The following is a 44755-nucleotide window of genomic DNA, read 5'->3' as shown; positions in this document are numbered from 1 at the left end:
CCCCCGCACCGACCCCCACGCCCGAGCCGACGCCGGCGGTTCCGCAGGTGCCGGGCCAGAATTGCCGGGTGGGCGCCTGATGTCGGTGTCCCACGCACCCGGAGCGTCCTTCCCCAGTCCTCCCGGAGGTTTCGCCCCGGCTCCCGCCGTGTCCACGCGGCGGGGTACGGAGCTGCTGCTCATCGTCGCCGCCATCGTGATCACCACGGTGTCGCTGATGCTGGTCGAGGCGAGCCAGGAGCAGACCGTAACCCTGGATCTGGCCAAGTACGGGCTGACGTACGCGGTGCTGTTCCTCGCCGCACACCTCGCGGTGCGCCGGTTCGCGCCGTACGCCGACCCGCTGCTGCTGCCGATCGTCGCGCTGCTCAACGGCCTCGGCCTGGTCCTGATCCACCGGCTCGACCTCGCCGACGAGGAGAACGCGCTCTACCTCGGTCAGCCGATCCCCTCGCCCGACGCCAACCAGCAGGTGCTGTGGACGGCGCTCGCCATCGCCGGCTTCGTCGCGGTGCTCGCGCTGCTGCACGACTACCGGCTCCTCGCCCGGTTCAGCTACACGCTGGGCCTGATCGGTCTCGTCGCCCTCGCCGTCCCGGCCCTGCTGCCGTCCCGCTTCTCCGAGGTCAACGGCGCCAAGATCTGGATCCGGCTACCCGGATTCAGCATCCAGCCCGGCGAGTTCGCCAAGATCCTGCTCATCATCTTCTTCGCCTCCGTGCTGGTGGCCAAGCGCGACCTGTTCACCACCGCCGGCAAACACGTGCTCGGCATGGACTTTCCCCGCGCCCGCGACCTGGGCCCGATCCTGGCCGCGTGGATCCTCTCGATCGGCGTCATGGTGTTCGAGAAGGACCTCGGCACGTCGCTGCTGCTGTTCGGCACGGTGCTCGTGATGCTGTACATCGCGACCGAGCGGGTGGGCTGGCTGCTCATCGGCGGGGTCCTGCTCGTCGTCGGCTTCTACTTCGCGTACCAGATGTTCGGGCACGTGCGGGTGCGGGTGGAGACCTGGCTCGACCCGCTGGCCGACTACAACAACACCGGCTATCAGATCTCGCAGTCGTTGTTCGGTCTCGCCACCGGCGGCGTCGCCGGCACCGGGCTCGGCAGCGGACGGCCCGCGCAGGTGCCGTTCGCCAAGACCGACTTCATCGTCGCCACGATCGGTGAGGAACTCGGGCTCATCGGCCTCAGCGCCATCCTCGTCCTGTTCCTGATTCTGATCATGCGGGGATTGCGCACCGCGATCGCCGTCCGCGACAGCTTCGGCAAGCTGCTGGCCGCGGGACTGTCGTTCACCATCGCGATCCAGCTGTTCGTCGTCGTCGGCGGCGTCACCAAGCTGATCCCCCTCACCGGGCTCACCACGCCGTTCATGTCCTACGGCGGCTCGTCGCTGCTGGCGAACTACCTCCTGCTGGCACTGCTGGTGAAGATCTCCAACGCGGCCCGCGAACCCGCCGCGCCACGCAAGAAGGCACCGCCACCGATCGCGGACGCGCCGACGGAAATGCTGGGGCGCGGATGAACGCACCGCTCCGCAAGGTCGCGATGGCGGTGATGTTCATGGTCGTCGCGCTGCTCGCAAACGCCACCTACGTGCAGGTCATCAAGGCCGACGACCTGCGTACCGACCCGCGCAACTCCCGGGTGCTCATCGACGAGTACTCACGCCAGCGCGGCCAGATCTCCGCCAGCGGACAGGTGCTGGCGGTGTCGGTCCCCACCGACAGCCGCTACAAGTACCTGCGCACATACCCGGCGGCGCCCGAGCAGCCGATGAGCCCGCTCGCCTACGCACCCGTGACCGGGTTCTACTCGATGCAGTACGGCAGCACCGGGCTCGAGCGCACCGAGGACGAGGTCCTCAACGGCTCCGACAACCGGCTGTTCGGCCGGCGCTTCTTCGATCTGGTCTCCGGGCGGGATCCGCGCGGCGGGAACGTGGTCACCACCATCGACCCGGTCATGCAGCAGGTGGCCTACGACGAGCTCACCGCCAAGGGCTACACCGGCTCGGTCGTGGCCATCGAGCCGAGCACCGGCCGCATCCTGGCGATGGTGAGCACCCCGAGTTACGACCCCAACCGCCTCTCGGGTCACGACGGCGCCGCCACCTCGCAGGCGTGGGAAGAACTCAACGCCGACCCCGACAAGCCCATGCTCAACCGCGCCATCTCGCAGACCTACCCGCCCGGCTCGACGTTCAAGGTCGTGGTGACCGCCGCGGCCCTCGCCGCGGGCACCACCCCCGACGACCAGTTCACCGCCGCGCCGAACATCACCCTCCCCGACACCGCGACCACGCTGGAGAACTACGGGGGCGCGACGTGCGGCGGCGGCCCCACCGCTTCCCTGCGCGAAGCCTTCGCCCGCTCCTGCAACACCGCCTTCGTCGAGATGGGCCTGAAGACCGGCAAGGACGCCCTCGCCGAGCAGGCCGAGGCGCTGGGCGTCGGCGAGTCCGTGGACATCCCCGTCCCCGTCGCGGCGAGCACGATCGGGCCGATCCCCGACGGTGCCGCGCTCGGCCAGTCCAGCATCGGTCAGCGTGACGTCGCGCTCACCCCGCTGCAGAACGCCGTGATCGCCGCCACAATCGCCAACGGCGGCGTCCGGATGCAGCCGCACCTGGTGTCGCAGTTGCAGTCGCCGGACCTGTCGGTGCTGGCGGAGACCAACCCGGTCTCGGCGGGGCAGGCGATGTCGCCGCAGGTCGCGGCCACCCTGACCGACCTGATGATCGGATCCGAGAACTTCTCCGGCGGCGAGGGGAAGATCCCGGGGGTCCAGATCGCGTCGAAGACCGGTACCGCCGAGCACGGCGACGACCCCCGTAACACTCCCCCGCACACGTGGTATATCGCCTTTGCGCCCGCCCAGCAGCCGACTGTTGCCGTGGCGGTCATCGTGGAGGACGGCGGCGACCGCGCACTCGCCGCCACGGGAGGCTCGGTTGCCGCGCCGATCGGACGTGCCGTGATCGCGGCGGGAATGCAGAGAGGCTGATTATGGCTTTGCACAGCGGCGCCATGATCGCCGACCGTTACCGGCTGCAACGGCTCATCGCGACCGGCGGCATGGGACAGGTGTGGGACGGGCTCGACACCCGTCTCGACCGCCGGGTGGCGGTGAAGGTCCTCAAGGCCGAGCTCTCCGGCGACGCGGACTTCCTGACCCGCTTCCGGTTCGAGGCGCGCACCACCGCGCAGCTCAATCACTCCGGCATCGCCGGGGTGTTCGACTACGGCGAGACCACCGACGCCGAAGGCCAGTCCATCGCATACCTGGTGATGGAACTCGTGCACGGCGAGCCCCTCAACGCCGTCCTCGCCCGGGTCGGCCGCCTGTCGCTGCCGCACACCCTGGACATGCTCGAGCAGACCGGGCGGGCGCTGCAGGCTGCCCACGACGCCGGAGTCGTGCACCGCGACGTCAAGCCCGGGAACATCCTCATCACCCCCACCGGCCAGGTGAAGATCACCGACTTCGGCATCGCCAAGGCCGTCGATGCGTCGCCGGTGACGCGCACCGGCATGGTCATGGGCACCGCTCAGTACATCGCGCCCGAGCAGGCTCTCGGCCAGGAGGCGACGTCGGCGAGCGACGTGTATTCGCTCGGCGTCGTCGGGTACGAGGCCCTCGCCGGCCGGCGACCGTTCCTCGGCGACAGCGTCGTCACCGTCGCGATGAAACACGTGCAGGAGACGCCCGCGCCGCTGCCCACCGACCTGCCGGCGGAGGTGCGTGAGCTCGTCGAGGTCGCGATGGCGAAGGACCCGGCGTACCGGTACACCAGCGGCGGCGAGTTCGCCGACGCCGTCTCCGCGGTGCGCGCCGGGCGGCCGGTGCCGCCGCCGGGCAACGTGCCGCCGGTCACCGGTGCGACGCGCATCCTGCCGCCGGGGGTGGCGGGCACCACCGCGCCCACGGCCGCGACCCGCGCGTTCGGTCCGACCCCGCCTCCGCCGTCGCGGCCGTACTACGCCCCGACGTACGCGAACGGCGGCGATCGGCCGCCCACCGGACCCACTCCGTCCGGCGACAAGCGCTCCCCCAGCCCGAAGGCCCTCGCCTGGGCGGCCGGGGCGGCGGTGGCCCTGGCGCTCGTCGCGTTGGCACTGGTGCTGCTCGGCGGCGACAATTCGGGTGACGCGGGCCCCGCGCGGTCCACGACGACCACGCAGGCCCCGACGACCACCACCCGCGCCACGACGACCACGCGACCGCCGCGGACCACCACCACGACGGAGGAACCGACCACCACGGTTCCTCCCACCACGACGCAGGTACCCACGACGACTCCCGAGCCGACGACGACCACCCCGCCGCCGACGACGACGGAAGCGCCGACGACCACCCCGGCGCCGACCACGACGACGGCCACGACGACCACTGCCGCCACCACGACGACGGCCGAGACGACCACCACCACGGTCTCGTTGCCGGAGGACGGCGACGGCGGTCTCGAACCCGGAGCCATAGACAACCCGTTCACCCCGATCGAGCCAGTCACCCGAGGACAGTCATGACCACACCCCGCAAGCTCTCCTCCCGCTACGAGTTGGGTGAGATCCTCGGCTTCGGTGGCATGTCGGAGGTGCACCTGGCCCGGGATCTGCGGCTCGATCGCGACGTGGCGATCAAGGTGCTGCGCGCCGACCTCGCCCGCGACCCCACGTTCTATCTCCGGTTCCGCCGCGAAGCCCAGAACGCGGCCGCGCTGAACCACCCGGCGATCGTCGCCGTGTACGACACGGGTGAGGCGGAGACCGAGGCCGGGCCGCTGCCGTACATCGTCATGGAGTACGTCGAGGGCGATACGCTGCGCGACATCGTGCGCTCCCAGGGCCCGATGATCCCGAAGCGGGCCATGGAGGTCGTGGCCGACGTGTGCGCCGCCCTGGACTTCAGCCACCGCAACATGATCGTCCACCGCGACGTCAAGCCCGCGAACGTCATGATCACCCGTTCCGGCGCGGTCAAGGTGATGGACTTCGGTATCGCCCGGGCCATCTCCGACGCCGCGAGCCCGATGACGCAGACGGCCGCGGTGATCGGCACCGCCCAGTACCTGTCGCCGGAGCAGGCCCGCGGCGAGCAGGTCGACGCCCGCTCCGACGTGTACTCGGTGGGCTGTGTGCTGTTCGAGATCCTCACCGGCAAGCCGCCGTTCCAGGGCGACTCCCCGGTGGCCGTCGCGTACCAGCATGTCCGTGAGGATCCGCCGCTGCCGTCGTCGGTGAACTCCGCCGTCCCGCCGGAACTGAACTCGGTGATCCTCAAGGCGATGGCGAAGAACCCCGCCAACCGCTACCAGAGTGCCGCCGAGATGCGCAGCGACCTGATCCGCGTGCTCAGCGGCCAGAAGCCCAGCGCACCGATGGTGATGACCGACGAGGACCGCACCACCATCCTCGGAGCCGTCGACGGCGCCGGGGCACCGCGCAACGGCGCGGACCGCGGGGCCGCCGGAGTCGTGGCGGGTGGGACCGCGGCCGCGCCACAGCGTTCCCGGGCACTGCGCAACACCCTGCTGGGCCTGGCCGCGGTCGTGATCGTCGGCATCGTCGGCGTGTTCCTGTGGACCTCGGGCCCCGGCTCGAACGCCGCGCAGATCCCCGTCCCCGACGTGCGCAACCTCGCCGCGGAGATCGCGGAGAGCAGGCTGCAGGATGCCGGTTTCGAGGTGTCGGTGCAGATGAAGCCCGACGCGGTGGTCGCCAGCGGCAACGTCGTCAACACCCGGCCGGTCGCCGGGGTCCAGGCCGAGGAGGGCAGCACCGTCACCCTCGAGGTCTCGAGCGGGCCCGAACAGGTGCAGATCCCGCAGCTCGCGGGCATGAACCAGCAGGAAGCGCTGCAGACACTGGCCGAAGTCGGGCTGCGGCTCGATCCGAATGTGGCCCGGGCACCGTCGTCGGCGGCCGAACGCGACACGGTCGTCGACCAGAGTCCCGCCGCGGGAGCGGACGCCGACCGCGACAGCGCGGTGAGCGTGACGCTCGGCAGCGGCCCCGAACAGATCCGCGTGCCCAACGTCGTGGGTCAGGCCACCGAGGTGGCTCGCGACAACATCGAGGCCGCGGGCTTCACCGTCGTGGTCGACGAGATCGACTCCAGCCAGCCGGCCGGGACGGTCGTGTCCAGCAGCCCGGCGGGCGGGACCAGCGCGACGAAGGGCGACACGGTCACCATCCAGGTGTCCAACGGGGATCGCATCGAGATGCCGGCGTTGACGAACAGGACGGTGTCCGAGGCGCTGGCGGCGTTGCGGGCGGCCGGCTGGACGGGTTCGCCGGCGCAGCTCGTGCAGAACCGTGAGGCCACTCTCGACCCGGAGCTCGTGGGCAAGGTCATCGCCCAGCAGCAGCCCCCGGGGTCGGAGATCTCCAACTCGGAAACCATCACCGTGGGCGTGGGCGTGCTGGGTATCCGCTGAGCTGCGCTCGGATCCCGGTCCCCGAAGCCGGACGGCTCAGGCGGCGCCGCCCGTGAGCGCCTTCTCCATCTCCGCCTCCAGCCGGGCCACCAGCTGCTCGTCCGGTGCCTCACCGCACACGGCCAGCCAGTTCGCCAGCATCCGGTGACCACCCTGGGTGAGCACCGACTCGGGGTGGAACTGGACGCCGTGGATCGGCAGCTCGCGATGCCGCAGGGCCATGACGATGCCGCTCTCGGTGTATCCGGTCGGCACGAGCTCGTCGGGCATCGTCTTCGGCAGCACCGTGAGCGAGTGGTAGCGCGTCGCGGTGAACGGATCCGGCAGGCCGGCCAGCACACCGGTGCCGTCGTGCCACACCGAGCTGGTCTTGCCGTGCAGCAGCTCCGGGGCACGGTCGACGGTCGCCCCGAAGGCGGCACCGATCGCCTGATGGCCCAGGCAGACGCCGAGCAGCGGTGTGCTCGCGTCGGCGCAGGCACGCACGAGGTCCATGCTGGCGCCGGCCCGCTGCGGGGTGCCCGGACCGGGGCTGAGGAGGATCCCGTCGAACTCGGCCGCGATCCGGTCCGCGGCGCCGGGGCCGGTGAGCCGCTCGTCGTCGTTGCGCCACACCTCGGCCCGGGTACCGAGCTGCCCCAGGTACTGCACGAGATTGAAGACGAAGCTGTCGTAGTTGTCGACGACGAGGATGCGCATGCGGAAAGGGTACCGACCCGTCAGCGCAGCGTCGTTCCGCCCGTGTAGGCGGGTACCGACAGCGAATCCGACGCCTGCTGCGTGTACCCCAGCCCGTAGCGGGCCGCGTACTGCTTGTACACGCGGATGCCCGGCTCGGCGGCCAGCGCCGCCTCGAGCCGTGCGGGGTCGCCCAGCGCGGTGACCACGTACGGCGGGGAGTACGTGCGGCCGTGCAGCAGCAGTGTGTTGCCGATGCAGCGCGGGGCCGACGTCGCGACGATCCGTTGATCCTGCATGGCGATCGCCTCCGCCCCGCCGGCCCACATCGCGTTGAGCACGCTCTGCACGTCCTGCTGGTGCACCACGAGGTCGTCGGGTGACGCGTCCGCCGGATACCGGCCGTCGGCGCCGCGCGGGGCATCGGTGAGGCTCACGGTGACCCCGGGGCCACGGCGTGCGGTCAGGCCGGCCGGATCCTCGAGGGCGGCGGTGTCGGCGAGCACCGCGGCGACGTCGTCGTCGGTGGCCGCGGCCTGCGCCTGCAGCTCGGCGACGCGTCCCGCGAGGTCGTCGCGGGTGGCGGCGAGCTCGTCCGCCTTGTCCTGCGCCGCCCGCACGAGATCGGACAACCGCGCGGAGTCGCTCACGCGCAGTTCCTCCCCGTCGGAGACCCCGCGTGTGGTGCCGAGCAGCAACCCGGCGAGCAGGCACACGGCCAGCGCGGCGGCAGTCCACCCGAGCGCACGGGCCCGGCCGTCCGACACGTGGACCCTCCGTTCCGGATTCTGCGTTAGCGTGTACTCACACCGGCAGTACACATCAGGTAGCTGCCCAACCTACCTCTCCGCCCCGCGCGGTACCGCACGAACGAGGACGTCATGCCCAAGTCGAAGGTCCGGAAGAAGACCGACTACACGATCAACCCGGTGAGCCGAACCCCCGTGAAGGTGAAGGCGGGCCCGTCGAGCACCTGGTACGTCGCGCTGATGCTGGGCTTCATGCTCATCGGTCTGGCCTGGCTGGTGGTGTACTACCTCGCGGCCGAGCAGATCTCGTGGATGAACGACCTCGGTGCGTACAACTTCCTCATCGGCTTCGGGTTCATGATCGTCGGCCTGATCATGACCATGAGATGGCGGTGAGGTTACAGGGGTGTAGTTCATCCCCACCTGTGGACAAACCTGGGGATGAACTGGGGAAAGCTCCCCGTGGCGAATGAACCGCTCCGCTGGTCCACACCCCTGCTCGCGATCGCCGCGCTCACGGCGGGCGGCATCGTGCTCGCCGTCGCTGCGGCGACGACGCCCGATCCCGCCGGTCGCACGCTCGTCGGGCTCGCGGCCGTGGTGGCGTTCGTGGTCGCGGCCCTCGCGGCCCGTCAGCGTCCGCGACTCGAGGTACTACCGGACGGCGCAGGGCTGGCCGTCACCCGGCTGGGGGGACGACGCGAGCTTCCTCGCGCGTCCCTGGTGCGGGTGCGGATCGTCGCGTATCCGCGGCTCGGCCGGCGCGTGCCGATGCTGGAGATCGACGTGCGCGATCCCCGCGGCGACGAGCAACTGCTGATCTTCGGGCGCTGGGACCTGGGCACCGACCCCCGCACGGTGTACGACACGCTCGCGGTGCGGGGGCTGGCGCCGGATCAGACGCCGAGCTGAGCCCGCAGGCGCAGGACGGCCAGCACGAGGAGCAGCACGGTGACCACCGTGACGGCTGCCAGCGCGAGCCAGCCCGTCCGGACGAAGCGGGCACGGTCGTCGCCCGCGCCCAGCGCCCGCGGCGCGAACAGCAGCGCCGCCGTCGCCGCCGCACCCGCGGCCAGGCCGCCGAGGTGTCCCCACAGGGAGATGCCCGGGATGGTGATGCTGATGACGACATTGAGGACGACGATCATCAGCACCGGAGCGGGGCTGCGCCGCAGCCGCATCAGGATCACCGCCTGCGCGCCCAGCAGGCCGAACACGGCGCCGGACGCGCCGGCGGTCACGGCGTCGGTCTCGAGCAGCATCACCGCGGCGGAACCGCCGAGGATGGACACCAGGTATACGGCCAAATATCGAAGCCGCCCGAGGACGAGTTCGGTGTCACGCCCGATCACGTACAGCGCGAACATGTTGACCGCGAGATGCAGCACGCCGAAGTGCAGGAATCCGCTGCCGAGCACGCGGATGTACTCGTCACGCACCGCGATCATCGGCGGCCACAGTGCCCACTCGAAGAACAGATTCGACGAGCGCTCGTTGTTCATCACGCTGCCGGACTGGACGGCGGTGATCGCGAAGATCGCGGTGTTCAGCGCGATCAGGATGTACGTCACGAGGGGGGTGTTCGCCTGCGCCCGCATGGGCGCCCCCGCGACGGTGCGGGCCTGCGGGACCTCGCGCTGGGCGGCCGCGACGCAGTCGACGCACTGCTGACCCACCGCCGCGGGCCGCAGGCAGTCGGGGCAGGCCGGTCGCCCGCACCGGCTGCACGAGAGCAGGGTCGCGCGATCGGGATGCCGGACGCACCGCGGCTGGGGCGGCTGGCCGCCCCCGCCGGCCGCGTGGCCCCAGCCGGGGTTCGTCATATCGGTCTCTTCCGGAGATTCAGGAGATGGTGATGCTCTCGATGACGACGGGCTCGACCGGGCGGTCCGCGCGGTCCGTCGCCGTCGTGGCGATCGCGTCGACGACCTTCTTCGACGCCTCGTCGGCGACCTCACCGAAGATGGTGTGGCGTCGGTTCAGGTGCGGGGTCGGCCCGACGGTGACGAAGAACTGCGAACCGTTGGTGCCCGGGCCGGCATTGGCCATGGCCAGCAGGTAGCTGCGGTCGAACTGCAGCTCCGGGTGGAACTCGTCGGCGAACTGGTAGCCCGGGCCGCCGCGACCGGTGCCGGTCGGGTCGCCGCCCTGGATCATGAAGCCGTCGATGACGCGGTGGAAAACCGCACCGTCGTAGAACGGGCCACTGGTCTCGCCCTTGGCGTTCTGGGTCTTGTATTCCTTGGTGCCGTTCGCGAGGCCGACGAAGTTCTCGACAGTCTTCGGAGCGTGGTTGCCGAAGAGCGAGATCACGATGTCGCCGCGGTTGGTGTGCAGAGTCGCGGTTGCGGTCTTTTGAGGTGAAGTCACCCCTCCATCGTGCCATCCGGGTCCGCGACACCGGGGCGGTCCGTCTCTCGAACCCCGGCCGCGGGGGTTCGCTGTGCAAAAGTGGGTACATGACGAGTGTGAGCGAGTCCAGAACCAAGATCGGGTCCGGCGCCGGCAGCGAACTCGTGTGCCCCCCGAAGAAATCCGAGGGCGCCGGTGGCTACCTGAAGCTCGCAGGGCAGGGCGCTACGGCCCTCGCGCGGGGGCCGCTCTTCACCGGCCTGTTCGTCGCCCGCAAGGGTCTCGACCTCGCCCGGAACATGGCCGGAAGCCGGCGAGCCGCGGCAACGATCGAGGCAGCACCCCGCGGACGGGGCCGCAGGATCCTGGTGACGGTCGGCGCGCTCGGCGTCGTCGCCGCCGGCGGAGTGGTGTTCTACCGCACCCGTCTCGGGGATCATCCGCCTGTCGCGCCGGAGCCGCCACGGATCGAGCCGGTCACCCCCGAGCCCGGGCCGGTCGCGACACCGGAGGCTGCCGCGCCGAAGCCGGAGCCCACCGCACCAAAACCGGAAGCTGCCGCACCGAAGCCGGCAGCTGCGCCACCCGCGCCGAAGCCCGGGCCGGCCGCGACGCCCGAGGCCGTGGCCCCGAAGCCCGCATCGGCCGCGCCGGGGAAGGCTGCACCTCGGGCCGAGGGCGGGACGGCTGCCCACGCGGTGCCCGCGCCGACGCCGAAGGCGACCCCGACGGCAGCCGCGACGCCGAAGGGCGAGCCGACCGCCGTCCCGAAGGGGACGGCCGATGCGACAGCCGTCCCGAAGGGGACGGCCGATACGACCCCGACCGGAAAGCACGCGGCCAAGGACGAAACGGCTCCGAAGCCGGCCGCCGAGCCGAAGGGGGAGGCCGCGGGCGACAAGGGGACTGCCGCGAAGCCGAAGCCGTCGGCCGGTCCCGCGGGGGACCCGAAGAAGCAGGGCTGAGTTCCGCCCGGCGTCACGGGACGGAATCGGATCCGGGGCAGGTCGCGTCGATCGCGGCCTGCCCTTCCTTCTGCAGTTGTCGTTCGGTGACGCGCACTTCCAGGTCGACGATCCGGCCGGCCACGAGGTAGATCAGGACGGTCAGCAGCAGCACTACGGGTACGGACGCGAGGAATTCCATGTCGGCCTCCAGCGGCGGTCCGCGCGGGCGGGAAGGTGGAGGTGCTCGGGTACGTCGTCGATGACATGTCCAGCGTACGGACACCAGCGGGGGCTCTGTCCCGACGACAGCCCCGCCGGACCGTGATCCGCCCCACACCCGTGCGATCGGTTACTCATGGGTACCGATCCGCCGAATCGCGTGATGTGCGTCACAGAAGGGGTGGATACTCGCCGGTAGCAGTCCTATCGGGGAGGCATGACATGGCACAACAGATTCACGCCAGCGAGGAACAGTCGCGCGCTCTCGCAGAGGAGTCCCGCGAGACCAGCTGGCACAAGCCGTCGTTCGCAAAGGAGTTGTTTCTCGGACGTCTGACCCTCGACCTCATCCATCCGTTCCCGCGGCCCACCCCCGACGAGGAGGCCCGTACCGAACGGTTCCTGGCAGAGCTCCGCCGATTCTGCGAGGGCGTGGACGGCAGCCGCATCGAGCGCGAGGCCCGAATCCCCGACGAGTACGTCGCCGGATTGGCCGAGCTCGGCTGCTTCGGCATGAAGATCTCCCAGGAGTACGGCGGCCTGGGACTGTCGCAGGTGGCCTACAACCGCGCGCTGATGCTCGTGGCCAGCGCCCACCCGAGCCTGGGCGTCCTGTTGTCGGCGCATCAGTCCATCGGAGTGCCCGAACCCTTGAAGCTGGCCGGGACACCCGAGCAGAAGCGCGCCTTCCTCCCGCGGTGTGCGCGGGGGGCGATCTCGGCCTTCCTGCTGACCGAGCCCGACGTGGGTTCCGATCCCGCCCGTCTCGCCTCGACGGCGGTGCCGGTGGAGAACGGCGACGCGTACGAACTCGACGGCTTGAAGCTGTGGACCACCAACGGAGTGGTCGCCGAACTGCTGGTGGTGATGGCGCGGGTGCCGCGCAGCGAGGGCCACCGCGGTGGCATCTCGGCGTTCGTCGTCGAGGCGAACACCCCGGGCATCACCGTCGAACGCCGCAACTCGTTCCTGGGCCTGAAGGGGATCGAGAACGGGCTCACGCGGCTGTACAAGGTACGGGTGCCGAAGGAGAACCTCATCGGCCGCGAGGGCGACGGCCTGAAGATCGCCCTGACCACCCTCAACGCCGGTCGGCTCGCGATCCCGTCGATGTGCGCCGGCGCCGGCAAGTGGGCGCTCAAGATCGCCCGGGAATGGTCCGGCACCCGCGTCCAGTGGGGTCGGCCGGTGGGCCGGCACGATGCGATCGCCGGCAAGATCGGATACATCGCGGCCACCACGTTCGCCCTCGAAGCCGTGGTGGAGCTGACCGGCCAGATGTGCGACGAGGACCGCAACGACATCCGCATCGAGGCGGCACTGGCCAAGCTGTGGTCCAGCGAGGTGGCCTGCGAGATCGCCGACGAGTTGATGCAGATCCGAGGGGGACGCGGCTACGAGACGGCCGCGTCGCTCGCGGCCCGGGGTGAGCGGATGGTTCCCGCCGAGCAGCTCCTGCGGGACCTGCGGATCAACCGTATCTTCGAGGGCTCGAGCGAGATCATGCGGCTCTTCGTCGCCCGCGAAGCGGTGGATGCCCACCTGCGGGTGGCTGGTGAACTGGCCGATCCGAAAGCAACTCTGGACACGAAGGCCCGGGCCGCCGCCAAGGCGAGCGGCTTCTACGCCAAGTGGTTGCCCCAGTTGGTGGCGGGCAGGGGCCAGCTACCCACCTCGTACGGCGAATTCGGTCCCATGGCACACCATCTGCGCTACGTGGAGCGGTGCTCGCGCAAGCTCGCCCGGTCCACGTTCTACGGCATGGCCCGGTGGCAGGGCGGTCTGGAGAGGCGGCAGAATTTCCTGGGACGGCTCGTCGATATCGGCGCGGAACTGTTCGCCATGTCGGCGAGCTGCGTGCGGGCGCAGATGTACCACACCGACGGCCACCCCGAGACGGAGGCGGCCTACGAGCTCGCCGACGTCTTCTGCCTCCAGGCGAAGCTCCGCGTGGACTCGCTGTTCGCCGCGTTGTGGACGCACACCGACGATGCCGACCGGCAGCTCACGGCCGACGTCCTCGACGGGCGCTACACCTGGCTGGAGAACGGCGTGATCGATCCCAGCGAGGGCACGGGCCCGTGGATCGCCGAATGGTCGCCCGGGCCGTCGGTGGAGCAGAACCTCGCCCGCAGATTCCTCGGCGCCGACCATCCGGTGGTGTGAACGGGTCGCCGACCGCGGGCTGCGGTCAGCCGCGACAGCAATCCGCTCTCGCGGCTGACCGCCCTGTCCGCGGATCCGACGCCGTCGTGGGTCAGAAGGCGCCGCAGTTGGACGGGGCGGGCCGATCCGCGAACCGGTCGTTCAGGTAGGCGACCGCCTCGGGCATCCCCGCGACCAGGGGAAGCGCGTGATTGACGGCCAGGCCCGGCAGGACGGGCGGGGTGGTGTTCGGGGAGAACTGGACGGTGGCGCCGAGTGCGCACCAGTCCGCCGCGAGCTGGTGACCCTGACCGTAGGGCACGATGTCGTCCATCGTCCCGTGCTGCACGAGTACCGGCACCGACGGCTGCAGACGTCCGATCCGCTGCGCGGCGATGGCCTCCTTCGCCTCCGGCAACCGATCGACGACCACGCTCAGCGGCTCACCCGTGCGGGTGTAGTCGCTCGTGCGCTGGAAGCCGTAACGGAAGATCGTCTCCGGCGCGCACTGGTTCGCCACCGAATGCAGCATCTCGCGCCCACGGTCGTTGATCTCGGCGTCGATGAGATCCCGGAGCTCGGGGTAGGCCTCGCCGAGGCCGTTGATCGTGTAGCCGATCACGCCGGTGAGCGCCGTTCCGTCGACCTCGCTGAGCGTGGCCTCGAGGTCCGCGGGCGGCGCGCCGGCATAGGCTCCCACGACGTTCAGCTCGGGCGCGTAGGCCGGCTGCAGTTCTGCGGCCGCAGCCACGGCGCCGCCGCCCTGGGAGTACCCCCACAGGCCGACGGGACCTTCGGGGGTGAGGGACGTGGCGGGCAGGCTCTGCGCCGCCCGGACCGCATCCAGCACCGCGTGCGCCTCGGCGAGCCGGTTGACGTACGTGTGGTGCCCCGGTGTGCCGAGCCCGTCGTAGTCGGTGACGACGACGGCGATGCCCTGGAGCAGCATGGTGTTGATCGAGAGCAGTTCGTACTCGGTGAACAGGTCGAGCGGCGGGGTGTAGGCCACGAGCGAGTTCAGCTGCTTGGACGGGGCACACTGGTCGCCCTGGCCCTGGGTGCCCGGCGCGATGGCGACGAGCGGTCGCGGACCCGGCCCGTTCCAGGGCAGCGACGGCTCGAGGTAGGTGCCGCCGACGGCGCTGGGTTCGCCGTTCGCGTCGAGGCTGCGGTACAGCAGCCGGGTGCCCTGCGCGGGGAACACGCCCTGCGGCGACGGGACGCGAACGGCAAGGTCGGACGGCCCGCTTCGGAGTACGTCGCCGGAGGCTCCGACCAGGTCGAGCGGAGGATCGTAGAAATTCGCGTCCGCGCTCGCCGTCGCGGGCGTGGCGAACATCGCTCCTGTCAGTGCCGCCGTCGCCGCCGCAGCGCCGATCCACCGTCTGGTGCGCCCCGTCCCCATCCCCATGGTCCCCTTCACAGGTAGATATTTGTGTGTCGGACGACACAAGCGGTACGCACTGTAACACCTAACTTACCGACGCGTAAGTACGCGATCCGGGGTTCACGAACCACGATTCGAACCGCGGTCCGTCGTTCGCCCCCGGACATCGCCGCTGGTCGGGGACAATCCGGTCATGACCGCGGAGCGCAGCGAACCGCAACTGCACCGACTGACCACACCGCACACCGCCGCCGTCGTCGGGATCGTGTTCGCCGTCCTGTTCGCGACGAGCATCGTCCTGATCCGTCAGGCGATCCCTGCCGATCCCTTCGGCACCACCGAGTGGCTGGACGCCGGCCGCTCACGGCTCACCGTCGCGCTGATGCTGGCCCAGTTCGCCTGCATCGCGTTCCTGTGGTTCATCGGTGCGCTCCGGCACCGGCTGGGCGATCTCGAGGACCAGTTCTTCTCGACCGTCTTCGTCGGCAGCGGCCTGTTGTTCCTGGCGCTGATCCTCGTCACGATGGCCAGCGCCGGCGGGCTGCTCCTGGCGGACCAGGCCGAGGCGGTGCCCGCCCAGGAATCCGCCGCCTTCGCGCACGCGCTGATCCTGCAGATCAGCAACGTCTATTCGATCCGCATGGCCGCGGTCTTCATGATCTCGCTGGCCACCATTTGGCTGCGCACCGGACTCATGCCCCGATGGCTGGTACTACCCACGTACCTGCTCGCCCTGGTCCTGCTGTTCGCGGTGACCGAGGCGCTGTGGCTCACGCTCGTCTTCCCGGCATGGGTGGTCGTGATCAGCGTGTTCCTGCTGACCCACGCCCGGCAGGCGTTCCCGCCCCGGCGGGTGTTCCGGCCGAGAACCTGACGGTGCCACGGCGACGGTGCGGCGTCACGCGTCGCCGCGCTGGGCGGACAGGGCGTTCTGCACCCGTTGGGTGGCCGCGTCGTCCCAGCCGACGGGGGTGAGGATGTCCGCCCACAACTGTGCGGCCTCGGGCCCGTAGGCGTGCCCGAACCCGGCCGGGACCTCGGCGGAGAACACCATGTCGAGCGTGACCTGCCAGAACGTGACGAACGGCAGCCACCGCATGCCCGGATCCACGTCCGGGCCGAGCGGCTCCCGCAACCAGTCCGGTTCCCGCAGGAGCAGCTCGCTCGACCACCAGGTGATCGGATCGCTCGCATGCTGCCAGAACACGATCCGCGGGAACTCCCACAGCCCGGGCAGGTCCGCATCGTCCGGGCGGGACGCGAACCGGATGTGGCGGCCGTCGTCCACCACCGGCAGCCGCTCGAGCGACCCCGGATCCCGGTTCGCGGTGATCTCCCCCCACGGCTGCGCGAAGTTCGGGGTACCCACCAGCAGCGCCCCGTCGGTCCGCGCGACGAGGTCCGGCCCCGACGCGAACGCCGCCTGACCGCCGTACGAGCCCAGGCTCTCCCCGAACACCACCAGCTTCGGCCGATCCTGCTCGGGCCGCGCCGACCACGCCGCGTACACCGCCTCGAACAGCGCCCGCCCCGCCAACCGGGGCGTCTCCCGGTCGGCGACGAACGACAACGCGCTGGGCAGGAACGAGTACTGCATCGCGGCGATCGCCGAGTCCCCGCCGGCGACGTACTCGAAGGCCCCGGCGACGTTGGCGTTGACCCAGCCGCGGCCGGTGGTGGTCACCACCGCCAGCACCTGCCGGTCGAACGCGTTCGTGCGGTCGAGTTCGGCGACGACCCGGTCCGCGATGCCCTCGACCGTGTCGGCGGATTCGCGGCCGGCGTACACCCGGATCGGGGTGCGCGCGGGCGCCCCGGTCACGGCGGTGATCTGCTCGGCGCTCGGGCCGCCCGCGACGAAGGTGCGGCCCTCCCGGCCCAGGGTGTCCCACGGCTCGTTCGAGGCCGGGGATCCGGACCGTTCCGGCAGTGCGGGCTGCACCACACCCGGCGCGGTGCCCTGATCGGCCACCTCCGCCGAGCGTTCCGCCAGCCCCAGGACGACCCGGTTCACGAACCCGCTGAGGAACAGGACCACGAGCACCACCACGGTGATCACCGCCCCGAGCCGAGCGGCCGGTGTCGGGACGTACCGGCCCCCGTACCGGATGAGGTGCCGAGTCCCCGAGCGCAGTCCCCGACCCACCGCCAGTACCGCCAGCGCGACCGGCACCGCGATGACCGGCACCAGCACATACAGCCATCGGGAAGCACGCTCGACCCCGACGAGATCATGGACGATCTGCTGCCACCACGATCCCAGGATCAGGAACAGGGGGACCACGACGAGGGCGACGCCCGCCAGAATCCGCCATCCGATCCGCCGGGTCCGCTCCGACCATCGCGGATCGATGCCGCAGCCCCGGACCACCCAGGCGATCAGGCACCCGATCCCGTAACCGGTCACCAGGCTCAACCCCGACGCCACGCCCTGCAGATACCACACCCGCGGCAGCAGCGACGGCGTCAGCGACCAGACGAAGAACACCAGCGCGAAGCCAGACCGACCGGATGGAACAGGCGCCCGTAGGCGCGCATACGCTGCGCTGACGTCACGCGCGGATCCTAGATGGTTGATTCCTTGATCCGGATCAGTGATCGTAGGCGATCAGGGAGCGTTTGGCCGGGTTGCCGATGGTCCAGTTGTGCCAGATCCCGGCAGCCATCGCGAGCAGTCGCTGAGCGATGCGGGTGAACACACCCTCGACGGTGCGTCCGCCGTGTTTCTCCAGCCCGAGCTGGCCTTTGAGGGTCTGGTTCACCGATTCGATCCACTGCCGGACCCCGCCCAGGTTGCCGTTGCGGTAGGTCTCGTCCTTGCGGTCCGGGCGCAGCAACCGCAGCCCGAGCGCGGCGGTCTCGGCAGCGAACAGTTTGCCGGCGAAGCCCTTGTCGGCGAGCAGCACCTGCCCGGACCGGATCAGGTGGTGCTCGCGGGCGAGCATCGCCGCGACGACCTCGCGTTCGCCGATCTTCGGGTTCGCCAGCGCCCACATGATCGGCATGCCGTCCCCGGCGCACACCAGGTACAACTTGAACCCCCAGAAGAATCGGGAGTGCGACGCGCAGTAGCCGTAGCCGGCGTAGCCGGCCAGGTCCGACCGCTTGACCGTTTCCCGGGACATGCCGCACGGGACCGCGGTGGCGTCGGTGATCCACACATCGTCGTGCCACGACGGCGAGAGCTGGGCGAGGACCCGAATCACGGTAGCCAGCAACCCACGTGCCGCTTTGAGTCGCTTGTGGTAGCCCGGCTGGGCGGGCAGGTACGGGAACATCGCACGCAGTGTCGTGTCGGTGTGGAGGTGCCGGATCCAGCGGCGTTCGCAGTCGAACCCGAGCAGTACCTGCGCGACCGCGAGGGTGAGCAGTTCGGCGTCGGAGAGCAGCGGGCGGCGGCCGCGTCCGGTGCGGGGCGGCGCGACATGGTCGTCGAGAAGGACATAGAGTTCGGTCAGGAGGGTTTCCAGGTCTTTCGTCACACATTGATCTTGAAACCCTCCGCCTACCTCCCCGGAGGCCGCCCCACCAGGTCCCTCAGCGGGCACCCTTCAAGGAATCAACCATCTAGTGGGCACGGCAATCTCGCACGCGGTCCTACGGCGCGGCTTCCCCGGACGTAGCCGAGTCGGTAGCAAGATGTACGCCGATCGTTGTCTACGGGAGGTTTGACATGGCTGTGGGAGTCGGTCTCCGGATCGGGAGCGTGGTGTCCACCGCGGTGCTCGCCTCCAACGACCCCGGCAGCCCCGATCCCGTCGTCATAGCCCGTGACACCGTCCTGCACATCGACTCCGACGGCACCACCGTCCTCGGCGGCGCCCCGCATCCCGCCGGCGAGGCCCGCTACCTGTCGGGCTTCCTCGGCCGCGTCGGCGATCCCGCCGGCGTCACCGCCAGTGACGGGCGTATCTACCGGGCCGAGGACTCGATGGCCACGGCGATCGCCTGCCTGTTGCACGAGTGCCAGCCTCTGCCGCCGGACGGCGGGCCCGACGGGGATCTGCCCGCTGTCACCGCCACCTACCCGTCCCGGTGGGACCAGTCCACCGTGGCCGCGCTGCGGGCCGCGCTCGACTACGCGGATCTGCGGCACATCGCCCTCGTCTCGGACGCCGAGGCCGCGGCCACCTGGTACGCCTCGGAAATCTCGGAGACCCCCGGGCAGCTCGTCGGCATCTTCCACGTCGACGACGGCGGCTCGACCGTCAATCTCGTGCGCTCCGGCGTCTCGGCCGGCAAGGCGTTCCGCTTCGCCGCCAAGAGCGCCCCGTCCCCCACGGCCCAGCTGGCCACCGCGCTCGGCGCGTTCGGCTGGCTTTCGCACAACCTCGACGCCGTGGTCGTGATGGGCGACGGGTTCGTCGCGCGCGACCGCTCGCATGTGCAGTCCATCGCGGACAGCCTCGCCGCGAAACTCGGCGTGCGCACCCTCGTCGGCCCCGGGCCCGAGCAGACCGCCGCCCTCGGTGCCGCCATCCTGGCGGCGGGTTTCACGCCCGCACGCGTGGTCAAGGCGCGGATCGGACTGCCACCGTCGTACGACGTCACCGACGTACTCACCGGTGGCATCCCACGTATCCGTGAACTCGAAGCGGCCGAACGAGCGAGGGCCGAAGCGGCCGCGGAACGAGACCGGGCGGCCGGCGCACCGGCGAGCCCCGCACCCGTCCCGGCGACGACCGCCACCGACCTCCGGCCCGGCGACGCCCGGGCCGAGGACAACAGCGCCGACAAGACCTCGGGGGCGACGGTCACCACCGTCACGGCGCCCCCGAGCCGGAACTACTCGGCGATCGGGGCCGTGGTGGCAGTGATCCTGCTGCTGGCCTTCGCGGCCGTCGCGCTGCTCTGACCGTTCAGGTTGCTACCGCGGAGGTCAGCCCTCCGTCAGCGAGTGCAGCGCCGCGGCGTCCTCCGCGCCGAACTTGTCCTCGAGCACCTCGGGGCTGTAGTCGAGGTCGATCTCCTCGAGTGGCCGCCCGCGCGCGGATTCGATGGCACCGAGCCGCCGCTGCGCCCGGTCGGCCGCGTAGGCGACGAACTCGTCGGGGTCGAGGCCGAAGGGCTGCTCCTCGAACTGGTCGTTGACCCACTGGATCATGCCGAGCGCCAGCGGCAGCAACTCCCCCATGCGTTGCTGCACGACATCCCAGTTCGAGTCGTCGGCAGCGACGTGGCGGCGGCACGTGAACGTGCCCCATGCCATGTGCCGGCGTTCGTCGTCGCCGATCCGGCGCACCAGTTCCTGCATGCCGGGGAGGATTCCGCGTTTCGTGCACACCTTCTGCCAGGCGTAGTACCCGGTGAGGGCGAGGCTGCCCTCGATGACGTGGTTGTAGGTGACGCTGGCGCGGACCTGGTTGGCGGGACTCGGATCGGTCTCGAGGACGCGCAGCGAATGGGGCAGTTCCTCGTAGAACAGCTGCCGGTAGTACGGATTGTCCGCGACGTAGGGGTGTAGGTCCGCGGTCAGGCCCACCGCATCCATCCACAGGCGGAAGACCTGGGTGTGCTTGGCCTCCTCGAAGCAGAACTGGGTCAGGTACATCTCGTCGCCGAGCCGGCCCTCGGCCGCCATCGCCCGTAGGAACGGCTGGATGTCCTGGGTGACGGCCTCCTCGCCGGCCACGAATTGCGCGACGAGATAGGTGGCGCTGCGGTGCTGTTCGCTGTTGAGCTCGTTCCAGTCGGCCGCGTCCCGGCTGAAGTCGAGCTCGAGCGGATCCCAGAACTTCGCGTTTCCCTTTGCGAACAGCCGCAGCGGGAAGGCGTCCCAGTGCAGACCTCCCGCGCGCAGGGTTCCGAAGCCCTGACGTTCCGGCAGTGCTGTGGTCATGAGCGTGCCCGCCTTCCCTCGACCCGGATGGACGAGTGTCCATATCGACGGTAGCGCCATTCGGGCGGGGTGTGACAAGAACCATACAAACTGTAGGTACGGCGAACCCCCGGCCGGGACTGTCGAGCAGATCCCGGGCCGGGGGCGCTGCCCGTCAGTCCTCGAGCAGGGTGTCGCCCGGATATCCGCCGGGGCCGAATCCGGGTGGGACGGCGAACACCGCCGACCCGACCGGCGTGATCCACGGGTTCAGCGCGTCGTGCTCGGCGAGCCGCTGCTGCACCGGAACGAACTGGGCGTCCACGTCGGCCTGGTACGACGCGAACAGCAGCCCGGCGCCGTCCGGGTCGTCGTAGTTGTAGCCACGCCGCAGGAACCGCTCGTTCGCGTTCCGCGGCCGCGCCCGCGCGACGTGCGATTCCGGTGGGATCACCGGAATGCCGTGGACGTCGGTGGCGGCGAAGTCCGGATCGTCGTGCTCCCGGTTGCCGGTCAACGGCGCCCCCGAGGCCAGGTCCCGGCCCACGGCGAGTTCACGGGCGGGCCGGTCCAGCTCGTCCCACGTGTCGAGTTCCATGCGGATACGCCGCAACACCACGGACGTTCCTCCGGCCAGCCAGGCCGGGGTGCCGGGATTCCACACCTGCCGGTCGAAGTCCGTGCTTCCCGCAGCCGGGTTGACCGTGCCGTCGACCTGGCCCATGAGGTTGCGCATCGTGGTGCCGGCGGGCTTGGTGCCCGCCGCGTTGCGGAATCCGCGCTGGACCCAGCGCACGGTGGCCAGCGACCGCACGCTCTTGGAGAGGGTGCGGGTCGCGTGCGAGACGGTGACCGGGTCGTCGGCGCAGACCTGCACCAGCAGATCGCCGCCCGACCAGCGCTCCTCGAGCCGATCGATCGAGAACGCCGGCAGCGGCCGCAGCCACTCGGGCCGGCGCGCCGCGAGGCCGGCCGCGTCGAACACGGCGGGACCGAATCCGACGGTCACGGTCAGCCGCGCGGGATCGTGGGCGAGTTCGGGCTCGGTGTCGCCGAGGGCAGGACTGCCCTCGGCGAGCCGACGGCCGTCCTCGGCCCACACCTTCATGATCCCGACGAGCGCCCGCCGGTCGAGTCCCGGGCGCAGATCCAGGGCGACGAACGCGGCGAAGGCCTGCGGCTCGGTGTCGATGCCGGCCTGGTGCACGCCGTGGAAGGCGACGGTGCGCCCGCCGGTGGGCTCGGGCTCCCGCGTGGCGGCGTAGCCGAGGCCCGTCCCGATTCCGGCCGCGCCGATGCCCGCGGCGCCGAGGACGGCGGCGCCACCCCCGAGGAGGCGCCGCCGGCTCAGCTCAGCCACCGTGGTTCGCCCCCATGCCGGCGCTCGGCTGGTAGTTCTCCTGCGCGCCGGAGAAGTCGCGGACCTGCGCGGTGAACTCCGTGGTCGAACCGTCCTCGAAGGTCAGCTCGAAGGTCACGTCGGTGCCGGGCAGGACGGGCTCGACGAGGTCCATCAGCATCAGATGGTCGTTGCCGGGCGCGAGGGAATGGGTGCTGTGCGCGGGGATGACCAGGCCGTCCTCCTTTTCGCGCATCACCATGGCACCGCCGTCGCCGGCCGCCATCTCGTGGATCTCGGTGCGGGCCGAGCTGGGGCTGGCGGCGGAGACGATGTGGATGTCGGTGTCGCCGGTGTTCTCGAGCTCGGCGAAAGCGCCGGTCATGCCGGATTCGGCGGCCTTCGCCCACGCCGAGGAGACGGTGAGCGAGTCCGCGGCGGCGGCGGCCGGCTCGTCGGACGAGCATCCGGCGGCGAACAGGGTCGCGGCCGCAGCGGCAGCGAGGAACAGGGTCTTCTTCATGAGGTTCTCCGAGATCGGTCCGGGTGCGCACGCGTGCGCGCGGTCCCGCGGAGCGGGGACCGTGAGGTGGGCGGGGATCAGACCGTGACGGGAGGACCTCGGGTGCCCAGACCTGCGGCGACGAGCAGGCCGCGCCGCACCCGGGGATGGTGTGCGACGGGCGTCCAGCCGGGAGCGGCGACGGGCGCCGGCGCGAAGGACGGCGCAGTCGCGCGGCGCACCGCGGTGAGCCCGACGCGGCAGCCGTGTTCGGCGCCGCGGACGAGCAGTGCCGCGACGACGATCGCGGCCGTGTGCGCGGTGAGCATGCCCGCGTCGGGGACGTGGACGTGTCCCGAGTCGAGGGAGAGGACGCCGTGGCCCACGACCTGCCCGGCGGCGAGCACGCCGACGATCGGCAGGCGAGTGCCCGCGGCGAGCAGACCCACCGCGGCCGCGGCGGCGAGCAGCAGCACCGCAGGTGCCTGGCCCGGCGCGGACCCGCCGGCGAGCGCGTGGGCGGCCATGCTCACCGCCCCCGACATGCCGCCGACGAAGGCGCCGCGTACGCGTGCGACGTCCCTCTCGGCAGACATGCAGCCAGGATACGCGCCCTTTACTACGGGGAGTAGTAACAGCCCTCACAGGGTGGGGGCCGCCCCTGGAATCCGAACCGAACCGCGAAAAGGTCCGACCGCGTCCCCAGCGTCCTCACGCCTCAGCGTTTCACGTGAAACCAGCCGTCCGCCTATTGACAATATACTGTCAATACGACAGCATACTGCCATGACAGAGACAGTGCATGTCGCCGTATACGACACCCTCGCCGACTGGGAGATCGGCCATGCGATCGCCCACATCAACAAACCCCTCTGGCACAAGCACCCCGGCCGCTACGCCGTCGCCACCGTCGGCGCCACGCGCGACCCCGTCACCACCATGGGCGGAATGCGCATCCTCCCCGACACCACCCTGGACGAGGTGCGGCCGGAGAACAGCGCGATGCTCGTCCTGGCGGGCAACGACATCTGGAACACCGAGCAGTTCACCCCCTTCGCCGAGCGGGCGCGCGACTTCCTCGAGGCCGGGGTTCCGGTGGCCGCGATCTGCGGGGCCACGGGCGGGCTCGCCCTCGCCGGCCTGCTCGACGATCGCGCGCACACGAGCAACGCCGCCGAGTTCCTGGCGAGTGTGGGCTACGCCGGCGGGCGTCTCTACCGCGACGAACCGGCCGTCACCGATCGGAATCTGATCACCGCAAGCGCCACCGCCCCGGTCGAGTTCGCCCGCGCGATCCTCGAACGCCTCGAGGTGTTCGAGCCGCACGTCCTCGAATCCTGGTTCAAGCTCTACGGCCGACGCGACCCCGCCGGCTTCTACGAACTCATGGCCGGATGAGCGAGCGTCCGGAGCAGGAACTGCTCAGCGGCCTCGCCCTGACGTCGTTCCGGCTCAACGGACAGTTCCTCGAGGTCGCCGAATCCCTCGCGCGTCCGGCCGGGCTCACGGCGGCGTGGTGGCAGGTCCTCGGTGCCGTGCTGCGCGAACCCCTGCCGGTCGCCGGCATCGCCCGCGCGATGGGGATCACCCGCCAGAGCGTGCAGCGGATCGCCGACCTGCTGGTCGAGCGCGGTCTCGCGGAGTACCTGCCCAACCCGGCCCACCGGCGTGCCAAGCTCGTCGCGCCGACCCCGGCGGGACGCGAGGCGGTAACCGGGATCGATCCGGCGCATGCCGCCTTCGCCCGTCGACTCGCCGAGGCCGTGGGCGAGGACGGCCTGGCCGCCGCACTGGCCGCGATGCGTCGGCTCTCGGCGGTCCTCGACGAGCTTGCCGAGGAGAAATGACCGGACACGACGACAGGCCCGGACATCCGTACTGTCCGGGCCTGTCGTCGATATTCGAGTGTGCGTTGTGGAGCCTAGGAGATTCGAACTCCTGACATCTGCCTTGCAAAGGCAGCGCTCTACCAACTGAGCTAAGGCCCCGTCTGCCGCCTCAGCGGCCGGTGACCTCGTGCCATTCGTCCTCGCTCCGCAACATCCGGGCGAGTCCGACGGCCACCAGCACAACGGTTCCCACAGTGAGAAGAACCTTCATGCTCGCTGCCCTTTCGGCACGGGGAGTGGGCCTAGGAGGACTTGAACCTCCGACCTCTTCGTTATCAGCGAAGCGCTCTAACCGCCTGAGCTATAGGCCCTCGAACCGAGTTGGAACACTACCCCACCGAGCCGCGAAGTCCAAAACCGGCTCGGCGGGGCCACGTTTTCCCAGCTCAGTCCGGGTCTGCGAGGGTAACCTGCACGCCCCCGACCAGGTCGGTGCACAGGTTGTAGATGAACGCCCCGAGGGTGGCCAGAGCGGTGAGCAGGATCGTGTTGACCAGCCCGATCACCGTCGCGTACCCGAAGACCTGACCGGCGGTGATGAGGCCGCCCCCACCGGTGTCGGACACCATGTCGGTGAAGGCGCTGTTGAGCCGTTCCCACACGCCCATGCCCGCGAGCACGCCGTACAGCAAGCCCACGGCGACCATCCACACGAAGAACAACGAGACGGAGATCACCGAGGAGATCTTCAGCATCGACCACGGATCGATACGGCGCAGCTGCACGGTCGCGCGCAGCGGCTCACCCGGGACCCGGGCCGCGGCCGCTACCGCGGCAACCGGTTGCGCAGCCCCGGATTCCTCGGCCGGCGCGGACGGCAGCGGATGCTTCACCGTCGACAGGTCCGGCAGGTCCTTCGCCAGGTCCTTGCGTTCGATGTGCCGCGTCGGACCGTCGATGACGGCCGCCTTCGCCTTGGCCGCCGACCGGTCCGCACCCGGCATCCCCGTCGTGGGCGCGTTCATCGAGGCGGCCGCCGTGCCGGTGACCACCGGCCGGGTCGGCGGCGTCGCCGCACCGGGCCGGCCGCCGGCCGGATTCCCGCCCGCGCGAGCCGCCGCCGGCTTCGCCGGGCCCGGCTGCTGTCCTGCGGGCTGCGCCGATCCCGTCGGGGCCGCGCCGGGGCGCGTGGCGGGCTTGTCACCGGCATTGCCGGACGTGGGCACCGCGGGACGCCCGGTCGAGGACGACGTCTGACCCGGGCGGGCCAGATTCGTCTGCGGCACGTTCTGCGGCGCCTCCTGCTGATTCCCGCGCTGCCACGGCGGCGTGGGGGGCCCGCCCGGACGTTGCTGCCCGGGACGCGACGTCCCGCTCTCCGGCGTGGCGGAACCCTGCTTCGTCGCGCCGTCGGCGGGCGCGCCCGGGTTCGTTCCCGCGGTGGGGTTCCGGGCGGCACCCGGCGTGTCCGACGGCGCCGCGGCGCCCTCCGGCTTCACCTCGGGAGCCTGCTTGCCGGGCACCTCCCGTCCGTTCTGCCCCTTCGGCGGCTGAGCGGGCGGCCCCTGCTCGGCCCCGTTCGGTCCCTGGGGAGTGCTCACTTACGACTCCTTCGCTTCGAGTACGGCGCTCTCCTCGGGCTCGTCGGCGTTGCGTGCGATCGCCAGCAACGTGTCCCCCTCCCCCAGGTTCATCAACCGCACACCTTTCGTCTGTCGGCCGGCCTTGCGCACCTGCTTCGCGGGGGTCCGGATGACGCCACCGCCCGAGGTGATCGCGTACAGCTCGTCGTCGTCGTCCACGATGAGCGCTCCGACCAGAGTGCCACGCTTACGGTCGTACTGGATGGTCAGCACGCCCTTGCCGCCGCGGCCCTGCGCCACGTAGTCCTCGATCGGGGTGCGCTTGGCGTACCCGCCGGACGTCGCGACCAGCAGGTACGTGCCCTCGCGGACCACGTTGAGGGAGAGCAGGGCGTCGTCCTCGTTGAACCGCATGCCCTGCACACCGGAGGTCGCCCGGCCCATCGGCCGCAGCACCTCGTCGCCGGCCACGAAACGGATCGACTGTCCCTTGGCGGAGACCAGCAGCAGGTCGTCGTCCGACGAGCACAGCACCGCGCCGACCAGTTCGTCGTCGCCGCGCAGGTTGATCGCGACGATGCCGCCGGACCGGTTGGAGTCGAAGTCCGACAGGCGCGACTTCTTGACCAGGCCGTTGCGGGTCGCGAGCACCAGGTACGGGGCGTCCTCGTAGGACTTGAGCCGGATGACGCCCTGGATCCGCTCGTCCGGCTGGAAGGCCAGCAGGTTGGCCACGTGCTGGCCGCGCGCGGTGCGGTTGGCCTCCGGCAGCTCGTAGGCCTTCGCCCGGTACACCCGGCCCTTGGTGGTGAAGAACAGCAGCCAGTCGTGCGTGGACGTCACGAAGAAGTGCTTGACGATGTCGTCCTGCTTGAGGTCGGCACCCTTGACGCCCTTGCCGCCACGCTTCTGGGACCGGTACAGATCGGTCTTGGTGCGCTTGGCGTAGCCGGTCTCGGTGATGGTGACGACCACGTCCTCGCGGGCGATGAGGTCCTCGTCGGAGACGTCGCCGTCGGCCGCGACGATGCGGGTGCGACGGTCGTCGCCGTACTTGTCGACGATCTCCTTCAGCTCGTCCCGCACGATCGCGCGCTGACGCTCGGGCTTGGCGAGGATGTCCTTGAGGTCGTCGATCTCGCGCTCGATCTCGGCGAGTTCGTCGACGATCTTCTGTCGTTCCAGGGCGGCGAGGCGGCGCAGCTGCATCGCCAGGATCGCGTCGGCCTGGATCTCGTCGACGTCGAGCAGCCCGATCAGGCCGGTGCGCGCGTCCTCCACCGTCGCCGAGGCGCGGATCAGCGCGATGACCTCGTCGAGCGCGTCGAGCGCCTTGACGAGACCGCGCAGGATGTGGGCCCGCTCCTCTGCCTTGCGCAGCAGGTACCGCGTCCGGCGGACGATGACCTCGACCTGATGGTTGACGTACAACCGGATCATCTGGTCGAGCCGCAGGGTGCGCGGCACGCCGTCGACGATCGAGAGCATGTTGCAGCCGAAGCCGGTCTGCAGCTGCGTGTGCTTGTAGAGGTTGTTGAGGACGACCTTCGCCACGGCGTCACGGCGGACGGTGACGACGATGCGCATGCCCACGCGGTCCGACGACTCGTCGTGGATGTCGGAGATACCGGCGATCTTGCCGTCCCGGACCTGCTCGGCGATCGAGGTGATCAGGTTGTCCGGGTTGACCTGGTACGGCAGTTCGGTGATGACGATGGAGGTCTTCCCCCTGGCGTCCTCCTCGATCTCCACGACACCGCGCATCCGCACCGAGCCGCGGCCGGTGGTGTATGCGTCCTTGATGCCCTGGCTGCCGACGATCAGGCCCGCCGTCGGGAAGTCCGGCCCCTTGATGCGCTCCATGACGGCCGCCAGGGTGGCTTCCTCGTCGGCCTCGAAGTTCTCGAGCGCCCAGTAGATCGCGTCGGCCACCTCACGGAGGTTGTGCGGCGGGATGTTGGTGGCCATGCCCACCGCGATGCCGCCGGAACCGTTGATCAACAGGTTGGGGATACGGCTGGGGAGAACCACCGGCTCGAGCGTGCGGCCGTCGTAGTTCGGCTGGAAATCGACCGTCTCGTGGTCGATTTCGCGCAGCATCTCCATCGCGAGCGGGGTGAGCCGGCACTCGGTATACCGCATCGCGGCTGCGCCGTCGTTGCCGCGGGAACCGAAGTTGCCCTGGCCGTCCACGAGCGGGTAGCGCATCGACCACGGCTGCGCGAGTCGCACGAGCGTGTCGTAGATCGAGGCGTCGCCGTGCGGGTGGTAGTTGCCCATCGTCTCGGCGACGGCACGTGCCGACTTCACGTAGCCGCGGTCCGGGCGGAACCCGTTGTCGTACATTGCGTACAGGACGCGGCGGTGCACCGGCTTGAGACCGTCCCGCACATCGGGCAGGGCGCGGCCCACGATCACGCTCATTGCGTAATCGATGTAGCTGCTCTGCATCTCCTGCTGGATGTCGACGGGCTCGATGCGGTCGTGCCCCGGCCCCTCCGGCGGCAACGTGGTGTCGGTCATGAGCTCCTTCTTCTACTCGGCTCGAACGCCGCGGGCTTCCGCCCGCGCGCGTCTCGCAACCACACGAGTCTATAGGTGCAGGTCAGCTCACACACCGAGCGATGCGGCGATTCCGCTCGACCGACCCTCCACGTCGCCCGGAATTCACCTCACGATCGCGCCGGAACGGTCCGCGACGAGTCGGTGCCGTCGTCGTCGGTGGTCCAGCGGGCGAACTCCTGTTCCAGTGCCAGATCCCTCCGGCTGGGGGCGAGCAGCAGCGCCGCGATGGGCACGGTGAGAACGACGATGCCGAGCACGAAGGAGGGGAACAGCAGGGCGGTGACGGTCTGGCCCGCGGGCAGCGGGACGGTCGGGTCGACCTGGACGCGCACACCGGCCATGCCGGTGTAGTGCAGCGCGACGACCGCGCAGCCCATGAGCAGGGCGGCCGGCACCCGGAGCGTCCACCGGTCCGCGGCCTGCGCGAGCCACAGGGCGACCGTGGCCGCGACGACGCCGATGGCCACCGAGGCCACGACGAACGCGGTGTCGTGCTGGAGCGAGCCCTGGATCCGGATGGCCCACATGCCGCTGTAGTGCATGAGGCTGACCGCCAGGCCCATCCCGACGCCGCCGACGAACAGGCGGACGAGAGACGGGACGCGGTTCACCCACGCGGCGCGGGAGCTCACGAGCCAGAGCCCGAACCAGGTGGCACCCACCGACAGCGCGACGGAGAAGGCGGTCGGTCCCAGCGCGTAACGGACCGCGGTACCCGGGACGTCGAAGCCCATCATCCCGATGAAGTGCATGAGCCAGACGGCCACACCGCCGACGGACAGGGCGGCCATGGCCATCCAGCGGCGGTGGCCGCGGCCGGTCGGGGCGATCAGCGCCTGGCGGGCGCAGGAGAGCCCGACGAACGATCCGACGACGGAGGTGGCATAGGCGAGGAAGAACACCCACATCCCCATGGAGAAGTGGTGCATTTCGTGCGACATCGTGACCTTCTGAGCGTGGCACGCGGAAGTCGGTCCGCACTCGTGCGGTGGCGCGCCACACCGAATCGATACGGGCTGCGACGTCGCCCCCTCGACAGCGATCGGAGCGTATCGCATCGATGTGATTCGGACGCGGGCAGGTCCCGCCCCCGTGCGCTCAGGTGGCCGGATGCCGGGAATCGGCCGGGCTGTGCTGCTGCGCCCACGCCTCGGCCTCGGCCTCGAGTGCGGCCGCCACCCGGTCGGGAGCCATGAGCAACGCCATGATCGGGACCGTCAGGATCAGCATGCCGAGCACGAACACCGGGAAGAGGACGGCGAACACCTCGACCCCCGACGGCGCCGCGGTCGACGGATCCACCGTCACCTGCACCGCCGCCATCGCGAGGAAGTGCACGCCCATCACCGCCGCGCCGGCGAAGATGCTGCCGACGATCCGCATCCCCCTGCTGTCGGCGACCGTGACCAGCCACAGGACCACCACCGCGGTGAGGCAGGCCGCCACCACGGACGCCGCCACGTAGGTCATGTCGTATGCGACGCTGCCCTGCAGTTCCATCGCCCACATGATCGAGTAGTGCACGCCGGCGATCCCGGCGCCCAGGACCAGCGACCCGCTCGACAGCCGTGCCGCCACGGCACCGCGCGACGGCCGGGCCCGGCGCGACACCCGCTTCGGCTGCACGACCACCATGGCGACGAAGGCGGACACCAGCGCCACCGCCATCGAGAAGACGATGCCGAGCAGGTCGTATCGGATGATGCTGCCGTCCACCGTGAAACCCGCCATCGGCAGGAAGTGCGCCAGCCACACCCCGACGCCCCCGGTCGAGAGCGCGGCTCGCATCAGCCAGTACAGCCGCGCCCGTTCCGAACCGGCGGACAACGACTTGCGGGCACTGGCCAGTCCCACGAGCAACCCGATCGCCGACGTCACGTACGCCAGGACGATCACCCACGTGCCCATGCCGAACAGGTGCACGTGCGTGTCCATCAGGGCGCTACCGGCTGGTGCAGCTTGCGCAGCGCGTACTCGGTGACCGTCACGAGCGCCGACTTGGCGGACTCGCGCTGCCGAGCGTCGATCGAGACGATCGGCACGTCCGCCGAGACCGCCAGGGCCTGACGGATGTCCTCGGTCGGGTACCGCGGGGCGTCGTCGAATTCGTTGATCGCGACGATGAACGGCAGGTTCCGGGCCTCGAAGAAGTCGACCGCCGCGAAGCTCTCGTCCAGACGCCGGGTGTCGATGAGCACGATGGCACCGATCGCGCCGCGGATCAGGTCGTCCCACATGAACCAGAACCGGTGCTGTCCCGGCGTACCGAACAGGTACAGCACGAGATCCTCGGCGAGGCTGATCCGGCCGAAGTCCATCGCGACGGTCGTGGTGGCCTTCTGCGGCGTCGCACTCAGGTTGTCGACGCCGTCGCTGGCGTTGGTGACCAGCGCTTCGGTGCGCAGCGGAACGATCTCCGAGACCGCCCCCACCAACGTGGTCTTGCCGACACCGAAGCCCCCGGCGATCACGATCTTCGTCGAGGTCACCCGCTTCGGGGAGTTAGAGTTCGCGAAGTCCACTGAGGACCCTTTCAATCAGCTCACGACGCTCCGCGTCGCTCGAATCGTCTTTCAGGGTGGCCAGGATCCGTACGTGCCCGGCTTCGACGAGATCCGCCACGAGTACGCGCGCCACCCCGATCGGCACACCCACCCGCGCCGCGATCTCGGCGACCGACGGGGACTCTCTGCACAAAGCCACGATCGTGGCATTGATGTTGTCCAGGTCCCGGGCACGGTCGTCCGTGCCCGGGAGGACCTGGATCAGTGCCTCCAACGCCAGCTCGACCGCGGGGCTGGTCCGTCCCGAAGTCAGTGAGTACGGCCGGACCAGACTGGGCTGGGCCGGCGGCGACTCGGGCTTGCGTTCTTCCATGGCCACCTCGACGTCAGGACCCCAGACCGATGCGCGGAGTGGCCTCGACCGATGCCCCCACACGATCGACCAGGAGTGCCATCTCGTAACCGACCTGTCCGATGTCGCACTCCGAGGCGGTCAGGGTCGCCAGGTGCGAGCCGTCACCCACGCTCATCAGCAGCAGGTAACCGTGCTGCATCTCCACGACGGACTGGAGCACTCCGCCGCCCTCGAAGAGCTGGGACACGCCGTTGGACAGGCTGGCCAGGCCGGACGTGACGGCAGCGAGCTGCTCGGCACGGTCGACCGGCAGGTGTGCGCTGGCCGCCATCAGGAGGCCGTCCGCGGACACGAGCACGGCGTGGGAGACGCCGGGAACCTCGCGCGCGAAGTTCGACACCAACCAGTCCAGAGGACGAGTTACGTCGGATCCATGGTCAATGTTCATCGAACTCCCTGTTCGTCGGTCTGGGTGGACGCGTGCGCGGAGGCCCGCCCGTTGCGAACCCCTTGCTGGTGACGGCTCAGGTTGGCCCGGATGGTCTCCGGGTCGCGCCGCCGAACAGCCGGCACAGATCCGGTCGCCGGGGAGGCGACCGCACCGGGCACCAGCCTATGACCGGGTGCACGTCGCGGAAGACCCGCGGTGGTGAGTTGCTCCACCGGGGCTTGCGCCGCCTCCTGTGCGGCCTTCCAACCGACGTCCGCCCGCGAGTTCCACTCCGGCCGGCGGTCCTCCGGCAGGCTCGTCGGATCGACGAGCCAGCTCGACATCATGTCGGCGAAGATCGGCGTGCCGCCACCCGGACGCAGCGTGTTGACGTCGGGCCGCGGCTGGAAGAACGCGGCCGTCTTGGCCGGGTTCGTCCGGTACCGATGCCGTGCGGCGCGGCCCGGCTGCCCGTCGGCTGCTGCACTGCCGTGGCTCGCGGACGCGGCGGCCGGGTCTGCGGACTGCTCGGAATACTGCTGCGGCAGGGCGGAATCAGCGGCGGCCGGCGGCGTCGGCAGTCCGGGAGTGCTCCCGGGCCGGCGCTGCGGCAGCCCGTTGCCCGACGCACCGTTGCCCGACGCACCGTTCCCCGACACAGCAGCGGACGGCTGCGGCGACAGGCCCGGCGTGGCACCCGGCCGGCGCTGCGGCAGACTACTGCCCGCGGTGACCGGAACCGGCAGGGGCGACAGGCCCGGCGTAGCACCCGGCCGGCGCTGCGGCAGACCACTGCCCGCGGACGACGGAGCCGACTCGGGCGAGGCCGGAGCCGACCCGGCGGGAGCAGGAGCAGGCGAGACCGTCTCCGTGCGGCGCGGCGGCAGGACCGGCGGCGGACCGGGTTGCCGCCGGGGCAGTTCCGAGAGCGGCGTGGGCTGGCGCGGCGCCGGACTCGGGGTGACACCCGGCTGACGCTGCGGCAGACCGGGAGTCGAGCCGGGGCGGCGCTGCGGCAGACCCGGAGTGGTCCCCGGCCGACGCTGCGGCAGGCCCGCGGCCGGCGCGGACGGCTCCGGAGGAACGGGCGCCGGCTGACGCTGCGGCAGCGGCGATTCCGGCGCGGGGGTGCGTTCCGGCAGGGCCGGGGCCGCGACGTCACGTGGCGGCCGCGGGGTGAGGGCCTCGGCCGGACGGCCGTCCTCACCCATGCGCGGCTGCGGACCGGTCTGCGACAGGGCGAGCGGCGAGACGAGGAGCACGTCGGGAATGTGGACGCTGGCGGTGATGCCCGGGTTGCGCGCGGTGTCGAACGTCGGGCGCAGCCGCACGGTGAGGCCGTGCCGCGCCGCGAGGCGCGAGACCACGAACAGACCCATGTGGCGGGCGGTGTCGGGACCGACCTCGCCACCGAGAGCAAGCCGCTCGTTGATCGCGTCGAGTTCCTCGGCCGGGATCCCGATACCGCGGTCGGCGATCTCGACGAGCAGGCCACCGTCGACCGCCCGTGCGAAGCTGAACGTCACGGTGCTGTCCGGCGGGGACGCCCGCAGCGAGTTGTCGACGAGCTCGGCGAGCAGGTGGACGATGTCCGTGGCGACCGTGCCGCTGAGTGCGCCCTCCGGCGTCGAGCCGATCTGGACGCGCTGGTAGTCCTCCACCTCCGACATCGCGGCACGGAGGATGTCACCGAGCTGTACGGGCGCGGAGTGCCCGCGCCGCATCCGGGTACCCGAGAGGATCAGCAGGTTGTCGCCGTTACGACGCATGCGCGCCGCGAGGTGGTCGAGGCGGAACAGGCTCTCGAGCCGGGCCGGATCCTTCTCCTCGTACTCGAGTCGTTCGATGAGGCCGAGCTGCTGCTCGACGAGCGACTTGCTGCGCCGGGCGAGGGTCTCGAACATGTCGTTGATCTGCAGGCGGAGGTGGGCCTGCTCACCGGCGAGGCGCAGGGCCTGCCCGTGCATGTCGTCGACGGCGCGGGCGAGCTGGCCGATCTCCTCGGTCGTGTGCACCGGGACCCGCGTGAACTCGATGTCCTCGACGTTGTCACCCACCCTGATGCGGTCGATGGCGTCGGGGAGTTCCTGCCGGGCGACCTTGAGAGCACCGTAGCGCAGGCGCCGGATCGGGCCGACGAGCGACCGCGACACGAGAAGCGCCAGGACGAGCGCGGCGAGCAGGGCGCCGAGCACGATCGCGGTGTCACGGAGGGCGGCGGAGCGGGTATCGGAGGCGCGGGCCAGAACGGTGTCGCTGATCGCGTTGGATGCCTCGTCGATGAGGGTGCCGTAGACCTCGACGCTCTGCAGCAGCGACGAGCGCAGGTTCAGGATGGGCAGCGGCCCGTCGCCGGCGGCGTCGATCATCGCGGTGCGCTCGGCAACGCCGTTGCGCAGCTCCTGGATCTGTGCGTCGGACGCCGGATACGACCGGGCGAGCGTCTCGAGCATGGCGAGCTCGGAGCCGGACGCGGACACCAGGGTGGTGCCCGGCTGGTCCGGGTCCCGCAGGATCGCCACGATGCCCATCACCTGATCGAACAGGTAGCGCTGGGAAGCCCAGGCGTCGACGAGCCGGGTGCCCTCGGCGAGCACGGACGGATCCTCGATCGGCTCGACGATGGCCTCGACGATGCGGATCAGGTCCTTGCGGATGGCATTGGTCTGCTCGTTGAGCTCGGGGAGCGGGATGTTGCCGGCCGCAATGCGGTCTCGCAGCGCCTCGGCGGCGGCCACGGTGCGGGTGAGGTCCGCGGCGATGACCGGATCCAGCTCCGGGTTCCGGGACACCGCCCGGACGCGTTCCAGTGTCGCGTCGAGGTTCTCGATCTCGTTCGTGATGCCGGTACCGGCGGCCAGCGTCGCGGAGGCGGTACCGAAGGCGGTACCGAAGTCGACGAGGTCGGGCACGACGGCCACCTGGTCGGCAGCGGACGAGAAGTGGACGGCGTTGGAGAGCTCCTGCTGTACGCGCAGGCCGCCCAGCACCATTGCCACGGTCACGGGAACGGCGAGAACGGCGGTCACCTTCCAGCGAAGGCCCCACCCTTCGATGTTCCACCACCGCTGCCGAGGTGGCGATTCGTCACTCATCTTCACAGCTCACTTTCCACCCGGTTCCCGCCGCCGACCCACACCCGCGCCGCACCGCTCGGTGTCGAGGAGGTGCGGCCGCGGGTGGAGTGGTCGGAAGAGACGTTCCTGAGTGCACGCACCATATCCGCCCGAGTGCGGATAACGAAAGGAGCACGGCCACTCCGGGAACCGGCGGGACTCGCGCCTCGAGCCGGTCACCGAGCCGAAAACTCTACCGACCAGTAACATTCGCGGCCCGGGAAGACGCACCCGACGCGCCGAAGGGCGGCGAAAGCAGTGGTGTGAACCTTGTCACACACCCCTTTCGCCGCCCTCTCCGGCGACCTGGAACCCGGTCAGACGTCCAGGAAGCGAACGTCCTTGGCGTTACGGGTGATGAAGCTGCGACGTGCCTCCACGTCCTCGCCCATCAGGATGCTGAACAGCTCGTCGGCTGCGGCCGCGTCGTCCAGCGTCACCTGACGCAGCACGCGCACGCTGGGGTCCATGGTGGTCTCCCACAGTTCCTTGGCGTTCATCTCGCCGAGACCCTTGTAACGCTGGATGCCGTCGTCCTTGTTGATCTTCTTGCCGGCGGCGAGACCACGCTCGAGCAGGCCGTCGCGCTCCCGGTCGGAGTACGCGAACTCCGGCTCGGAACGCTGCCACTTGAGCTTGTACAACGGCGGCTGCGCCAGGTAGACGTGGCCCTGCTCGACCAGCGGACGCATGAAGCGGAACAGCAGCGTCAGCAGCAGAGTGGCGATGTGCTGGCCGTCGACGTCGGCGTCGGCCATCAGCACGATCTTGTGATAGCGCAGCTTCGCGATGTCGAACTCGTCGTGGATGCCGGTGCCGAAGGCGGTGATGATCGCCTGGACCTCGTTGTTCTTCAGCACGCGATCGATGCGCGCCTTCTCGACGTTGATGATCTTGCCGCGCAGCGGCAGGATCGCCTGGTACATCGAGTCGCGCCCCGACTTGGCGGAACCACCGGCGGAGTCGCCCTCGACGATGTAGATCTCGGACTTGCTCGGGTCGTTCGACCGGCAGTCCGCCAGCTTGCCGGGCAGCCCGCCGAGATCGGTGGCGGACTTGCGCCGGACCAGCTCGCGCGCCTTGCGGGCGGCGACGCGGGCCTGCGCGGACGAGACCGCCTTCGTCACGATGGTCTTCGCGTCGGCCGGGTTCGCCTCGAGCCAGTGCGACAGGTGCTCGTTGCAGGCCTTCTGCACGAACGACTTGACCTCGGTGTTGCCGAGCTTGGTCTTGGTCTGGCCCTCGAACTGCGGTTCGCCGACCTTGACCGAGATGATCGCGGCCAGTCCCTCGCGGATGTCGTCGCCGGTGAGGTTCGGGTCCTTGTCCTTGAGGAGCTTCTTGTCCTTCGCGTACTTGTTGACCACCGAGGTCAGGGCCGCGCGGAAGCCCTCCTCGTGGGTGCCGCCCTCGTGGGTGTTGATCGTGTTGGCGAAGGTGTGGACCGACTCGGAGTAGCCCGAGTTCCACTGCATCGCGACCTCGAGCTCGTGGCCGGTGCCCTTCGCGGTGAAGCCGACGACCGAGTTGTGGATCGGCTGCTTGGTGCGGTTGATGTGCCGCACGTAGTCCTCGAGACCGCCCGGGTAGTGGTAGACGCGGGACTTGACCTTGTGATGCTGTTCGGCCTCGGCCTGTTCCTGCTCCTCGGCCTTCTTCGGTGCCTCGGCGAGTTCGCTGACGACCTCGTCGGTGACCTCCTCGGGGGCGACCCGCTCGTCGGTCAGCGTGATCGTCAGGCCCTTGTTGAGGAAGGCCATCTCCTGCAGACGCCGCGCAACCGTCTCGAAGTTGTAGGTCGTGGTTTCGAAGATGTCCGGGTCCGACCAGAACCGGACGGTGGTGCCGGTGGCCCTCGTGGGCTCGCCCTTGATCAGTTCCCCGGGCTTCGACGACAGGTACGTCTGCTCCCAGTGGTAGCCGTCATTGTCGATCTCCACCTCGAGCCGGGTGGACAACGCGTTGACCACCGAGATGCCGACGCCGTGCAGACCGCCGGAGACGGCGTAGGCATCGGAATCGAACTTGCCGCCCGCGTGCAGCTGGGTCAGCACGACCTCGACGGTCGGGATGCCGGAGGCGTGCATTCCGACGGGGATACCACGGCCGTCGTCGACGACCTGCACGCCGCCGTCCTCGAGGAGAGTCACCTCGACCTTGGTGGCGTGGCCGGCCATCGCCTCGTCGACCGAGTTGTCGACGACCTCCCAGATCAGGTGGTGCAGGCCGCGCTCACCGGTGGAACCGATGTACATACCGGGGCGCTTGCGCACCGCCTCGAGACCCTCGAGGACGGTGATGGAGGAAGCACCGTACTCACTGTTGCTCTTGTTCGACTTCTGGGCAGCCACGGGTTGGTAGCTCTCCTTCTTCCGCCTGGGTCTCGCGCACACGCGCACGCATTCGGAATTCATCCTACTGCCCGGAAGCGTACTTGCCCCGTCCGACACAGGACGGGCCGTCGACGCCGCTCACCGGCCCGCAGGCGCGGCGTCGCGAGTGCGGGAGGGTGAATCGCTAGGGCGACGAGGTTCGGACAGTGTGCCGCGCCTCGACGTCGCGCACGAAGCGTGCGGTCGCGGCCGCGAGCTCACCGGCATGCGAGCGCGGCGACCAGTGCCCGGCGTCGAGCGGTTCCCGGCGCAGATCGGTGACCCACTTCTCGGTGTCCTCGTACCCGACCGGCCGCACCGCTCGGTCCCGCAGGCCTTGGATCAGCTGAACGGGGACGTCGGTGCGCCGCTCGCGCGGCGTGCGGAGCCGCCGTCGCAGGTTCGCCCGGTACAGCTTCAGGCCGTGCACCATGTCGTCGGCGAGCGTGGGCGCGACGGGTCCGATCAGGGCCGGATCGGAGCGGTCGAAGAACCCGACGAATCCCGGCCAGTGCCGGGAGAACCACCACCGCAGCGCGGGCACGGGCAGGCCGGGGGTCTGGAACAGCACCGTGTAGGACGACGCCACGGCCTGCTCGAGCGGGCCGAGCGGGCGCCGCTCCCCCAGCCGGCGACGCATCCACAGCGCGAGGTGGTCGAGGTTCGGCCCGGACACCGAGGTGTACGACGCGATCCGCTCCGCCGCCCCGGGTTCGCACACGGCCTCCCAGGACAGCACCGCCCCCCAGTCGTGCCCGAGCAGGTGCACCGGCGCGTCCGGGCTCACCGCGTCGATCACCGCGAACAGATCCGCGGTGAGCAGCTCGAGCCGGTAGGCCGCGACGTCGCGCGGCACGGTCGAGGCGCCGGCACCGCGGTTGTCGAACCGGACGATCCGGAAATCGCCGGCCAGCGCGGGCACCACGCGGTCCCACAGGGCATGCGTGTCGGGCCAGCCGTGGACCAGGACGAGGGTCGGCCCCTGCGGGTTGCCCTCCTCGACGACGTGGAGCCGGACGGCTCCGTTCGTGACGGTACGAGTGGTCATGTTCTTCCTCAGAGGTCGAGTACGAGCCGGCCACCGACGGCGCGCGAGACGCACACGAGCATCTCCTCGCGACGTTCCTCGGGGGTGAGCCGGTTCTCGCGGTGGTCGGGGGTACCGGACAGGACCCGCACCCGGCAGGTTCCGCAGAACCCCTGCCGGCACGAGTAGCCGATGCCGGGCCGGCGCCGGCGGATCACCTCGAGCGCCGATTCGTCGGCCGGGACGGCGAGCACCTCTCCGGTGCTCGCCAGCTGGACCTCGAACGCCCGGCCGTCGACGACGGGTGGGGCACCGAACCGCTCGAAGTGCAGGGCCGACGCCCCCGTGGCGTCGATGCCGGCGCGCACCGCGTCCAGCATCGGGGCGGGCCCACAACAGTAGACGGCCCCGCCGGCGGGGGCGCCGGCGAGCAGGTCGGCGCCCGTCGGCGTGCCGTACTCGTCGTCCGGACGTACGAAAACCCTTGACGGATCCCATGTTCCGATCTCGTCGAGGAACGGCATCGCGGACCGGGTACGGCCGGTGTAGACGAGCCGCCAGTCCATTCCGGCACGGTCCGCGGCGCGGGTCATCGCCAGGACGGGAGTGATGCCGATCCCGCCGGCGACGAACAGGGCCGCGCCCCCGGCGACGAACGGGAACCCGTTGCGCGGACCGCGCACGGCCACCGGGTCACCCGGTTCGAGGGCATGCATCTCGAGCGACCCGCCCCCGCCGCCGGGGATCCGGCGAACCGCGACGGTGTAACGGGTGCGGTCCTCGTGATCGCCGCACAGCGAGTACTGCCGTCGCCGCCCGGAGGGCAGATGGAAGTCGAGGTGGGCACCCGGATGCCACGCCGGCAGCTCGGCGCCGCCGGGGGCCCGCAGCGTCAACCGCATCACGTCGCCGTCGGCCGTCACCGGGTCCTTTTCGGTGACAACGAGATTCAGCTGCAGGTCCGGGTCCCCGGCACCGGCGGCGCCGTCGTAGCCGAGAGTCGTGACGAGGCGCAGGTAGCTCTCCACGACGGATCCGAGCAGGCCCATCGCACGGTCGGTCCGGTTCCGCCCGTGCAGGTCCGACGGGCGCCGGTGCCGCGGCAGCACTCCGGTCATCGGGCTGCCGCCCGGGCGGCGGGGGAGGACGCCAGGTAGCGGACCGCCTGACCGGTCGACCCCTCCCGGCTCGGGTGGTACGAACGCTGGAAGTACCGCGACATGCGCCTGCCGAGGTCCACCGGGCCGGGTAGCGTGCCGCGGCGACTCGCCGCCAGCCAATCCGAGAGATGGGGTGCACGAACATGTTTCGAGGCACCCGCCAGGTCCGGATCGTGGGCCATGAGGAAACGGGCACCGCGGATCCACAGCCACACGAGGACCGGGGTGACGAGGAGCTGGGTACGGACCCGCCGGGCCTCCCCCGGGTCGAAGTAGCGCATCACGTCGTAGGCGACGCTGCGATGCTCGACCTCCTCGGCGCCGTGCCAGCGCAGCAGGTCGAGCATGGTCGGATCGGTGCCCGCCGCGTCGAGGCCCTTCGCGTTGAGGACCCAGTCCCCGAGGAACGCGGTGACGTGCTCGACGGCGGCGATGATGGCGAGCCGCTCGACGAGATAGTTCTCCGCGCGCAGTCCGGTCAGCGGTCGCCGGCCGAGCAGCCGGCCGAACAGCCACCGCATCTGGTCCGTGAACGGGGTGGGATCGAGACCCTTCGACTCGAGTTGCTCGAGTACCCCCTGGTGAGCGTGGGAGTGCACCGATTCCTGGCCGATGAATCCCACGACGTCCTCGCGCAGTTGTTCGTCCTCGATGAGCGGCAGCGCCTCCTTGAACGTCTCGACGAACCACTCCTCCCCCGCCGGCAGCAACAGATGCAGGACGTTGAGCACGTGGGTGCTGAACGGATCACCCGGCACCCAGTGCATGGGCAGGGCGCTCCAGTCGAACTCGACGTCGCGGGCCTGGAGCAGGACGCGGTCCGGTTCGGTGAGCGATGTGGACATGGACGTACCTCCGATGCGGACGTGTGGAACAGCGCACAACCGTCGGAATTCAACGTAACATCGGGTTACAGATAAATCCAGGGTCGGATCAGCCGTACGTGTCCCGAGGTCCGCGGCCGCGGACGTGCCGCTCCCCCTTGCGCCAGCTCGGCGCCGTCGGCCCCGTGATCCGCAGCTCCTTGACCACCCCGTGCCCCACCGCGGCGGCGATCTTCGCGAGGATCTGCGCCTGCATCATGCGCAGCTGTGTCGCCCAGGCGGTCGACTCCGCCGACACGTGCAGCACCCCCTCGCGCAGCGTCGTCGGCGACGCGTGCGAGGCGATGTCGTCGCCGACCACGCGTGCCCAACTGCCCAGCACCGTGCCCTCCGACACGCGCCCCGACCATCCCCGCTGCTTGGACAGCGCGTTCGCCAGCGCGCCGAGCGGCTGCGGGTCCCGCTCGTCGGGGCCGGGACCGGACCAGCCGCGGCGGCGCCGTGGTCGCAGCGCCCCGCGCGACGCGCGCCCCTGCCCCACCGACTTCCCGCTCGCCTTCGCGGCCGCACGGGCCTCCTCCAGCGCGCGACGGGCCAGGTCGATCCCGCGCAGCGGCGGCTGGGGCGGTTGCTCGCCCGGGTTCTCGGTGCTCATCTCAGTGCTCCGTCCACGGTTCCGTCCAGATCCGGCTGCGAGGGGTCGCCGCCGTCGAGCCGGGTCAGCACCGAGAGCCGTCCCCGGTCGGTGTCCTCGGCCCGCACCCCGAACCGGACCGCAGCCAGCTCCGCCGGCACGTCCTCGGGGACCGCGGCGGTGATGAGCACCTGCTCGGCCGAGGCCGCGACGGCGGCGAGCGCGGCGCGGCGACGCCGATCCAGTTCGGCGAACACGTCGTCCAGCATGAGAACCGGGTCGGTGCCGTCGGCCCGCAGGAGTGAGAAGGCACCCAGACGCAGCGCCAGCGCGAACGACCAGGACTCCCCGTGGCTGGCGAAGCCCTTGGCCGGCTGATCGCCCAGGATCAGGTCGAGCTCGTCGCGGTGGGGGCCCACCAGGCACACACCCCGCTCGATCTCCTTCGTCCGCGCCTGCGCCAGCCGGGTCAGGAACGCGGCCTCGAGCACCTCACGGTCGTCGGATCGCGGCTCGCGGGCCGGGTCGGCGAACTCCGGCGGCAGCGCCTCACCCACCGTGCTGCGGTAACGGAGCAGTGCCGGCCGTGACTCGGGGGCGATCGATCGGTACGCCTCGGCGACGTGCGGGGCGAGTTCGTGTAGCAGCGCGACGCGGGCCGCGAGCAGCTCGGACCCGTGCGCCGCGAGATGGCCGTCCCACACGTCGAGCGTTGCCAGTGCGCTCGCCCCGTCGCCGGACCGGCTGCCGCGGCGCAGCGCGCCCCCGGCTGTCTTCAGCAGGGCCGAGCGCTGTCGCAGCACCTTGTCGTAGTCGGCGCGGACCCCGCTCATCCGCGGGATGCGGGTGGCGAGCAGCTCGTCGAGGAACCGGCGCCGGTCACCCGGATCGCCCCGCACCAGCGACAGGTCCTCCGGCGCGAACAACACCGTCCGCAGAATGCCGAGGATCTCGCGCGGCCGCCGGGTCGGGGACTGGTTGATCCGGCCGCGGTTGGGCCGGCCCTCGTTGAGTTCGACGTCGATGCCCAGTTCCCGCCCGCCGTTGACGACGACGGCCCCCACCTGGGCCCGCGACGTCCCGCTCCGGAACAGGGGGGCATCGCCGGAGACCCGGTGCGAGGTCAGCGTCGACAGGTAGCCGAGCGCCTCGAGCAGGTTGGTCTTGCCGTGCCCGTTGCGACCGAGGAACACCGTCGGTCCCGGCGCCAGATTCAGCGAAACGGCTTCCCAGGAACGGAAGTCGCGCAACGAGAAGGTGCGAACGTACACGGGCCGACCGCTTCCTGCCCCCGGGTCAGCCCGGCAGGCGCACCGGCATCAGCAGATAGGTGTAGTCGCTGTCCGGGGCGGCGAACGTGCCGGAAGCGTCGGGCTCGGGTGCCTCCTCGAGCGCCGGTCGCAGCACCGCGGGGCGGCTCGGCGTCGTGAAGCCGAACGACGCCTTCTCGCTGTGCAGCGAGCCGAGGCCGTCGAGCAGGTACCCGGGGTTGAACGCGATGATCAGCGGCTCGCCCTGGAACTCCGCGGCGAGGGACTCCTCCGCGCGCCCGGCGTCGTCGCCACCGGCCGACAACAGCAGCCCGCCCTCGGTGAACTCGAGCCGCACCTGCGCGCCGCGCTCGGCGACGAGCGCGACGCGCTTGATCGCGTCCACGAGCGGCGCGATGTCGACGGTCGCCATCGCGGTGTGCTCGGTCGGCAGCAACTGGCGGAACTTGGGGAATTCCGCGTCGAGGAGGCGCGTGGTGGTACGCCGGCCGTCCGCGACGATGCCGAGCAGGCCCTCGGCGCCGACCGACGAACCCGCCCCCAGCGCGAGCTGGACGGGCGAATTAGAAGATCCGCCAACGGTTTTCGCCGACTCGGAGAGGGTCTTGGCCGGCACGAGGACCGCGGCGGTCGCGGCGTCGGCGGTGGGCATCCACTCGATCTTGCGGACCGCGAGGCGGAACCGGTCGGTGGCCGCGAGCACCATGTCGGTGCCGTCGATCTCGACACGGATACCGGTCAGCATCGGCAGGGTGTCGTCCTTGCCGGCCGCGACCGCGACCTGGCTGATCGCCTCGGCGAACACCTCCACGGGCAGCGAACCGGTCTGCTGCGGCAACTCGGGCAGCTGCGGGTAGTCCTCGACCGGCATCGTCGGCAGGGAGAACTTCGCGCTACCGCAGTTGATGAGCACCCGAGTTCCGTCGAGCACCACGTCGACGGGCTTGTTGGGTAGCGCGCGGGTGATGTCGGCGAGCAGGCGACCCGACACGAGTACCTGCCCGGGGGTGATGACCTCTGCGGACACATGGACCTGCGCGGAGACCTCGTAGTCGAATCCGGAGACGGTCAGTCCCTGATCGTCCGCGCCGAGGAGGACACCGCCGAGCACCGGCACCGGCGGCCGCGACGGGAGACTGCGCGCAACCCACGCGACGGAGTCGGCGAAGTCCTCGCGAGCGACACGAAACTTCATGCTTCCAAGCTCCATCGCCCGGCGGATCCTTTCGCTCTGATTGCTGTCGATCGATTCAACGAAGTCTGGCACAGGACCCCGACACCGAGGTCGGCAGCGGGGACGTCGCTCCACGGTATGCGCTCGTGGATCACTTGGAAAGCCGGAGGCTCGAGGGGGACGCGGCTCTCGAGACCCTGTGCACTCGAGTCCTCCACAACCCTGTTTTGAAAGAGGAGTCTTCAAGAGAAAACACAGAAGTAGTAATAGGGGTTGTGGAATCTGTGGACGAACGACCGTCTACGCTGGTGGGGCGGGCTTCTCGAGCCCCCGTCTCTCGAGGATGAACTCGAGGAATTCTCGAGGACGGATGTGGACATCTCGAGAGTGTTCAACATCGGTACACCGTCCGTCCACAAAGATCCCACGTTGTACACACGGTTGTCCACAGGTGTGAGTCACTGCCCATCCGTCTCGAGAATCACACCCGCCGCCCACCGCCGGCCCGTCTCCGGATACGACGAAGGGCCCGGACACGATCGTCCGGGCCCCTGCTCCAGGGCGATTACCGCTCAGCGCTTGGAGCGCTGCTTGATGCGCGCGGTCAGCTCCTGTACCTGGTCGTAGACCTTCCGCCGCTCGGTCATCTCCTTGCGAATCTTCTTGTCCGCGTACATGACCGTCGTGTGGTCCCGGCCGAAGGTCTGGCCGATCTTGGGCAGCGAGAGGTCGGTGAGCTCGCGGCACAGATACATCGCGATCTGTCGCGCCTGGGCCAGCGGCCGCGCCTTGCCGGGCCCGCACAGGTCGTCGATCGAGATGCCGAAGTACTCGGCGGTCACCGCCATGATGGTGGCCGAGTTGATCTCAAGAGCCGTCGAGTCGGGGATGAGGTCCCGCAACACCACTTCCGCCAGCGTCAGGTCAAGTGGTTGCCGGTTGAGGGACGCGAAGGCCGTCACCCGGATCAGCGCACCCTCGAGTTCGCGGATGTTGCGTTCGATCCTGCTGGCGATCAACTCGAGGACGTCGTGCGGCACGTCCAGTCGGTCCATGCGGGCCTTCTTGCTGAGGATCGCGATGCGGGTCTCGAGTTCGGGCGGCTGGACGTCGGTGATCAGGCCCCACTCGAACCGGGTCCGCAGGCGCTCCTCGAGCGTCGCGAGCTGTTTCGGGGGACGGTCGGACGACACCACGATCTGCTTGTTCGCGTTGTGCAGGGTGTTGAAGGTGTGGAAGAACTCCTCCTGGATACCTTCCTTGCCCTCGATGAACTGGATGTCGTCGACGAGGAGGATGTCCGTCTCGCGGTACCTGCGCTTGAACGCCA

At 70.2% G+C, this 44755-nt stretch carries 39 protein-coding genes, 2 tRNA genes and 1 pseudogene (1 of these 42 running past the window's edge); 12 read left to right on the top strand and 30 right to left on the bottom strand.

Annotation, left to right across the window (positions count from 1 at the left end; all coding sequences use genetic code 11):
- Positions 1-79 precede the first annotated feature (79 nt).
- The 4 genes from G6038_RS09165 to pknB are packed head-to-tail and all read left to right on the top strand — an operon-like array spanning position 80 to position 6445.
- A complete protein-coding gene (locus tag G6038_RS09165; RefSeq protein WP_165037370.1) occupies positions 80-1531 on the top strand; it encodes an FtsW/RodA/SpoVE family cell cycle protein in 1452 nt (483 codons plus the stop codon).
- Complete coding sequence (locus G6038_RS09160; RefSeq protein ID WP_165037369.1) at positions 1528-3012, top strand: penicillin-binding protein 2; 1485 nt, start codon at positions 1528-1530, stop codon at positions 3010-3012. Before G6038_RS09165 ends, G6038_RS09160 begins: the two co-directional genes overlap by 4 nt.
- Before the next feature lie 2 nt (positions 3013-3014).
- Positions 3015-4535, top strand: coding sequence for a serine/threonine-protein kinase (locus G6038_RS09155; RefSeq protein WP_206024489.1), 1521 nt, complete (start codon positions 3015-3017; stop codon positions 4533-4535).
- Entirely contained in the window at positions 4532-6445 is a 1914-nt protein-coding gene (gene pknB / locus G6038_RS09150; RefSeq protein WP_165037368.1) for a Stk1 family PASTA domain-containing Ser/Thr kinase, read from the top strand. The genes G6038_RS09155 and pknB overlap by 4 nt, the downstream gene beginning before the upstream one ends.
- 36 nt (positions 6446-6481) lie before the next feature.
- On the opposite strand, the gene G6038_RS09145 is transcribed toward pknB, so the two are convergent.
- Both G6038_RS09145 and G6038_RS09140 read right to left on the bottom strand, forming a co-directional pair.
- Positions 6482-7144, bottom strand: a complete 663-nt coding sequence (locus tag G6038_RS09145) for an aminodeoxychorismate/anthranilate synthase component II (protein ID WP_165037367.1) — start codon at positions 7142-7144, stop codon at positions 6482-6484.
- Positions 7145-7164: 20 nt separating this feature from the next.
- Entirely contained in the window at positions 7165-7890 is a 726-nt protein-coding gene (locus G6038_RS09140; RefSeq protein ID WP_165037366.1) for a DUF881 domain-containing protein, read from the bottom strand.
- A 114-nt stretch (positions 7891-8004) separates the two neighbouring features.
- On the opposite strand from G6038_RS09140, the gene crgA reads away from it, so the two are divergent.
- Both crgA and G6038_RS09130 read left to right on the top strand, forming a co-directional pair.
- A complete protein-coding gene (gene crgA / locus G6038_RS09135) occupies positions 8005-8268 on the top strand; it encodes a cell division protein CrgA (RefSeq protein ID WP_165037365.1) in 264 nt (87 codons plus the stop codon).
- Between the two features lie 45 nt (positions 8269-8313).
- Entirely contained in the window at positions 8314-8784 is a 471-nt protein-coding gene (locus G6038_RS09130) for a PH domain-containing protein (RefSeq protein ID WP_165037364.1), read from the top strand.
- Here the strand turns inward: G6038_RS09130 and G6038_RS09125 are convergent.
- Together G6038_RS09125 and G6038_RS09120 are read right to left on the bottom strand one after the other, a co-directional pair.
- A complete protein-coding gene (locus G6038_RS09125) occupies positions 8769-9695 on the bottom strand; it encodes a rhomboid family intramembrane serine protease (RefSeq protein ID WP_165037363.1) in 927 nt (308 codons plus the stop codon). The two genes, G6038_RS09130 and G6038_RS09125, sit on opposite strands and share 16 nt — an antisense overlap.
- Positions 9696-9714: 19 nt before the next feature.
- Positions 9715-10242: a peptidylprolyl isomerase gene (locus G6038_RS09120; RefSeq protein WP_165037362.1), complete on the bottom strand. Its 528-nt coding sequence runs from the start codon at positions 10240-10242 to the stop codon at positions 9715-9717.
- 89 nt (positions 10243-10331) lie between these two features.
- On the opposite strand from G6038_RS09120, the gene G6038_RS09115 reads away from it, so the two are divergent.
- A complete protein-coding gene (locus G6038_RS09115; RefSeq protein ID WP_206024488.1) occupies positions 10332-11189 on the top strand; it encodes an alginate biosynthesis protein AlgP in 858 nt (285 codons plus the stop codon).
- Positions 11190-11202: 13 nt separating this feature from the next.
- On the opposite strand, the gene G6038_RS09110 is transcribed toward G6038_RS09115, so the two are convergent.
- On the bottom strand, positions 11203-11370 hold the full coding sequence (locus G6038_RS09110) for a hypothetical protein (protein ID WP_165037361.1): 168 nt from the start codon (positions 11368-11370) through the stop codon (positions 11203-11205).
- A 242-nt stretch (positions 11371-11612) separates the two neighbouring features.
- On the opposite strand from G6038_RS09110, the gene G6038_RS09105 reads away from it, so the two are divergent.
- Positions 11613-13556 (top strand): acyl-CoA dehydrogenase family protein, encoded by a 1944-nt coding sequence (locus G6038_RS09105; RefSeq protein WP_165037360.1) that lies wholly within the window; start codon positions 11613-11615, stop codon positions 13554-13556.
- Positions 13557-13647: 91 nt separating this feature from the next.
- Here G6038_RS09105 and G6038_RS09100 read toward each other — a convergent pair whose 3' ends face one another.
- On the bottom strand, positions 13648-14874 hold the full coding sequence (locus G6038_RS09100) for a lipase family protein (protein WP_240918365.1): 1227 nt from the start codon (positions 14872-14874) through the stop codon (positions 13648-13650).
- Positions 14875-15115: 241 nt separating this feature from the next.
- On the opposite strand from G6038_RS09100, the gene G6038_RS09095 reads away from it, so the two are divergent.
- Positions 15116-15796, top strand: coding sequence for a hypothetical protein (locus G6038_RS09095; protein ID WP_165037359.1), 681 nt, complete (start codon positions 15116-15118; stop codon positions 15794-15796).
- Positions 15797-15820: 24 nt separating this feature from the next.
- Here G6038_RS09095 and G6038_RS09090 read toward each other — a convergent pair.
- Positions 15821-17460 (bottom strand): annotated as a pseudogene (locus G6038_RS09090) (alpha/beta-hydrolase family protein).
- Positions 17461-17513: 53 nt separating this feature from the next.
- A complete protein-coding gene (locus G6038_RS09085; RefSeq protein WP_165037358.1) occupies positions 17514-18404 on the bottom strand; it encodes an IS982 family transposase in 891 nt (296 codons plus the stop codon).
- Positions 18405-18595: 191 nt separating this feature from the next.
- Between G6038_RS09085 and G6038_RS09080 the strand changes: the two genes are divergently transcribed.
- Complete coding sequence (locus G6038_RS09080) at positions 18596-19777, top strand: hypothetical protein (RefSeq protein WP_165037357.1); 1182 nt, start codon at positions 18596-18598, stop codon at positions 19775-19777.
- 24 nt (positions 19778-19801) lie between these two features.
- Here G6038_RS09080 and G6038_RS09075 read toward each other — a convergent pair whose 3' ends face one another.
- From G6038_RS09075 to G6038_RS09060, 4 genes are all read right to left on the bottom strand, one after another.
- Positions 19802-20761, bottom strand: a complete 960-nt coding sequence (locus G6038_RS09075) for a R2-like ligand-binding oxidase (RefSeq protein ID WP_165037356.1) — start codon at positions 20759-20761, stop codon at positions 19802-19804.
- 154 nt (positions 20762-20915) lie between these two features.
- Entirely contained in the window at positions 20916-22100 is a 1185-nt protein-coding gene (locus G6038_RS09070) for a Dyp-type peroxidase (RefSeq protein WP_165037355.1), read from the bottom strand.
- Positions 22093-22602 carry a copper chaperone PCu(A)C gene (locus tag G6038_RS09065; protein ID WP_165037354.1) on the bottom strand — a complete coding sequence of 170 codons (510 nt, stop codon included), beginning with the start codon at positions 22600-22602 and terminating at the stop codon, positions 22093-22095. The genes G6038_RS09070 and G6038_RS09065 overlap by 8 nt, the downstream gene beginning before the upstream one ends.
- Before the next feature lie 77 nt (positions 22603-22679).
- Positions 22680-23177, bottom strand: coding sequence for a hypothetical protein (locus G6038_RS09060; protein ID WP_165037353.1), 498 nt, complete (start codon positions 23175-23177; stop codon positions 22680-22682).
- A 190-nt stretch (positions 23178-23367) separates the two neighbouring features.
- On the opposite strand from G6038_RS09060, the gene G6038_RS09055 reads away from it, so the two are divergent.
- Both G6038_RS09055 and G6038_RS09050 read left to right on the top strand, forming a co-directional pair.
- Positions 23368-23979, top strand: a complete 612-nt coding sequence (locus tag G6038_RS09055; protein WP_165037352.1) for a type 1 glutamine amidotransferase family protein — start codon at positions 23368-23370, stop codon at positions 23977-23979.
- Complete coding sequence (locus G6038_RS09050; RefSeq protein WP_165037351.1) at positions 23976-24428, top strand: helix-turn-helix domain-containing protein; 453 nt, start codon at positions 23976-23978, stop codon at positions 24426-24428. Before G6038_RS09055 ends, G6038_RS09050 begins: the two co-directional genes overlap by 4 nt.
- 68 nt (positions 24429-24496) lie before the next feature.
- Here G6038_RS09050 and G6038_RS09045 read toward each other — a convergent pair.
- From G6038_RS09045 to dnaA, 18 genes are all read right to left on the bottom strand, one after another.
- Positions 24497-24569, bottom strand: a tRNA-Ala gene (locus G6038_RS09045).
- Positions 24570-24707: 138 nt separating this feature from the next.
- Positions 24708-24781: transfer RNA gene (locus G6038_RS09040), tRNA-Ile, on the bottom strand.
- Between the two features lie 75 nt (positions 24782-24856).
- Positions 24857-26011 (bottom strand): DUF3566 domain-containing protein, encoded by a 1155-nt coding sequence (locus G6038_RS32050; protein WP_165037350.1) that lies wholly within the window; start codon positions 26009-26011, stop codon positions 24857-24859.
- The gene (gyrA, locus tag G6038_RS09030) at positions 26012-28516 is read right to left on the bottom strand and encodes a DNA gyrase subunit A (RefSeq protein ID WP_165037349.1); all 2505 of its coding nucleotides are present in this window, start codon (positions 28514-28516) and stop codon (positions 26012-26014) included.
- A 149-nt stretch (positions 28517-28665) separates the two neighbouring features.
- Positions 28666-29499: an MHYT domain-containing protein gene (locus G6038_RS09025; protein WP_165037348.1), complete on the bottom strand. Its 834-nt coding sequence runs from the start codon at positions 29497-29499 to the stop codon at positions 28666-28668.
- 157 nt (positions 29500-29656) lie between these two features.
- A complete protein-coding gene (locus G6038_RS09020; RefSeq protein WP_165037347.1) occupies positions 29657-30493 on the bottom strand; it encodes an MHYT domain-containing protein in 837 nt (278 codons plus the stop codon).
- Complete coding sequence (locus G6038_RS09015; RefSeq protein WP_006934480.1) at positions 30493-31047, bottom strand: ATP/GTP-binding protein; 555 nt, start codon at positions 31045-31047, stop codon at positions 30493-30495. Before G6038_RS09015 ends, G6038_RS09020 begins: the two co-directional genes overlap by 1 nt.
- Before the next feature lie 13 nt (positions 31048-31060).
- Positions 31061-31435: a DUF742 domain-containing protein gene (locus tag G6038_RS09010; RefSeq protein WP_006934479.1), complete on the bottom strand. Its 375-nt coding sequence runs from the start codon at positions 31433-31435 to the stop codon at positions 31061-31063.
- Positions 31436-31448: 13 nt separating this feature from the next.
- Positions 31449-31865, bottom strand: a complete 417-nt coding sequence (locus tag G6038_RS09005) for a roadblock/LC7 domain-containing protein (RefSeq protein WP_006934478.1) — start codon at positions 31863-31865, stop codon at positions 31449-31451.
- The gene (locus G6038_RS09000) at positions 31862-34942 is read right to left on the bottom strand and encodes an ATP-binding protein (RefSeq protein WP_206024487.1); all 3081 of its coding nucleotides are present in this window, start codon (positions 34940-34942) and stop codon (positions 31862-31864) included. The genes G6038_RS09005 and G6038_RS09000 overlap by 4 nt, the downstream gene beginning before the upstream one ends.
- Positions 34943-35280: 338 nt before the next feature.
- Positions 35281-37314 (bottom strand): DNA topoisomerase (ATP-hydrolyzing) subunit B, encoded by a 2034-nt coding sequence (gene gyrB / locus G6038_RS08995; RefSeq protein ID WP_165037346.1) that lies wholly within the window; start codon positions 37312-37314, stop codon positions 35281-35283.
- 166 nt (positions 37315-37480) lie between these two features.
- Positions 37481-38383, bottom strand: coding sequence for an alpha/beta fold hydrolase (locus G6038_RS08990; protein ID WP_165037345.1), 903 nt, complete (start codon positions 38381-38383; stop codon positions 37481-37483).
- An 8-nt stretch (positions 38384-38391) separates the two neighbouring features.
- On the bottom strand, positions 38392-39480 hold the full coding sequence (locus G6038_RS08985) for a PDR/VanB family oxidoreductase (RefSeq protein WP_165037344.1): 1089 nt from the start codon (positions 39478-39480) through the stop codon (positions 38392-38394).
- The gene (locus G6038_RS08980) at positions 39477-40367 is read right to left on the bottom strand and encodes a metal-dependent hydrolase (RefSeq protein WP_165037343.1); all 891 of its coding nucleotides are present in this window, start codon (positions 40365-40367) and stop codon (positions 39477-39479) included. Before G6038_RS08980 ends, G6038_RS08985 begins: the two co-directional genes overlap by 4 nt.
- An 88-nt stretch (positions 40368-40455) precedes the next feature.
- A complete protein-coding gene (locus G6038_RS08975; protein ID WP_165037342.1) occupies positions 40456-41001 on the bottom strand; it encodes a DUF721 family protein in 546 nt (181 codons plus the stop codon).
- Positions 40998-42251: a DNA replication/repair protein RecF gene (gene recF / locus G6038_RS08970; RefSeq protein ID WP_165037341.1), complete on the bottom strand. Its 1254-nt coding sequence runs from the start codon at positions 42249-42251 to the stop codon at positions 40998-41000. The genes G6038_RS08975 and recF overlap by 4 nt, the downstream gene beginning before the upstream one ends.
- Positions 42252-42276: 25 nt before the next feature.
- On the bottom strand, positions 42277-43461 hold the full coding sequence (gene dnaN / locus G6038_RS08965; protein ID WP_165037340.1) for a DNA polymerase III subunit beta: 1185 nt from the start codon (positions 43459-43461) through the stop codon (positions 42277-42279).
- 536 nt (positions 43462-43997) lie between these two features.
- Positions 43998-44755, bottom strand: the 3' portion of a protein-coding gene (dnaA, locus tag G6038_RS08960; protein ID WP_165037339.1) for a chromosomal replication initiator protein DnaA. The gene runs 889 nt beyond the window's last position; only the last 758 of its 1647 coding nucleotides appear in the window; its start codon lies off the right edge, out of view — the gene reads right to left on this strand; its stop codon occupies positions 43998-44000.

This window comes from Rhodococcus sp. 14C212 (assembly GCF_011058195.1).
Lineage (GTDB): Bacteria > Actinomycetota > Actinomycetes > Mycobacteriales > Mycobacteriaceae > Rhodococcus > Rhodococcus aetherivorans.
The sequence above is the reverse complement of the archived record's forward strand: the minus strand, read 5'-3'. Positions and strand labels throughout refer to the sequence as shown.

Bases quoted from the DNA above. Each gene is read 5' to 3' on its own strand.
- G6038_RS09160 (WP_165037369.1), top strand. From the start codon at position 1,528: ATGAACGCACCGCTCCGCAAGGTCGCGATGGCGGTGATGTTCATGGTC.
- G6038_RS09005 (WP_006934478.1), bottom strand. From the start codon at position 31,865: ATGAACATTGACCATGGATCCGACGTAACTCGTCCTCTGGACTGGTTG.
- G6038_RS09075 (WP_165037356.1), bottom strand. From the start codon at position 20,761: ATGACCACAGCACTGCCGGAACGTCAGGGCTTCGGAACCCTGCGCGCG.
- G6038_RS09000 (WP_206024487.1), bottom strand. From the start codon at position 34,942: ATGAGTGACGAATCGCCACCTCGGCAGCGGTGGTGGAACATCGAAGGG.
- G6038_RS09095 (WP_165037359.1), top strand. From the start codon at position 15,116: ATGACCGCGGAGCGCAGCGAACCGCAACTGCACCGACTGACCACACCG.
- G6038_RS09065 (WP_165037354.1), bottom strand. From the start codon at position 22,602: ATGAAGAAGACCCTGTTCCTCGCTGCCGCTGCGGCCGCGACCCTGTTC.
- G6038_RS08975 (WP_165037342.1), bottom strand. From the start codon at position 41,001: ATGAGCACCGAGAACCCGGGCGAGCAACCGCCCCAGCCGCCGCTGCGC.
- G6038_RS08980 (WP_165037343.1), bottom strand. From the start codon at position 40,367: ATGTCCACATCGCTCACCGAACCGGACCGCGTCCTGCTCCAGGCCCGC.
- G6038_RS09010 (WP_006934479.1), bottom strand. From the start codon at position 31,435: ATGGAAGAACGCAAGCCCGAGTCGCCGCCGGCCCAGCCCAGTCTGGTC.
- pknB (WP_165037368.1), top strand. From the start codon at position 4,532: ATGACCACACCCCGCAAGCTCTCCTCCCGCTACGAGTTGGGTGAGATC.
- G6038_RS09080 (WP_165037357.1), top strand. From the start codon at position 18,596: ATGGCTGTGGGAGTCGGTCTCCGGATCGGGAGCGTGGTGTCCACCGCG.
- dnaN (WP_165037340.1), bottom strand. From the start codon at position 43,461: ATGGAGCTTGGAAGCATGAAGTTTCGTGTCGCTCGCGAGGACTTCGCC.
- G6038_RS09115 (WP_206024488.1), top strand. From the start codon at position 10,332: ATGACGAGTGTGAGCGAGTCCAGAACCAAGATCGGGTCCGGCGCCGGC.
- G6038_RS08990 (WP_165037345.1), bottom strand. From the start codon at position 38,383: ATGACCACTCGTACCGTCACGAACGGAGCCGTCCGGCTCCACGTCGTC.
- G6038_RS09130 (WP_165037364.1), top strand. From the start codon at position 8,314: ATGAACTGGGGAAAGCTCCCCGTGGCGAATGAACCGCTCCGCTGGTCC.
- G6038_RS09020 (WP_165037347.1), bottom strand. From the start codon at position 30,493: ATGGACACGCACGTGCACCTGTTCGGCATGGGCACGTGGGTGATCGTC.
- G6038_RS09155 (WP_206024489.1), top strand. From the start codon at position 3,015: ATGGCTTTGCACAGCGGCGCCATGATCGCCGACCGTTACCGGCTGCAA.
- G6038_RS09165 (WP_165037370.1), top strand. From the start codon at position 80: ATGTCGGTGTCCCACGCACCCGGAGCGTCCTTCCCCAGTCCTCCCGGA.
- G6038_RS09105 (WP_165037360.1), top strand. From the start codon at position 11,613: ATGGCACAACAGATTCACGCCAGCGAGGAACAGTCGCGCGCTCTCGCA.
- crgA (WP_165037365.1), top strand. From the start codon at position 8,005: ATGCCCAAGTCGAAGGTCCGGAAGAAGACCGACTACACGATCAACCCG.
- G6038_RS09025 (WP_165037348.1), bottom strand. From the start codon at position 29,499: ATGTCGCACGAAATGCACCACTTCTCCATGGGGATGTGGGTGTTCTTC.
- G6038_RS09125 (WP_165037363.1), bottom strand. From the start codon at position 9,695: ATGACGAACCCCGGCTGGGGCCACGCGGCCGGCGGGGGCGGCCAGCCG.
- G6038_RS09055 (WP_165037352.1), top strand. From the start codon at position 23,368: ATGACAGAGACAGTGCATGTCGCCGTATACGACACCCTCGCCGACTGG.
- G6038_RS09060 (WP_165037353.1), bottom strand. From the start codon at position 23,177: ATGTCTGCCGAGAGGGACGTCGCACGCGTACGCGGCGCCTTCGTCGGC.
- G6038_RS09100 (WP_240918365.1), bottom strand. From the start codon at position 14,874: ATGTTCGCCACGCCCGCGACGGCGAGCGCGGACGCGAATTTCTACGAT.
- G6038_RS08985 (WP_165037344.1), bottom strand. From the start codon at position 39,480: ATGACCGGAGTGCTGCCGCGGCACCGGCGCCCGTCGGACCTGCACGGG.
- gyrA (WP_165037349.1), bottom strand. From the start codon at position 28,516: ATGACCGACACCACGTTGCCGCCGGAGGGGCCGGGGCACGACCGCATC.
- G6038_RS09050 (WP_165037351.1), top strand. From the start codon at position 23,976: ATGAGCGAGCGTCCGGAGCAGGAACTGCTCAGCGGCCTCGCCCTGACG.
- G6038_RS09110 (WP_165037361.1), bottom strand. From the start codon at position 11,370: ATGGAATTCCTCGCGTCCGTACCCGTAGTGCTGCTGCTGACCGTCCTG.
- G6038_RS09145 (WP_165037367.1), bottom strand. From the start codon at position 7,144: ATGCGCATCCTCGTCGTCGACAACTACGACAGCTTCGTCTTCAATCTC.